The sequence below is a fragment of the Paenibacillus sp. Paensp38 genome (assembly GCF_059491915.1).
Window position 1 is genome coordinate 287,871 of record NZ_CP168516.1, and the last position, 57,130, is coordinate 345,000.

The following is a 57,130-nucleotide window of genomic DNA, read 5'->3' on the forward strand; positions in this document are numbered from 1 at the left end:
TGCCGATGATACCAGCGGATCTGACATAAAGCATCTGTCGGCTATTCAGGCCAAATTCAGGGCCGCCAAGATAGCTACCCAAAACCGTATACATGCTCACAAAGGACATCAGGAGAACAAAAGCAACCGTGTAGCTTAACCATAAAGGATACGAGCGCAGAACGGTACCCAACTGACTGAAAGCTGCCCAAATGCGAACACCTCGTTGAGGGGAGGGGGTTTTAGGTAGGAAAAAAAGGACGATTAGGAAGGTAATTGCATACAAAATGCCTAGCATCCGAAATACTGTATTCCACCCCATTTGTTCGCTAATGACAATACTAAATACCTGACCAGCGATACCTGCTACTAGAAAACCGGTGCTGATAAAGCCGATAGCCGTTACCCGTTTTTCGATCGGGAACATATCGACAGCGTATGCAAGAGCAACGGGTGAAAAGGTGGACGCAGCTAAACCCTGAAGCAAGCGCAGTGTAACTAATACAGAATATTGACTGGTTAAGCTGATGGATAACGAAATAATCGTTAATGCGAGCAGTCCGATGACGATAACCTGCTTTCGTCCAAAGCGGTCAGACAATCCACCATAAACAAGACATCCCGCCGCAAAGCCTAAGGAAAAGATACTGCCCGGTAGGGCTACTTCAGCAAGCGTTTTTCCAAACACTTTAGCAAAAAGAGGGACCAAAGGGATCGTCACATACAGGCTGGACATAACGGCAACCGCTGACCAGCATAGGATTACAGTCATCCATGCATAAGGGAGAGCCACATTTTCTTTCTGTATAACGGTATGATTGGTTCGTAATTTACTCATCAATTGAACACTCCTTGATCATAAAATAAGTGGCTTGGTAATACACGAAATTAAATATATTAGGTAACCTAATTATATGTTTAAAAAAAATTTATCTGCCCACCCCCAATCTGTTTTCCATATGATGATGGATTTTTTCTATAATCCGCGAAAAAACGACCTGCTCCTCAGGCTCCAAAATACTCGCTAGAGAAGCACAGGAAGACCAAAATACAGGAAGCACTTGCTGTACAAGATGAGATCCCCCTTCTGTAATGCGCACATGAATTTTGCGTCGATCTGAGGAATTATGTTCTCTGATAATCCAGCCTCGTTGCTCTGTCCAGTCTAGGAGAGATGTAACAGATGCACGACGAATTCCCAGACGGTCGGCAATCATTGAAGGGCTCATCTGAGCCTGGGATTGGTGTAGTGTCAACAGCAACAATAAATCTAGCTTACTCTCTGTCAGGCCATAAGCAGCTAGATCCAAATCTATTGCGTCGAGCGTATTATCACCCGTCCATAGCAAGAAGAGACCAATACGGGCGAGTTGTCGATTCGTTTCTGCAAGAGCAGTTTGATCCATTAGCTCCAGATAAGGTTCTGGACCCAGACGGGGAAGGGGTTGCTGGACGGTGTCCCGCTTACTTTGTTTTGGTGGCACAAGTTCACTCTTTTCATATAATTAGGTTATCTAACTATATATCAATATAACGTATTGAAATGCATAAGACAATATCTAAAAAGAAATACGGCTATATTCAATGCAGAAGCAGGGTTAAAACTCGGAAGAATGAACCAAACTGTGAATAGGTTACCAAAATGCGCCAATAGATAAGTGAAGGAGGCGTTCCGATGTTCCGCAAGCAGGAAAGAACGCTCATTATTGTATGTATAGTAATTGCGGCCATTATGCTATATGCCGTAATTAAAAGCATAGCTCGCTTGACTCCTTAGTTGGTAATCCAGAGTGATCCACGAAGTTTAAAATGTGAAATGAAGGAGTGAAACCCATTTGTCTTCACTGGACCCTGTATTGCTAAGCCGGATGCTGACCGGAATTACCCTGTTTGTTCATATCGTATTTGCATCTATCGGCGTTGGCGTCCCCTTAATGATTGCACTAGCAGAATGGCGAGGACTGCGAACCGGTGATCCACATTACACCCTGCTGGCCCGACGGTGGGCGCGAGGGTTTGTCATTACCGTTGCCGTGGGTGTCGTTACAGGCACCGCCATTGGTCTGCAGCTCAGCTTGCTTTGGCCCACCTTTATGCGGGTGGCTGGACAAGCGATTGCGCTGCCCCTGTTTTTGGAGACGTTTGCTTTTTTCATCGAAGCTATATTCCTAGGCATCTATTTGTATACCTGGGATCGGTTTAAAAGCAAATATTTTCACCTGATGCTGCTCATCCCGGTAGCGATTGCCTCATCTGCATCAGCGGTTTTTATTACGACTGTGAACTCGTTCATGAACCAACCTCAAGGCTTTACACTCAAAAATGGAGTCATGACAAATATTCATCCCATCGAGGCCATGCTAAATCCGGCTACGCCGACCAAAGTTTCTCATGTACTGGCTTCCTCGTATACATTGAGCGCTGGGGTGCTGATGGGACTGGCTGCTTACAGTATGCTGCGGGGACGTAATCACGCTTATTTTAAAAAGGCGCTGAAGCTCACTGCCACCTGTACCATTGTGTTTGCCATCAGTACAGTGATGATTGGAGATGCATCCGGTAAATTTCTGGCCAAATATCAGCCGGAGAAGCTGGCCGCCGCCGAATGGCATTTTGATACGATGACGCACGCGCCCTTCGTATATGGCGGATACATGGATAAGAACGGTGAAATCAAATATGCCCTGAAAGTGCCTTATGCACTTAGTGTGTTGGCCGGGAACCTGCCCAGTACGGAGGTCAAGGGATTAAATGATTATCCCGTAGATGAGCGTCCGCCCCTGTCTATCCATTATATGTTTGACCTCAAAATCACCACAGGGGTGCTGATTCTCGTCATTCCGCTGTTGTATCTGATCCGCAAGCGTTTGCCAGGTCGCAAACCATACCCCAGATGGCTGCTGTTGGCGCTCATTCTGGTGGGGCCGATGGCGATGGTAGCTATTGAGCTCGGATGGATGTTCGCGGAGGTCGGTAGACAGCCGTGGATTTTACGCGGATATATGAAGGTGTCCGAAGCAGCAACCACTTCTACGAGTGTTGGGTGGATGCTGGTGTTGTTTGTTATTTTGTATCTGGTGTTGTGCTTCTCGGCCATTAAGGTACTCAGCAAGCTATTTCGCAATAAGGATGCGGTGGAAGAGATAAGACAGCTCGGCCTGGAAGGGGCTGATGGTAAGTGAGCTATGAAATTGTAGGCATCGCCATTTTGTGGACGTTCCTGTTCGGATATTTGCTTATAGCATCTATTGATTTTGGTGCAGGGTTTTTCAGCTTTTACAGTGTGTTAACAGGCCACCAGAACAAAATCCACAATATTATTCAACGGTATCTATCCCCGGTGTGGGAGGTAACAAACGTATTTCTCATCTTTTTTGTGGTGGGATTAAACGGGTTCTTCCCGGATGCGGCATATTACTATGGTACGGCGTTACTCGTTCCCGGCAGTATTGCGATTGTACTTCTCGCCATCCGGGGAGTGTATTATGCATACAATACGTATGGGCATTCCGGCACCAATAATATCGTCTACATGGCGTTGTACGGTGCGACAGGGTTACTGATTCCGGCGGCACTGTCGACGGTCCTCGCTATATCGGAAGGCGGCATTATTGTGGAGAACAGTACAGGTGTGCACCTGCAATGGGGGCAGCTATTAAGCAATCCCTACACGTGGGCGGTTATTTTTCTGGCGTTGGTAAGCGTACTGTATATCTCGGCGATGTTTTTGGCCTATTATGCCAAAAGGGCAGGAGACAAGGTCGCTTTTGAAATCGTACGAGGATATGCACTGCTTTGGAGCGGTCCAACGATTGTTGCGAGTCTGCTCGCATTTTTTCAGATTAACAAACAAAATCCAGATCATTTTACCAATATGCTGAACATAGCCTGGATGTTTGTCGCATCCTTCATATGCTTTGCGGGAGCAGTTTATCTGGTATGGCAGCGGCGGCATCTAGGGGTTTCGTTCATATTGGTGATGCTGCAATTTGCATTTGCCTGGTATGGCTACGGCCGCTCGCATCTCCCGTATGTTCTGTATCCCTACATTAATGTCTACGACAGCTTTACAAATTCTACGATGGCGTATGCGTTGATTACGGCGTTTGTTGCGGGTCTGCTGGTGCTGATCCCTTCGCTGATCCTGATATTAAGATTGTTTCTGTTCGATGCAAAATATGTGCGCGGACATGAAGGGAAGAAAGGGTGAGTTAGAGTGGCTGCTTTCGAGCATTTTACGATTATGTATGAGTCACCTATCATTATCGTAGTGGCGATTGTGTTTTTGTTTATTTATTCGGCACGCTTTAAAAATCCACAAGACTGACAACAACAGGTGGAACAGGCCTTCCTGATTGATCCGGGAGGTCTGTTTTTGCTGTATTATCGCAGAATTTCCTTTACAGACGTGATTGAATTATACTTTACATAGATCAGGATGTTGCATCATTTTATGTTCACACTCGAATGACAATATATAGTTAAATTGAACCGCTGCGTTTTTTGGAGAACGGGTTCGTCAGGGAGGGAGCTGCATCATGCCCAAAGTTCGCTTTAACAATATGGATCATGTAAATACCGATAAAACCATCAAGCAATTCAGACAATGGCGGCAAGAGCGACGCAGCAAAATAAAGGATTATACGTTCGTTGTGCCAAACCATCCCCCGGAGCTGGAGTTTCTGCATAGCAATCGGGAGATGGCGACAGCCACCTGGGTGGGACATTCCACCTTTTTCATCCAGTATCTTGGGCTGAATATCATCACCGATCCGGTGTGGGCAGAGCGTATGGCTTTTGATAAAAGGTTGGCCCCGCCCGGCATTCGCATCCAGGATGTACCACCACTAGACATCATTCTGCTGTCTCATTCACACTATGATCATTTACATTTAGAATCCTTACGGAAATTATATCGTGCAAATACGCTGATGCTTGTACCCACAGGGTTAAAGGCAAAAATGATCCGCAAAGGTTTTCGTAACTGTCATGAGCTGCAATGGTGGGAGCATTTTACGGTAGGAGGGGTACGATTTACATTTGTTCCAGCCCAGCATTGGACACGACGCACGCCGTTTGATACGAACACTTCGCATTGGGGTGGATACGTTCTGCAAAGTGAACAGCAGGTGATTGGCTCTGCCACGTCCGTCACGGAATCTCATCCTCATTCGAATACAGATTCAGAGCATACACCGACGTTGTATTTTGTGGGAGACACTGGATATTTTCGTGGGTTTAAGGAGATTGGCGAGCGCTTTGCCATTGACCTGACCTTTATGCCGATTGGCGCGTATGAACCGGAATGGTTCATGACCTCGCAGCACGTGACACCGGAGGAGGCATTGCAAGGGTTTGTAGATTGCGGCGCAGATCAGATGATTCCGATGCACTACGGAGCCTTCAAACTAGCGGATGATACGCCAAGAGAGGCGCTGGATCGTCTCGAAGCGGAGCGTGAGCGTATGGGTATTGCGAAGGAACGCATTCATGTTCTAGGGCACGGAGAGACGCTGAAAATTGGACGTCGCTGTTCAACTACAATCTGAGAGATTCGACATCATCCTTATATAAGAGGATTTTGCAAAATCCTGATAAACAAAGCGGCTCGGCGGACAATTAACTTTGCCTGCCGAGCCGCCTTTTTTGGTTTTTAGCTATAATGCAGGGTTAAACTGCTTCGGAATCACTTGCCAAAGAGGAATCGCTGTTGGCGATGGGATGACGAACGATTTTAACTTCATAGAACGTGATTTTATTTTCAATAATATAGTCCGGAATTTGACGATGGCTATGGGATTCGCGGAAAGCTTCGCTTTTCGTCCAGCCTTGGAAGTTCTCTTTTTCTTTCCATCGTGTACTGATCGTTACTTCCTCATAATCCTCCGTGTTTTCAGTCAGCAGCACTTCCAGACCGAGAAAGCCTTCCATTTTTTCAACTTTTCCTTCTTTGTTAAATCTTTCGATGAGTAGATGTGCATTGCCCGGTGTGATTTTAGATGTATTTGTTACGATAACCATATTAAATTCCTCCTGAATGATGTGGTATGGTCGGTATAATAACCGGATAGCCATCCTCAAATTTGATGGTAGCGTTCATTTCATAAATGTCGCGAAGAAAAGCAGACGTCAAAATCTCATGGGGTTCGCCGACAACGGCGATTCGTCCCTTTTTAAGCGCAATCATATGATGACAATAGGCCGCAGCTTGCTGCAAATCATGTAGTACCATAACAATCGTCAAGCCGGACTCGTGATTGATACGCCGCAGCATATCCATAACTTCAAATTGGTGGGCGATATCCAGAAAAGTGGTCGGTTCATCGAGCAAAAGAATACCCGTTTGTTGGGCCAAGGCCATTGCAATTCGCGCTTTTTGTTGTTCACCTCCCGATAGAGTATGGAACATCCGATCCGCATAGGGCTGGATACCCGTGATCTTCATGACATGGTCCACGATTTGCTGGTCCTGTCCGGTATAGCGTACCTTCAAGCCCTTGGCATGAGGAGATCTTCCGTAAGCGACCAGCTCGCGGACCGTCAATAACGGCAGCATATCCTTCATTTGCGGTAGCATTGTAATCGTCTGGGCAAAATCACGCCGCTTGTATTCCTGCACGGGCTTGCCCAATACGGAAACCTGACCCTGATCCTGCTTGAGCAACCGGGTCATAATCCGCAAAAGCGTGGATTTGCCTGAACCGTTCGGCCCGACGATCGCGGTGAGCTGACCAGCAGGCAAGGTGATATTCACATCGACCAGTTTGAAATACCCACGTTGTAAGGAGATATGCTCACCCTGAATGGCTGTCATCCGAAATTCCCCCGTTTCTTGAGTAAGATTAAGAAGAACGGTGCCCCAATGACGGCCAGCAAAATACCTACAGGCAGTTCAATCGGGTCAAACCAGGATCGCGCCACCGTATCTGCGAGAACAACCAGCGTTCCGCCGCCCACAATGGAAAGGGGAAGGAGGAAACGATAATCTTCCCCGATTAGCAGCCGTATGACATGGGGAACGACCAGTCCTACAAAGCCGATCAACCCGGCTACACTGACTGCTGTACCGGCGAGCAGGGCAGAAAGCAGGATAATGAGCATACGTTGAAGCTCTACTCGCTGGCCCAGCAGCTGTGCTGAATCGTCGCCCAGTAGCAGTAAATTAGCAGGTTTAATCGCAAAGAAAGAGGCGATTAATCCAATGATGGCGTAAGGCGCCATGAACTCCAGATGATGCCAGCTTCTTCCGTTTAATCCGCCGGATAGCCAAGGAAGAACGGCCTGTACGCGGTCGCTGAACATGACCATTACGCCGTTGGTGAGTGCGCCCAGCAGCGCATTGATCGCAACGCCAGCCAGCACAATTTTGACAGGCGACGCCCCTCGGTCCCAAGCCAGCAGATAAATGACGATTGCGCTCAGAAAGGCTCCCAAAAAGGCGGTTATCGGAAGAAGGTAACTGAGCTGGGGAAGCATCACCATCGTAATGACGGCGGCAAGTCCACCTCCAGCCGATACACCAATAATGCCAGGGTCAGCCAATGGATTTTTCATGACACCTTGAAGAAGTGCTCCGGAAGCTGCAAGACAAGCTCCTACCAGTAAACCTACTAATACTCTGGGTAGCCGGAGATCCATCAGGATCGTGCGATATGTAGATTCATCATTATGTAGCAAAACATGATTGATTTCTTGAAGTGGAATCGACACCGAACCGTAGGCTAGACCGTACACAGAGACGGCCAGCAGTAGAATCGGAAGGGTAATCCAGGCGATGGTGCGTCTTCTGGCGCGCTGTAGTTTGTTCATCGCCATCGCCTATTTCGCCGGATACAGCTTTTGATGCATCAAATCCAGCGCTTTAGTGACCCGTGTGCCCGGATTCGTACCGAACAGATCTGAAGGTAAAACCTCGACCTGATTGTTTTTAACTGCTCGGATTCCGTTCCAAGCTGCATTTTCCTGCATTTCCTTTATAAATGCAGCTTTAACATCTTCTGTATTGCCATGAGTTATGATGAAGATGTAGTCAGGGTCAGCCTGTATGATGCGTTCTGTGTTCAGCTGCGCATATTGCGGGAAATTTTGCAGGCCCGGAAAATCAGCGGCGATGTTAGAGCCACCCGCAGCTTCCAGAATGTTTCCACTCAGTGAATTCGGCAGTGCCGCCATGTACGTAGCCGGGGCTCCGTAGACGAGCAACACCTTCGGTTTGGAGGCAGAAGCGGTTTCCTTTTGTAGCTTGGTTACTTGTTGGTCAATTTGCTGGTTCAGCTTTACGGCCCCGGCTTGCTTTTGTAGTAATTGTCCGAACAGTGTAATTTGTGTCTGGATATCCTGAACTGAATTGGCACTAGTCAGCAGCAGCTGTGAACCTACTCCTTCAATGGCTGGAATGTCTTTTTCATTCATAGGATAATTGCCTAGCACGACATCCGGTTTGAGCATCGTAATTTTCTCCAAATCTACTTCATGAGTGGAGCCTATTTGCTGAACGTTCTCAGCAGCAGGTACGACGACAGGTCCATTGGAGTTGGGTCTTCCTACGGCTGTCCCGCCCAATGCGTATATAATATCCAGATCGCCATTGCTGAGCGCAACGATATGTTGAGGAACCTTTTGAAACGCCAACGTCCGTTTTGAAAAATCAGTAACTTGGATGGCTGCACTGCTTGTCGTGCCAGAAGTGGCAGATACGGAGGCACTGGTTGGTTTATGATCTGTGGTCGGGGCACCATTACTACATCCGGTAACTGCCAATAAAAGCACTGCGGACGACCACAACATATAAGATTTCATGTTATTCCTCCTGCAATTTTCGAGTTAAACAATAATGATAATCATTTTCAATTATATATAAGAGAATGATAATGAATATCACTGGGCAATGTCAATTAAAAAAACAAAATTTTTAAATAAATTTTGAACTAAAAATAAAAGGGATATATTCGAATTAAAGAAGAAGGAACTACAAATTTTTCTTAAAAAATAGCATATATCAAGGGATTTCGTACACGCAAATACATATTGACATTTTCGAAAAGTGTAAGATATATTGGTGATGGGTTTACTTTATTTTGCGAAATTATGGAATAGAGAGGTGGGGAGACAAGCTCGAAAAGAGCTATTTTTTTTAAATTACCAATTGAGAATGATAATCAATTAGTTTATTCTCGTGGGGAGGGACTGCTGTCAAAATGAAGAAGGGGTATTCTGCAATTATTGCTGTGTTTCTGCTGGTGAGTGTGCTGAGCTTTTGGCCAACTTCGTCATCTGTAGGAGCCGCTGCGGCTTCTCCAAAATTGGCGGATGGTACATACACGCTCAAATACAATATCCTCAAGGCAGAAAATGACTCGGTGTCCATGGCTAATGATTATTTTGAAAAACCAGCTAAGTTGTATGTGAAAAAAGGTCAAATGACCATGCAAATTAAGCTGAATCATAGCGAATGGACAACTGGGTTTAAAGTAGATTACAAAGGCAAAATCATCGATACCAAGGTCATCCATAAGGATGCCAAAACCGATACCCGCACCGTACAATTTCCAATTACGAGTGTGAACAGCCCGCTAATCTCTAAAATCCATGTTACTGTCCCTGCGTATAACTACGATCATGACTATACGATCCGTTTCGCTTTTGATTCCAAAAGTGTCAAAAAAGTAGCAGCCGTCCAGTCAGCAAAATCAACTAAATCTTCCAAGAAGTAAATTCAAGCCATCTCTATCGTTCATAAAATCAACACAAATTCAAGCATAAAAAATGGAGGAGTGTGTGTAGATATGAATATGGTAATGAATCGCTTTGAGCAATTTTCTTTTAAGAAGGTATTCGTAGCATTGATCATGACAGCGCTTGTTTTTGCACTTGTTGCTCCATTCTCAGCTAAAGCGGCAGCAGCCGACGGCACGTACAACGTAGACTACACCGTTCTGAAGGATCAAACCAATGAGACTTCTCGATTGGATAGCTACCTGACGAAGCCTGCTCAGGTTACGGTAGCTAACGGCAAAAATGTCGTTCGTCTGACTGTGAAAAGCAGCAATCTGATTACAACGTTCAAAGTAGAGCAAAATGGCGTACTGCAAGATGCGACTGTAGTGAGCACAGATACTGCTAGCAACACTCGTGTAGTGGAATTCGAGGTTGCTGATCTGAATGCAAAAGTGAATGCTTACGCTGAAATCACAATCCCAGTAATCGGCTACACAGGCAAGTATGATGTACAACTGCAATTCGACGAAATATAATCCAAAAATAAAACGTAAAGGAGATTAAGAACATGAACATGATTATGAATCGTATGGAAAAATTGTCTTTGAAAAAAGTAATGCTTACTGTACTGATGGCAGCGCTTGTTTTTGTGGTACTGGCCCCATTTTCTGCCAATAAGGCGAATGCGGCTTTGCCTAATGGAACGTATCAATTGCCTTATACCGTTTATAAAGATGGAACCACTCAGCCATCTTACATGGACACAAATGGTTATGTGAAAAAACCAGCCACACTGATTGTTACGAATGGTCAATATAAAGTGAGAGTAGCTATTACCAAGAGTGCATGGGTTACTGAATTCAAAACTCAACAAAACGGTCAGTATGTGAATGCGACTGTGGTAAGCACATCAGGGGATACAAGAATAGTCGAATTCCCTGTAACTAGCCCGTCTCAAAAATTGAACGTTAAACTGCATGTAAGTGTGCCTGCAGAATACACTGGTGGTATTCCGTACGATCACGACTATGTTGTTCAATTCCAATTCGACGACAGCGATATCTAAGGCTTCTTTTTGAAAATATAATTTTGAATTGAATACTCATTTGGAGCTTACTTTCAATGCCCCAAATGAGTATATTTTAAGTAGGGGGATACATCACCTTGAAAAGCCGATTTAACAAATACATTACGACATTCGCTGCTATTCTAATGTTGTTTTCTTTATTTTCACCATACGTAGGAGCAACCCCTGAAGTTGATTCCACTTCCCAAAATTTGCCCGATTCAAGCACTACAGTCACTAGTGCTACTTATGCTACTTATGAGATGCCGGTAGAAGTACCTAGCACATATGCTGAGCCTACCAATGCTGTAACTACCACAGATGCGACCTATGCAGATGGAGAATACCTGATTGATTACAAACCTTTAAGAAAGACAGTCAGCGGTAACACCAGAGATTCGAGTTTCAAAACAAACTATACCTATCCTGGAGATTTGATCATTAAGGATGGAAAATACCATTTTTCATTTAAGTTTGCGGAAACTCAAGGGCTATCGAAATTTTTAGTAGAACAAAACGGGGAAACAGTTCCCGCAAAAATAGAGGTGGATTCTGGGAAAGCTTCCGGGACTGTAAGCTTCGATGTTTATGATTTTCATCAAAATGTAAATACGGAGTTTGGATTTAATAGCAGTTCTCCGTGGTATGTAGATACCGATCCAGATCGTTCAGTGAAGGAATGGATTGAGTTTGATCCTTCCAGCTTGAGACTTAAAAACTCAACGGAGAATCCAACGGTTCCACCTGTAACACCACCGGTGACGCCTCCTAATGCAGGAGAAAAACTTTCTGATTTGGACTTTACCCTTTTGAAAGATGGAACCAATGAAAAGTCTATGATGGATGGGTATACGGAGAAACCAGGCTCACTAATTGAGCGTGGAGGTAAACAATATGCCCAGTTCACATTAAAGAACAGCAAACAGATTGATGGTTTTAAGGTAGAGCAAAATGGGGTGTTAACCGACACTTCTGTTGTAAGTGAAGATCAAACTGCGAATACACGAGTGATCGAGTTTGAAGTGAAAGAACTGCCTGCCAAGCTCAACGCATGGGTGAGCATCAACTGGCCTGAGCTGGGCTACGTGCATACTTATAATGTAGATCTTCAGATGTCTTCTGCACCCGCCCCATCAGATTTGGCGGATGGAACGTATTCTATTAATTTTAATACCCTGCACGCCACAAAAGATCAGCCATCAGCCATGGCACAGTATCTGTTGTCTCCGGCAACTTTGACGGTAGCGAAGGGACAAAAAGAAGTTTCCTTCACCATTAAAGACAGCACTACAGTGACGGAATTCAAAACTGAACAAAATGGAACGTTGACGGATGCAGATATTGTAAGTGTGGACAAGACCGCCAATACACGTATTGTGAAATTCAAAGTAGCGGATTTGGACGCGATTTTGAATGCGCAGGTACATGTGAGCACGACCTATCCAGGTGGGGTTTATGAGATGGACCATAAACTTCGGCTTCAGTTCGATAAAAACAGTATCTCGGGAACGGACAACGGTTCAACTCCAGTAACGTCAAATCTGGACTTCACGCTGTTAAAAGACGGTTCAAGTGAAAAGTCTATGATGGATGGATATACAGAAAAACCGGGTACTCTGGTTGAACGTAAAGGCAAGAAATATGTACAGTTCACTTTGAAAAACAGCAAACAAATTGACGGCTTTAAAGTAGAACAAAATGGAGTATTGACCAACACGACCGTAGTAAGTGAAGATCAAACGGCGAATACACGTGTTATCGAATTTGAGGTTAAGGAAGTGCCTGCCAAACTGAATGCATGGGTAAGCATCAACTGGCCTGAGCTGAACTATGTAGAAACCTATGATGTCGATCTTCAATTAGGAGCGGCAACAACCCCGGTTGATCCTGGGACGCCAGGCACACCAGGCACGCCCGGAAAGAATTTAGCTGATGGAACGTATTCAATCAACTTCGATGCGCTGCACGCAATCAAAGATCAAAAATCGGCCATGGCGCAATATTTATTGTCTCCGGCCACACTGACGGTATCAAAAGGCAAGTATGAAGCCTCCTTTACCATCAAAGACAGCACCACCGTGACAGAGTTTAAAACAGAACAAAGCGGGACACTTACGGATGCAGATATCGTTAGTGAGGACAGGAATGCTAATACACGTGTTGTGAAATTCAAAGTGGCGGATTTGGACGCTATTCTGAATGCACAGGTACATGTGAGCACGACCTATCCAGGTGGGGTTTATGAGATGGATCATAAGCTTCGTCTGCAATTTGACCGCAGCAGCATTACAGCTAAAGGACCGGATAACGGAACCACAACCCCAGTTGAAAATGGCAGATACAGCATTGATTTCTCCGTACTCAAAAACGGAAGCAATGAAATATCTGTGATGGATGGATATATGCAAAAGCCAGCCACACTGTTAAAACAGTCTGGTAAAAATATCATTCAGATCAAAATGGACAAGAGCAGCTGGATCAAAACGTTCAAAGTAAATGGTGCAGAGGCTCAGGTTGTCGATCAATCAAGCTCCGCAAATACAAGAACAGTACAATTTGAAGTGCCAAATCTGTCGGATAAAGTGACAGTGAATACGCATGTCATCGTACCTGGATTGGATTTGAGTGGTATCCCATATGATCACGTGTATGATGTGCAGTTCCAATTCGAGCCTGCTACCATTCGAAGCTTTGTTGAGCCTACCTCTTCAGGGGCGGCTGATCCCATGATTAAACTGGATTTTGACAAGCTTGCCAATGGTAAATATGCTTTGAAATTCAGTATTGTTTTGTCAGATGGCTCAACAGCAGCAGATTCACAGGCTCAACGCTTCATCACTGACGAACCGGCGCAATTGGTCGTGGAAGGCGACAAACGGTTTGTAGGTCTGAAGCTGCAAAACAGCAATGAAGTGAAGGCGCTGCGTATTTGGGACAACGCAAGCGGGGACTACCGAGATGCAGAAGTGACCCAGGAAGATGCAGCAAGCAATACGAAGCATGTTCGTTTTAGCGTAAGTGACTTTAAGAGCAATGTAAAAGGCCAACTGGTTGTCTACGAAGCTCCTAAAGTGGCAAGTAGCGCTCAGATGGTTTTCAAGGCGGAGGATCGAGTAGAAAAGGTATATGATTTTGAATTTAAATTCGATACCAGCAATGTATCTTATCACAACGAAACCAAAGCAGACGAAGTAGAACAGGGGAAAAATAACTTGGCCGATGGAGAGTACACTGCGAACTTCCGTGTGCTGGCGAACGGAACGGATAAGGATTCTCTAGTAGCTCCTTTTGTACAGAGTCTAGCGAAGTTGATTGTGAAAAACGGTAAGGTTCAGGCTCATGTAACCGTTACGAACAACCAGGCTTTGAAGCTATTCCAAACGGATTTTGAAGGCCGTTATGCCAATCCGACGATTATGGGTTCGGACACTAAAGGTGACACGCACACGATTGCGTTCGAAGTACCTGATCTGGATAAGAAGTTAAGTGTGTACACACAGGTATATCTGCCTGAGAAATACATTCTAAATGAGAAATTCGGCGGACAGATTCAATTTGACCGTGCATCGCTTAAAGGTGAGGGAGTCAATACAGCTACAACCGTAACCCCTACTGAACCGATAGTAGCTTCTACGGACAAGGCAGCAGAAACAACTGCATCTGTAGCTGAAACCAAACCAGTAGTTGAGCAACCGGTTCAAATGGCTTCCGAGAAGCAATACACGATTAATTACAACGTATTTAAAGACAAAACGAGTGAAGCTTCCGTTATGGACGGTTATCTCGACAAGCCAGCCACACTGATTGAAAAGGGAGACAAGCGCTATATCCAAGTAACTTTGAAAAATAGCTCTTGGATGCCAACTTTACAAGTGGAGCAAAACGGTACCCTGAAAGATGTAGAAGTGATCTCGACATCCGGCGATACACGTGTTGTTCAATTCGAGGTAGGGGACTTGTCCCAGAAAATCAGTGCTTACACACACGTTATTGTGCCTGGCTTGGTTCTTGGCGGAGTGCCGTATGATCACTGGTATACAGTTCAGTTCCAATTTGATGAAGCAAGCCTGAAAGCGAAGTAGCCTCAGGTTGTGACGTCAATGAAGCCCGAATAACAGCAAAGTTTGTATGCGAGCAAGTCTTGGTGCCTCGGCGTCAAGACTTGTCAGCATTTACATACCCGAGGAATTTGCAAAAATCCAATAAGCGACTTCTAGTGAACAATATGTAGATCAAACAGTCTAGTTCGTCTATATATTGCACTTTGGAGCGACTGGAGTCGAATTTTGCTAAATCCTGATACCCGAAAAGTTAGGGTTCCTAATGCAGTTCTATATTTTGAATTGAGGTGACTGGATTTTCATGAAACGATATATAGCATGGGCTCAAGGAAGATCGTTTTGTTTGTATATGTTAATCGGCATCGTGATCTTGTTGCTGGCCGGATGTTCGGGAGGAGGACAGGCTGGACAGAATCAGACCGATGGTTCGAAATCAGCGGCAACATCTGATGCAACCGGAAAGTCGTCTGACGGTAAAGCTCAAGCTCCTCGGATTGTGGCGACTACGGTAGCCATTGCGGAAATCACGGATGCGCTGGGCCTGGATTTGGCTGGTAAGCCGACAAGCACGAAAGTGCTGCCTGACCGTTACAAGGATGTGCCTGATGTGGGTAATCCGATGAGTCCCGACATGGAAAAAGTGATGTCACTGAAGCCGACGGATGTACTGTCGGTGACGACACTGAAATATGATCTGGAGCCTAAATTTAAAGATTTGAAAATCAATGCCGAATTTTTGAATTTTGAAAGTCTCGCGAATATGCAAAAAGAAATTCAAAAGCTGGGAGACACGTTTGGCAAAGCCGATAAGGCCAAAGAGATTAATGGAGCGTTGGATGCCAAAGTAACTGAGATTCAACAAAAGATCAAAGGGAAGAAATCTCCTAAAGTATTGATTTTGCTGGGAGTACCGGGAAGCTATCTGGTGGCTACCGAGCATTCCTATATTGGGGATCTGGTTAAAATTGCAGGCGGAACAAATGTGGTTCAGGGCGAGAAGGTGGAGTTCATTGCCCACAATACCGAAGCCTTGCAGCAATCCAACCCTGATATCATTTTGCGCGCTGCACACGGGATGCCGGATGAAGTAGTGAAAATGTTCGATGAAGAGTTCAAAACCAACGATATCTGGAAGCATTTCAACGCTGTGAAAAATGGGCATGTCTATGATCTGCCTGAACCGTTGTTTGGCACAACAGGGAATCTAGCGGCAAACTCGGCGCTAGATGAGCTGATGAAAATGCTGTATCCTTCGAATTAAAGGAAGCTGATGACATGTCCAAAAAAGGTTGGAGTCTTATTGTTGTAATGGTCTTGCTCGTCGGCGTCATGTTATATTCAGCGATGACAGGTAGTCTCAAGGTGGATTTGAGTCAGTTGGTCACCGGATTGTGGACAGGTACAGATGATCAGGTGAATGTGGTCAAGGACCTGAGACTACCGAGAATTATCGTAGCCGTGATGGCAGGTGCAGCACTTGCAGTGGCGGGTGTCTTGCTGCAAGCTGTTATGAAAAACCCGCTGGCAGATGCCGGAGTTATCGGCATTTCTTCGGGAGCAGCATTGATCTCGCTGATTGCGGTGACGGTCTTTCCAATGCTTTATTTCTGGATGCCGTTCTTTTCATTTATTGGCGGTGCGATAGCTTGTTTAATGGTTTATGGATTTTCATGGAGATCCGGATTGCATCCGATTCGTCTCATTCTGATTGGGGTGGCTGTGAATGCCATTTTTTCTGGTTTAGGTCAGTCGTTTAACTATCGAGGCAGTTATGCGGTCACCAGTATTAACCAGGTTACCACTTCAACCTTGTCTATGAAAAAATGGGTAGATGTCGAGGTTATTGTGGCCTATGGCGGGATTGGACTAATTTTGGCCATGCTCGTGTTCTCTTGGTGCAATTTCTTGTCTCTTCAAGATAAAACAGCTAAAAATCTGGGATTCAATGTAACGCGCGCACGACTTTTGATTTCTGTGATTGCAGTGCTGCTTGCAGCAACGGCTACAGCCATCGCAGGAGTGATTGCCTTTATCGGCCTGCTCGTTCCGCATTGTGCCCGCTATCTAGTTGGCTCGGATCATAAGTGGTTGATTCCATTTTCCGCCTTATGCGGCGGCTTGCTGCTGCTGCTCGCGGATACTCTGGGGCGGACGGTGCTTGCTCCCAATGAAATCCCGGCTTCTATTATTATGGCCGTCATTGGCGGGCCGTTCCTGATATTCCTGATCAGAAAGGCGGATCGCACCTATGGACATTAAGGATATAACCTTCTCATATGATCGGAAAACAGATCGTCTGCACGCTATTCATGCTGTTATTGAGTCGGGACGGATTACGACCATTATTGGTCCCAACGGGTGTGGCAAATCGACGCTGCTCAGCGTGATGTCCAACAATGCTGTTCCCCGCTTGGGCCAGGTGATTCTGGACGGCAAAGAGATAGCCCACTACAAGCCCAAGGAGCTGGCCCGTCAACTGGCGGTAGTCCATCAGCAGAACGAGGCACCTTCCGACTTGACTGTAGAAAAGCTCGTAAGCTTCGGCAGATTGCCGCATAAGAACATGTTCACAGCGAGACGTGACGAGGATGAGGAGGCGATTGAGTGGGCGATAGCCTGTACTAACCTGAACGAACGTAGAACTCGCACGTTGGATCAGCTCTCAGGAGGAGAACGGCAGCGTGTATGGATTGCAATGGCCTTGGCACAGCGGACGCCAATTTTATTTCTGGATGAGCCGACCACCTATTTGGATATGTACTACCAGCTTGAAATTTTAGAGCTCATTCGGCAGTTAAACCAAGAACATGGACTGACAATCGTGATGGTGCTGCATGATATCAATCAGGCTATTCGGTATAGCGATGTAATGATTGCCATGAAGGAAGGGCGTATTATAGCGAACGGCCCACCTACAGAGGTCGTTACATCTGAACTGATCCAGGCGGTTTATGATGTGGAGGTCGTAATCAAACAGGATGATGAAGCCGGCATGTATCTCATTCCGATAGGAGTCGGGGCTTCCTGACATTTACAAGCATACGGAACATCAATGCTGCGACTGAATAACGCGTTTGTCCTCACGACATCTCAACGAATTTAAAACATGAAAATGGTTCTGGTCCATGTGTTTGTCAGGTGACAATCGTGGAGACAGAAGCATTTTTTATTTTATTTATAAGATATTGGATGAGATTCAGGGACGGTTATGCTTATACTACGGTTCGAATCCGATCTTTTGTGTGTTATACTATTGCCGTCGGTAATTTTGTGTTTAGCACTTTACTAATGATAAGGATGGTATGCTTATATGATCAGTACAAGCGGCGTAACGCTTCGTTATGGGAAACGCCCACTTTTTGAAGACGTAAATATCAAATTTACTCCTGGGAACTGCTACGGCCTGATTGGGGCGAATGGCGCGGGCAAATCCACCTTTTTGAAAATTCTTTCCGGTGAAATCGAAGCCAATTCAGGCGAGGTTCACATGACACCGGGCGAACGGATGGCAGTGCTCAAGCAGAACCATTATGAATACGATGAATTCCCGGTTCTGGAAACCGTTATTATGGGTCATACGCGTCTGTATGAAATCATGAAGGAAAAAGATGCGCTGTATGCCAAAACGGAATTTACTGAAGCAGACGGCCTGCGTGCCGGTGAACTGGAAGGCGAATTTGCGGAACTGAATGGTTGGGATGCTGAGCCGGATGCAGCTTCCTTGCTGATCGGTCTTGGTATTCCCCGCGACCTGCATGACAAGAACATGTCTGAGCTGAGTGGTAATGACAAGGTACGTGTTCTCCTGGCTCAAGCGTTGTTTGGCCGTCCGAACAATTTGCTGCTTGATGAGCCTACCAACCATTTGGATCTCGAATCCATTCAATGGCTGGAAAATTTCTTGATGGACTATGAAGGCACCGTCATCGTCGTATCCCATGATCGTCACTTCCTGAACAAGGTATGTACGCATATTGCGGATATCGATTTTGGCAAAATCCAGATGTACGTCGGCAACTACGACTTCTGGTATGAGTCCAGCCAGCTTGCGCTTGCCTTGACGCGTGATGCCAACAAGAAAAAGGAAGAGAAGATCAAGGAACTGCAAGCCTTTATTCAGCGCTTTTCCGCGAATGCTTCCAAGTCCAAACAAGCTACTTCACGTAAAAAACAACTGGATAAAATTACGCTGGACGACATCCGTCCATCGAACCGTAAATATCCTTTCCTGAACTTCAAGCCTGAACGCGAAGCAGGCAAACAACTCTTGACAGTAGACCGCCTCAGTAAAACCGTTGAAGGCGAGCAAGTGCTGAATGAGTTCAGTCTGGTTGTGAACAAAGGCGATAAAATCGCGTTTGTTGGGCCGAACGGTTTGCCTAAATCGACGCTCTTCCAAGTATTGATGAACGAGATTGAAGCAGACAGCGGAGAATTTTCTTGGGGGATTACAACTAGCCAAGCTTATTTCCCGAAAGATAATTCCACCTATTTTGAAGGTGTGGACATGAATCTTGTGGAATGGCTCCGTCAATATTCCAAGGATCAGGACGAAACGTTCCTGCGTGGTTTCTTGGGACGTATGCTTTTCTCTGGTGAAGAAGCACTTAAGAAAGCAAGTGTACTGTCCGGGGGCGAAAAGGTTCGCTGTATGCTGGCGAAAATGATGCTGAACGGTGCCAATGTGCTGTTGCTGGAAGAACCGACCAACCACTTGGATTTGGAGTCCATTACAGCGCTGAACAATGGTCTGATTGATTTTGACGGTACTATATTGTTCACATCTCATGACCATCAGTTTATTCAAACGATTGCGAACCGCATTGTGGAAATTACACCAAACGGCGTAATCGACCGTACGATGAGCTATGATGAATACTTGGAAAATGAAGAAATCGCGAAATTGCGTGAACGTATGTATCCGGTAGAAATCGGCTAAAATTCCAACCGGCTATCTTCAACAACTAGATAAACGAAAGAGGAGCTCCTTTAGGCCATTGAGATGGCAGGGAGACTCCTCTTTTTCGTTTTTGTGCCATGCCCATAGCTTACCTGGCTCTGGCCGTGAGGTAAGATAGACCTCGCCAGACCTTTGGTACCCTATAAAGGCTATGAGGTGGCTTATGATCCGCCTGTACGACGGCGTTGGTTGTTCGGCTTCTTCGTATTTTGGCTTTTAAGTGTTTTGGTGGAACCGCCTTGAAAGCCGCCCTGCTGTGAAGCGCCGGACTGCTGTTTTTTTTGTGCCAGCTTTTCCCGAATGGCATCTGCGAGATTAACTTTACGTGGTTCATTGGCATCGCTCATGAATAAATTCCTCCTGTTGCCGCCAGATTCATGTCAATCATGTTGGATTGAAGAAAAACGCGGCTGTGTCCTCATTTTATACGTTTTTAAAAGAAGGGACAAGGGCAACAATGATAACACCCATCTGGGGTGGGGCGGGAGAGAAAACGTCTGTTTTTTGTGTGAAGGAAAAAATGTTTTGTGTAACCTACAGGAATGGGGCCTGGCAATACTTTTTCGTTGTTCCTACAGCGATGCAGAGCGGAAAGACTGTTTCTCTAGACCCACACAAAGTTCGTCTGCTATCCTGAAAATAACAGTTACCCAAAGGTGAATTGTTATTTTCAGGATAGCTACGCTGCTTGTTTGAAAAGTTAATGTTGAGGGTTCAAGGCAGCGATGCTGCTATTTTTATTTTTGGGCCCGGTGAGGTCGTTCTGCTGGGAACTATATATTTGAAGGAGTGTCCTACGTTGTGGTAAATGTCTATGATGAAATCCGAAAAGGTGAGCGTGGGGCGTGGGTAAGCATTGCTGCTTATCTCTTGCTGTCCGCCTTTAAGCTGATTAGCGGGTATATATTTGCTTCTAGCGCATTGCGGGCGGATGGCTTCAATAATGTTACCGATATTGTAGTGTCGGTTGCTGTACTGGTTGGACTGAGAATTTCCCAAAAGCCACCGGACTCTGACCATGCCTATGGACATTTTCGGGCAGAAACGATCGCGGCGCTGCTGGCGTCCTTTATTATGGCTGTCGTCGGTTTGCAGGTGCTTATTGATGGGATCGGCAGCATTTTCAAGGGCGGAAAGCAAATACCGGATATCACCTCCGCGGGTGTAGCTGTGATTTGTGCCGTGATTATGCTGGGAGTGTACTTGTACAATAACAGGCTGGCACGGCAAATTAACAATAAGGCTTTGCTGGCAGCGGCCAAGGATAATCTATCGGATGCACTTGTCAGTGTTGGGGCAGCAGTTGGCATTATCGGCGCACAGTTCGGGCTACCCTGGCTGGATACTGTAGCTGCGATCGCGGTAGGATGTATCATTTGCAAAACAGCGTGGGATATTTTTAAGGATTCCACACACAGCTTGACCGATGGATTTGATGAGCAAGAACTGTCTGACTTACGAAGTACGATTGCCCGTATACCTGGAGTAGAGGGGATTCGGGACGTTAAGGCACGTGTACACGGCAATCATGCACTGGTGGATGTGGTCATTGAGGTGAATCCGCAACTCAGCCTGATTGAAGGGCATCGGATCAGCGACCGGATTGAGGAACGCCTACAAGAGGTTCATAATACGATGCATGTCCATGTCCATGTAGAACCCAAATTATAGATTAATTATTAAATAGTTAGTATTAAAAGTGACTTTAGACCTATATGTAAAAGGCGTATACGCTTCCTTTTGTGACGTTTGGATTATATCTCTCTTCCTGCTGCTTTTACTATAATGAAGGCATGTCCGGCTATATTCGTCGGAATTGGATATGCTCTTCAAATTCGTAAAAACAGCCAGGAGGTGCAACATTGAGAAGACGCGTGATGGGAATGCTCATGACGTCAGCCGCGCTGTTGGCAGCAATTCATGTGGCGCCGGGTCAGGTTGACGCAGCGGCATCAACAGCATCCACAGGACAGAAGGCGGTTATTCAGGCGGCTGTAAAGCTTAGATCCGGTCCTTCGACTACAGGGGATGTAGTCAGCTTTATGAAGCAGGGAGAGGCCGTAACGGTATTGGAGAAAACAAACAGCTATTGGTATAAGATCAAGACTTCTGATGGAGTAACCGGATACACTAGCAGCTCCGACAAGTACATAAAAGTTGGCGCTACCAGCGTCGCTGCTGCTGTCACCTCATCTGCCAGCCGTAAATCGGAAGCCGCAGAGCCAGTTAAAAATGTTTCAGCTAAAGAGGCTGTGGCCTCAGTGAATAGTTCTGCCGGTCAAACGAAAGCTACGATTCAAACGTCCGTTCGTTTGCGGGCGGAGGCATCCACTTCTTCCGAGGTCTTGGGCTATTTGAATGCAGGGGATGTCGTTACGATTACCGATCCAAGTAATGCCTATTGGTTCAAGGTTACCAATGCTGGTGGTACGGTGGGTTACGTCAGCTCGTCTCCACAGTATATTCGTATTGGTGAGGGCGTTGTTGTGCAGCAGCCTGTGTCTGCTCCGGTGACAACCACTCCTGATACTACTGCAATACCTGTGACAGCCTCTCCTGCGTCAACTATGAACATATTTTCCGGTGATGCAGCGGCTGCAATAGAGCAGGTTATTAACACGGGGATGACTTATCTCGGAACTCCATATGAATATGGTTCGGATCGTAGCAGTACGGCTACTTTTGATTGCTCGGCATTTACCCGTCAAATTTTCCGTCAGGCTGTAGGTATCCAGCTTCCGGCAGATTCTCGTTCACAGGGTGAGTGGATCAAGCAAAACAGTCAGCCGAATACGGACATGACTACGCTGAAGCGTGGCGATTTGCTCTTCTTTACCAATTATAATGCATCTTCCGGGGCGTACACGTCCTTGGATAACTCCTCCCAAACGATTACACACGTAGCTGTATATTTGGGAGACAACAAGCTTCTCCATACGTTTTCTGTAGCGGGTGGCGGTGTAAAAGTTACGGATTTCAGCAAGCCTTGGCAGGACCGTTTCCTGTTTGGGGGCAGCGTGATTCAATAAAAGCGCCGCTAACTGTTAAAAAGCTGCATCAAAAAAGGATGTTCCACAGCCCTGTTGACCAGGGTGGGAACATCCTTTTTTTATAGACATTTAGAATATTGCTTTTGTGCAGCTAGCATCCGATAACTATGAAACCCGTTTTCTTCTGGTGAAGAGTGAAATGACGAACAACACCAGAAATATCACAAATAATATTTTAGCGATTGTAGCAGCTACGGACACGACGATACCAAAAAAACCTAAGATACCGGCGATCACAGCAAAAATTAAGAATAAAGCGGACCATTTTAGCATGTTCTGTATCCTCCTTTAATTGTATATAATGTGGCATACTCACGCCCCGATAGAGCATGGTTGCAGATGATGGAGACTTCTATAGAATATTCGTGTCTGTGCCATCGTTATACGTTGTTTTAAACGGTGTGAGAGTCCGTGAATCATAACGTTTGGAGCGGAGAAGAAGCCAGCCTGGACGTTGTTTCGTGTCTGAATCTAAAGGGTAACTATGCAGTAATCATAAACATCATCGTGAAAGACGAAAGAGAGGTTACGCTATGTTAACACAGGTCAGCATTTTTATTATTGCTATCGCATTTGCAGTTCTCGTTATTTTCCTCATTAAAACGTTGAAAGCAGCACAAGGCTCTTTGGATAAGGTGACTCAAACCTTGCAGGATGTACAAAAAACGATTGATGAACTGAGTTATGAAGTAAAACAAACGGTTCGACATGCGAATGACATCACCGCAGATGTTGATCATAAATTGAAGCAAGTGGAGCCAGTGATGGAATCGGTTAGAAATTTGGGGGAGGTACTCAGCGAAGTGACGTTGGCTGCCAAGCAGGCTTCAACAGCGTTAATGACACGGTTTCAGAAATCGCATAGCGCTGCGAGTAATACTTCCAGAACGGATAACGCGATCAAGGCAACGACATCGAATAGACCTTTGACCGCAACGGAGCGGACGGTTCAGAGCTACAATGCGACTTATGAGGAGCCTGCGGCCAAGCCAGGTAAAAACTGGTTGGGTTATGTAGACATCGCTGCTGGGGTGTGGCAGAAAATGCGTCAGTAGCATAGTGGCTGAACCGTAAACTACAGGAAATTCATTGAAAGGGTGAGATTTATGATGAAGACGTTATTACTAGCTGCTGGTTTGCTCACTCCCTTTTCCGGACAGGATACGGTTCAGCAAACCGTTTCCCCGCAAATAGCGGGACATGTGGTTAGGACTGTGCAGACGATACCCGCTTCACATGCTGTACCAGCAGATTTTCATACCTTAAATGGCATATCTTTGGATGATACACGTGCTGATGTATTGAAAAAGCTGGGCAAGCCACAGCGAGTCAAAAAGGATAAGTTGCTGCTTTCTACAGAATACCAATATCCAGATGTTGTGGTAGGTATGCGTGAGGACGTCGTTTCTTATGTGCATGTAGATCCTGCTGCCGGTCGAATCAAGGTGAATGATAAGTGGCTGCCGCTGCAACGGAAAACGCTCGATCAGGCGCTGGGTGGCTCGCAATTCACGGCGGAAGACGGAGAGGTATATGTACGCGGACAACGTGCAATCAAAGTGTTTATGGATGAGACGTCTGATAAACCTAAGTATGTTGAGTTTTTTGATGAAACGGAATGGTAATTGATTTTTTTAAGGCATGACATAACATGGAAGTTTCAAATGGATATGTGAAGTGTAATAGTCAGAGAAGTCAATCCTTAAAGGAGCGTGAGAAACATGAATCAGACCAATCATAAATCTTATGCCAAAGTGGTAGATAACGGTGTACAAGCCGTTGAAGCAGTAAATGAGTTGCGTAACACAGGCTATCGTTATGAGGATGTGTTCGTGCTCGCTCATGATCAGGATCGGACAGATCGTATTGCCGATACGGTGGATGCCAAGGAAATCGGGATTAAGGAAGAGGGCGTTTTCGATTCATTAGCCAACTTGTTCCGTTCCCGCGGCGATGAGCTTCGCGCTAAAATTACTTCCTTGGGATTTACAGATACGGAAGCTGACTTTTATGAAAAAGAACTGGATCAGGGGAAAGTGCTGGTCATTGCTAAAAAAGCGTGATATCGCTGTTCACTATAAGAGCAGCGTGACATTAGATTCGAAAAAGAGGAAGTTGACCGCAGCACAAGTGTTTCGCGGGTCCTCCAAAAACATAGATAAGGAATGGGGTTCAGCCTCATTCCTTATCTATGTTTTTGGAATGCCTTCTTACGGAAACACTACTACTAATCAACAAGGGTGTTGCCGTTTAAGTAGGTATAGTATAATACATGAGTTACAGATAAGGAGAAGCCAATGAGAATTCTAATTGTTGACGATAACCCGACGAATATCATTATTATTCGTGAGATACTAAAAAAAGAAAATTATCGGGATGTGATCTCTGCTAACTCGGCCGCAGAAATGTTAGAGCATCTGGGAATAGGCGATCGTACCATTAGTCTCAGGCCCCGTCCTTCAGATATTGATCTGGTGCTGCTGGATATGATGATGCCTGAAATGGACGGCATTGAAGCTTGCAGTATTGTGCAGGAATATGAGCATTTAAAAGATATCCCGATTATTATGGTAACGGCTGTAGGTGATTCTAAAAAATTGGCTGAAGCTCTGGATGTGGGAGCCGTCGATTACGTCACGAAGCCGATCAACAAGGTAGAGCTAATGGCGCGAATCCGATCTGCCTTGCGTCTCAAATTGGAGAAGGACTGGCATAAGGATCGGGATCAGCGAATTCAGGATGAGTTGAAGCTGGCCGCGATGGTGCAGCAAGCGGTACTTAGTCCTGCCATTCAGGACCCGGTGCTGCAAGTAAATGCGCTCTATCAGCCTTCCTTTGAACTGGCAGGGGATTTATATTCTTGGTATCCGTTAGGGGAGGGGCGATATGCCATCATTTTGCTGGATATGATGGGACATGGCATTTCTTCTTCGCTGTTCTGCATGTTCATTGCATCTGTACTTAAGGACACGGTGACCACGTATGTGGAGCCTGAGAAGGTCATACAAGAGCTGAATCGTCGTTTTAATCAACTGGATCTGGGCAAACAGCTGGTACAGTATTATTTTACGGCGATTTATATGGTGATTGATACCCGTGCACGGCGAATTGACTATGTAAATGCGGGACATCCTCCCGGTTTGCTGTTCAACCAGGATGGTAGCATTACCAAATTTGACCGTGCATGCAGCCCGGTTGGTTTATTTGATAAGATTGATGCAGAAATGCACACGATTCATTATGAAGGAACAGGGCATATCGCTTTGTATACGGATGGCTTGCTGGAGGCGGTGGAAGGTGAATATGAGGAGCAGTTGCAGTATCTGACTGAGTGTCTGCGTAAATATGAGCAATGGAATGAAGAAGCGATGCTGGATGCTTTTTTTCGTAAAGAGGCGCCACAAGATCGTGATGATGATAAATGCCTGATCTGGATTTCGTTGAAAGAGGGAGAGAGCTTGCATGAAAATCAGAAATAAACTGCTGATTGGCTTTGGATCGCTTATGGCGATCCTCCTTGTGCTGACACTAATCAGCTATGACCGGATGGGGAGCCTGAATGAGCAGTTGAATCAGGTTTATCAGGATCGATATATGAAAGTCCGGAAAACAACAGCTATTCGCGGGCAGGTGAACGATATGGCCAAAGTGATGGCCAATCTGATCTTGAATCCAGGTTCCTCCGTTAGTGAGGCCAAACGCGAGCTGGACGATATTTCGGCTACTGGAACGAAAGTGCTGGCTAGTCTGCAAACGAATTCCGGCACCAGTGAAGAGCAACAGCAGGTTGATCGGGTAGCCGTCGCGTGGAATGAATTTTTAAGTTACGAACAAAGACTGGTCTCTTTGTTGGGGCAAGATCGTATTGATGAGGCTAACGCTTTCCGCAATAGTACTGGTTTGCCTGCCCAAGAGGAGGCGATGGATAGTATTAATGCCCTTGCCGTTTTTCAGGATCGGGAAATTGATAGCGACATGAAGCAAGCCAATTTGGCGTATGAAGAATCTGTGCAGATTACCACAATTCTGATGGCCGCCGGCCTGATCATGGGCTTACTGGTTATTTTGTGGGTGCTCCCAAGTATTGCCAAAGGTCTAAATGTCGTGAATCTCATGATTAATGGTTTTGGCAAGGGAAAGTACAGGGCCATCAGCCGAATGAGTGTTGCCTCCAAAGATGAAATCGGTGAGGTCGCTCGTGTATTTCAACAAATGGCCGGAGACTTGGAAGAAAAGCGGAAATTTGAACATTCCGTCCTTCAAACGCAGAAGGACCAAACTTGGCTTAATGCCAATACTGCTCGAGTGACTGAGTTGTTCCGTGGCGTAAATTCACTGGAGCAGGTTGCTCAGATGTTCATTAGTGAGTTTACGCCCATCTTGGGAGGCAGTTATGGAGCCATCTATTTGCAAGGAAAAGATGTAGAAGACAACCGATTTAAGTTATACGGCTCCTATGCAAAGGTGACTGGCGAAAATTCGATTAGAGACGTTATCCAGGTAGGCGAAGGGTTGCTCGGACAATGTGTTTTGGATCGTAAGCCGATCTTGATTACAGAGGCTCCTGACGGATATTTGTCCATAGGCTCTGCCTTAGGAGAAAGTAAGCCAGTGGGAATTATGATTTTCCCTATTTTGTTCGAAGATGAGTGCATCGGTGCTATAGAAATAGCGTCACTGGATCGCTTCAGTGATCTGGAAACGAAGCTGTTTGCTCAATTAGTAGAGAGCATGGGGATCATTCTGAACAATATCAAGGGACGGATGCGTGTAGAGCAATTGCTGCGCGAGTCCCAGGCACTTACTGAGGAATTGCAATGCCAGTCCGAGGAGCTACAAACTCAGCAAGAGGAACTCAAGCGCTCCAACGAAAATTTGGAGGAGCAAACAGAGGAACTCAAGCGTTCAGAGGAATTGTTACAGCGTCAACAAGAAGAATTGGAGCATTTTAATACTGAACTAATTGCCAAAACCAGAGCGCTAGAAGAACAGGTACGAGAAGTGGAAGAAAAGAACGACGAGATTGAACATGCACGAGCTCAGTTGGAACAACAGGCCATGCAGCTAGGAATCACAAGCAAATACAAATCTGAGTTTTTGGCCAATATGTCTCATGAGCTGCGTACTCCGCTAAATAGCTTGCTCATTCTTTCTCAGCTCTTGTCTGAGAACAAGGAAGGCAATCTCAAGCCGAAGCAGGTGGAATATGCACAAACCATTTATATGTCAGGCGCGGATTTGCTGAAAATGATTGATGAAATTCTGGATTTATCCAAAGTGGACGCTGGAAAAATGGATATTAACCATGAAGCGGTCCACTTGAAGGAACTGGAACTGTTTGTGGAGCAGAATTTTGCTCCGGTCGCAGCCCAACGTGGGCTTCAACTGCATACCGAGATCGAAGAGAACTTGCCAGATGCCATTATCAGTGACGGTTATCGTCTCAAACAAATTTTACGTAATTTGTTGTCCAATGCATTCAAGTTCACCACGGAAGGATCTATTCGTTTCAGTGTATCTCGGGCAAATGGGGAACAGCTTCCGGGTCTGCTAAATCCACGAAGATCCTATCTGGCTCTATCTGTGCGTGATACGGGCATTGGGATTGCTTCCGATAAAACGGATCTGATCTTCGAAGCCTTCCAGCAGGTAGATGGTACAACCAGCCGGAAATATGGGGGGACAGGACTAGGTCTGTCAATCAGCCGCGAGCTTTCCAGATTGTTGGGCGGTGTGATTACGGTGGAATCCGAGCAGGGACAGGGCAGTTGCTTCACACTGTATTTGCCGGAACAAACGCCTACGGCTGAGGATATGGATTCTCATTCGAGAGAGGAATTTAACGGTACGGATGTGAATTCGAATTTTGAGAATGTTGCAGCCTCGGCAGAAACGGACCTTCCCATGATTATGCCTGCTAAACAGTTGCCATTATATCAGATACCTTCGAAAAACAAAGCGGAGGACATTATACATCCAGGGGACGACCGAAACGAGATTACCTCGCAGGATAAAGTGCTGCTGATTATTGAGGATGATATTAACTTTGCTAATATTTTGTACGATATGGCCCGTAGCCGGGGCTTTAAGGCACTGATCGCTCTCCAAGGAGACGATGGGCTCAACATGGCTCAGTCTTATTTGCCGGACGCTATTATATTAGATATTCAATTACCTGTGATGGATGGCTGGTCCATTTTAGGCGAGCTAAAAGGAAATTCATCGACACGTCATATTCCAGTGCATGTTATTTCAGTCATAGATGATGTGAAGCAGGGCCTAATGATGGGCGCGATTGCCTATCTCAAAAAGCCTTCCTCGAAGGAAAGTCTGGATAAGGCATTTTCACATATAAAATCGTATACAGACCAAATGGTCAAACGTCTTCTTGTGGTTGAAGATGACGATAATCAGCGTAAATCCATTATTGAGCTGATCGATCATGATGATGTTGCCATTACGGCGGTATCGACAGGTCAGGAAGCACTGAATGAGCTGGCCACTCAGCGGTATGACTGCATGGTACTGGATCTGATGCTGAGCGACATGACTGGTTTTGAGCTGCTGGATCGTATTCGAGAGAACGAGCAGCTAGCTGATCTGCCGATCATTATTTATACAGGCAAAGATCTGGATAACAAAGAAGAAACGCAACTTCGCAAATATGCAGAGTCTATTATTATTAAAGATGTTAAATCGCCGGAACGGCTTTTGGACGAAACAACGCTGTTCTTGCATCGTGTAGAGGCGAATCTTCCTGAGGACAAACGAAAAATTTTGCAAAAGCTATACAACAAGGAAGAGCTGTTTGAAGGTAAAAAAATATTGTTGGTAGACGATGATATTCGCAATGTATTTGCTCTGTCCAGTGTGCTGGAAAGCTATCGTATGGATGTTACCTTTGCGGAAAATGGAAGAGAAGCACTGGAACTGCTGGAACAGACACCTGATTTTGATCTGGTGCTGATGGATATGATGATGCCGGAAATGGATGGATATGAAGCGATGCGACGTATCCGGCTAATGCCACAATTCGAGAAGATGCCTATTATTGCCCTGACAGCCAAGGCCATGAAGGATGATCGTTCCAAGTGTATTGAGGCAGGCGCTTCCGATTATGTAAAAAAACCGATTCAAACCGAACAACTTTTATCATTAATGCGGGTGTGGTTGTATTCGTAACCCAAAAAAATGGGTAATATAAATCGACACATGATGGGAGCGGCACAGGCAAAACCTATTTAGGAATTGGAGAGAGATTATGACATCTAAGGATATGGCGGATAATGCTGCTAATGAAGTGAAATCGAATGATGCTGAGCGGGAATTGATTGAGATTGAGCTGTTGCTGGAAGGTATACATCGGCTGTACGGCTACGATTTCCGTAACTACGCTCTGCCTTCGATTAAGCGGCGTGTTTATTATCATGCGCAGTCCGAGAATGTAAGCACGATATCAGGACTTCAGGAGAAGGTGCTGCATGATCGCAGCGCCTTCGATAGGCTGGTACAGAGCCTTTCCATTCCGGTGACCGAGATGTTCCGTGACCCGGAGCTGTTTCTGAATTTCAGACAGAAAATCATTCCTATTTTGCGAACGTATCCGTATATTCGAATATGGCATGCAGGTTGCTCCACGGGTGAGGAAGTATATTCTATGGCGATCTTGCTGCATGAGGAAGGCTTATATGATAAGGCCCGCATTTATGCGACGGATATGAATAACCTGTCTTTACAGCAGGCGAAGGAAGGCGTATACGGGATCGACCGAATGAAGCTGTATACCAAAAATTATTTGGAGTCCGGGGGCACACAATCGTTCTCTGAATATTATACAGCCAAGTATGATTCAGTGATGTTTCATCCTTTTTTACGGAAAAATATTATTTTTGCGGAGCACAACTTAGCGACAGACCGGTCCTTTAACGAGTTCAATGTTATTTTTTGCCGGAATGTCATGATCTATTTTAACGACGAACTTCGCAACCATGTACATGGGTTGTTTTATGATAGCTTGAGTCATTTTGGCGTGTTGGTGCTTGGGGCCAAGGAATCCATACATTTTACCGATTATAGTGATTCCTACGAGCCGCTGGACCGGATAGAAAAAATATACCGGAAGATTAAATAGAGATGCTTAGGAGGATTCCATGGGGCTTCATGAACCGATTCATATATTGCTGGTAGATGACAGACCTGAGAACCTGCTCGCTCTTGAGGCGGTGCTGGAGAGTGAACAATATAATCTGGTAAAGGCCACATCCGGGGAAGAAGCGCTGCGATGTCTATTAAAAGATGAATTTGCACTCGTAGTCCTGGATGTGCAGATGCCGGGTATGGATGGTATTGAGACCGCAAAGCTAATCAAGGCCAGAGAGAAAACGAAGGATATTCCGATTATCTTCATTTCAGCTAACAGCAAGGAAGCGGAGCATTTATTTGCGGGATATTCAGCGGGCGGTATTGATTATATGGTTAAGCCGTTCATCCCTCAAATTCTCAAGTCCAAAATTGAAGGTTTCGTGCAAATGTATCTGACAAACAAGCGTTTGAAGACACAGTCCCATCTGCTCCATCAGAAGACCCAGCAGCTGGAGAAGATGAACAGCGAACTGATTGCCGCCAAGGAGGCAGCGGAGATTGCTGCCAATGCCAAAACGGAATTTCTGGCGATGATGAGCCATGAGATCCGCACACCTATGAACGGCGTCATTGGAATGATTGATTTGCTGATGGAGACGGAGCTGCAAAGCGACCAACAGGAATATGCCGATATCATCCGTCGTAGTGCAGACGCACTGGTAGCAGTCATTAATGATATTCTGGACTTCACTAAGCTGGAGTCAGGCAAAATGGAGGTAGAGGAATATCCTTTTGATCTGGTTTCCTGTATCAAGGAAGTTTTCAGCCTATTTACGGTAGAAGTGAACCGAAAGAACTTGGAACTGGTTTATTTTCTCGATGAACAGATGCCTCCTGTGTTATATGGAGATATGGGAAGATTGCGTCAAGTACTGATTAACCTGATATCCAATGCTGTCAAATTTACAGACCGGGGCGGGGTGTATGTCTTCGCATCTGTCAAAGAGCAAAGCGATAATGGACTTACCGTTGAGTTTTCTGTGAAGGATACAGGCATTGGTATTGATCCGGCTAAGGTTGGAAGGTTGTTTCAGCCCTTTTCCCAACTGGATTCTTCAATGACACGTAAATATGGTGGAACCGGGTTAGGACTCGCCATTTGTAAAACCTTAGTGAATATGATGGGCGGAGATATCCGTGTAGATACGAGCGGAGAACAGGGCGTGACGTTTCATTTCACAATGAAGCTTGGCTTTGCTCAGGAAAATGAACTGGAGGGAGAGTCCAGCCACGATTGGGAAATTCCACATCAGGAATCTCCAAGTCGTAGACCTGTACTGGTCGTTGATGATCATCCGATTAACCAGAAGCTGATGGTTAATATACTGGATAAGCTCGGACTGGCTTCAGATGTGGCAGCAGATGGACAGCAGGCGCTTGATATGGTCACGGCTAATCAGGACTATGACTATATCTTTATGGACTTGCAGATGCCTGTGATGGACGGTCTGGAGTGTACGGGTAGAGTGCGTGAACAATTGGCGGGAAGATCGCAACCTGCCATTATCGCCATGACGGCTAACGTCATGGAGGGTATTCAGCCTCGATGTATTGAAGCGGGGATGAACGATTATATTAGTAAGCCCGTTAAAATCAGCAGTGTAAAACAGGCATTGCTACGGCATTCTCCGGACCATTTTCCAATGCAACCGGGTAAAGATCAGATCAATGAAGCTTAGATGGTGGCATTTGGTAGTGTTTAAAAAGTTATACCGTGATTCAAACGCTCGTATAATGGGTTAGTATGTAGGGAAATCTTTTTTTGGGAGAGTAGGCCTATGAATACAAATAAAAATGAGAAGTTTAATGCAATTACGGAAACAACCGATGGCGTAAATACCGTTTATCTGAGTGGAGAGTTGGATCTTTCGGTAGCACCTGATTTTCGTCTGGTGATGGAGCCTTTGGTGGGGGAATCCAGCCAAGATTTGATTATTAACTTGAGAGACCTTAAATACATTGACAGCACAGGTATTGGAATCTTGTTATCCATTTTAAAAGCAAGGCATGGGATGGAGTCTCGCTTTGCTGTTCAAGAGGTACCGCCTCAAATTCAAAAGCTATTTGATATGACTGGTATTGCCAAATTCTTTGTCCCCCAGGAGAATTCCCAATAGGAAAGGAAAGAAAAAGAAATGAACGCTCAAATTCAAAAAGTAGTTCTTAATTTGCCGGCAACTGCTGACTTTGTTGATATTGTAAGATTAAATTTATACGGTATTGCCGCGAAAATGGGATTCTCTTATGAGGATATTGAAGACATGAAAGTGGCTGTATCGGAAGCCTGTAATAACTCTGTCCTTTATGCATATGGTCATGAGGGGGGAGTCGTGGAAGTGACATTCGAATTTGATGAAGTTTCGCTGTCCATTCGTGTCAAAGATGAAGGGGAGAGCTTTGAACGCGTGGAGGACCCGTCCCGTATCGCATCCTTGCATGACAAGGAGTTGAATGATGCACAGATAGGCGGATTAGGCTTTTATCTCATGCAGGCGCTTATGGACGATGTCCATATCTTGAATGAGACAGGAAAAGGCACCGAAGTGGTGCTGGTAAAGCGCTTGACCAGAAGTGAGGAAAGAGTATGAATGAAAAGGTAACTCCCCCGGAGTCGATGGATGAAGCCGTTGGTCTAATCTGGGAGTACCAGCAAACCAAGGATAACGATATTGCTACCGTGCTGATCCGCAAGTATGAGCCGATGGTCAAGATGGCTGCCGGGAAAATCTCCCGTAACCGTCCGGACTTATACGAGGATTTATATCAGACCGGTCAGATGGCTTTGATACGTCTGCTTCAGCAATACGATATCAGCTTGGGTATCCCATTTGAACCGTACGCTATGAAAAGTATGCTGGGACATATGAAAAATTATTTGCGCGACAAATCCTGGTACATCCAGGTTCCTCGCCGCATTAAGGAAAAGGGTGCGCTTGTTCAACATGCTATTGATGAACTGACCGTTAAGTTGGAACGCTCACCCAATGTGGACGAGATTGCGACCTATTTGGATCTAACCGTGGAAGAAACGATCGAGGTGCTTGCTGGTCGTGAGTGCTATCACTATGTTTCACTGGACTCGCCTTTATCCCAGGAAGAGAGTGCAGCTACGTTAGGCGAGCTCATTAGCTCGGATGCTAACGATTATGACGCTGTGGAAAAACGAATGGATTTGCAGCAGGCTTTAAGCCAACTGAAGGAGCAGGAACAGAAGGTGCTTCTTCTGGCATTTCAGGACGGTCAATCTCAACGTGCGATTGCCCAGACGTTGGGCGTATCACAGATGAGCGTTTCCCGTATTCAGAAGCGGGCTACGGAAAAGCTGAAGCAGATTATGTCTAATTCCTCTATTTCATGAGAAAAACGCGGAATTCTTGGTTTAACATATTTGATGTCACATCGTAAGGACACGTTATTCCGATATGGGAAACGTGTCCTTTTTATAAAGCGAAAAAGGTTGGGAGGAAGGTTGGAATCCATGACAGCATTTGAACAGATTTCTTCCTTTCGTGGAGGATGGGAATGGTGGGACATCAGTGCTGGGAATTGGCAAGATTCGGTCATACAGCACTTGAAGGAGAAGCTCCCAGAAGCCGCAGAATGGCTGGACAAGGTAGAGGACATTCCATCCAGCTTTATATCTGTACGCTTTCCAGATGGCAATCAGCCCTTAATGTACGGGTCGCTGATCTACTCCGTTCAAGAGGAAATCGATAGTCAACGCAATTGCAACAAGTTTTATTTTCTGGTTCTAAACCAGAAGCTGGTGACGTTAAATTTGGATCAAAACACCCGTGAAATTATGCACACCGCGGAACGCCAAAAAATGCTGGAACAGTGTGAGGATGCAGCTGACGGCATGTTTGTATTGGCGAGAGCCGTGCTTCATTATTTTCATACAGGTATGGATAAGTTCGAGATCAACCTGAGAAGACTGGAAGAGGACATGGAGAAAAGAAATGCCCGTACACTGATGGATTCTATATTGAATGCACGTTTCGAGCTGTTGTATTGGAGCAATATGTTCATTCCTTTTTCAGAGCTGGTAACGGCTTCTCGGGAGGCATATTTGGATAAACTGGAGGAGAATCGCTTTTTTAAGCAGTTACTTTACCGTGTGACTCGGATGGAAGGACTTTTCCTGCATTATGAAAAGGAAATCGACACCCTGATCTCTATTGACGAGGCCATTTCCGCTTTTAGGGGCAATGAGATTACGAAGACGCTCACCATTGTGACCGCCGTTTTTACACCTGCCACTGTAGTGGGGGCCATTTGGGGCATGAACTTTGAAAATCTGCCTTGGATTAAAACAGGCTGGGGTTTTACCGCCGTGATTATTGCCACATTGCTAAGTATGGCGGGAATGTACGGCTGGCTGATGATGAAGGGGTGGACAGGAGACTTATTGAAAACTAACAAGCGCAACAAATTGTAGCGGCTGCTTACAGCTGTTATAATTTACAAATAAAAAACGATCCATCGTAACAGGAAGCTCTTTGGGGAGTCTATATCGGTTACGATGGATCGTTTTTAATTGAGATAGGGACAATTACTTAGTACCTTGGCTCATTTTGATATATCCTAATAATTCGGCGATGAAATCTCCGATGACCGGAAGATTTAACTGTACCAGGAAACTGAGCAACCAAGCGAGCAAGGCGAGTATGACCACTGTACCCAGCGTAAGGCCGAGACCACGTGCAATCCCTGCAGTCAGATTGCTCATAATTCTTCTTTTCGTGCTGGAGTAGTTCTCTATAATATCTTTGAATTCTGCTTTTTCCAATGTATCTGCGATTTGATCTAGGCGTTTGTTAAGCCGCTTGACCTCATGGCGAAGTTCAAAAGGATGCTCATTTACATCAAAGTCTCTCTCCGGATCATGTGTTTTAACATGATGATGAGTAGAAGAGGTCTGCTTGGATGAAATCTCATCTGGCTGATCTTGAGCCTGGAGGGGGTGAAAGGTTCTCTTGTTGTTCCGAGCAAGATCATCTCCATAGGAGTTTGGTTTGTTCATTGTCATCCCAGCCTTTCTATCATTTAAAAACAGCCAGCTTCTTGCATGCTGGCTGTTCAGTGTTTGGATATTATTTTGGTTGTAATCGGAATGTGTTCCTATTAGGAATTTGCATTTAATTGTTTTTGAGTGTCCTTGGCTGCTTGAGCGGTTGCATCCATAACTTCTTTATCCGCTTTGGCCGCTTCATTAGCGACATCGGCAGAAGCTTTGGTTACGCTGGATATGATGTTGTCTTTACTCTCGGATACCGTTTTGGCTACATCTGCTGTTTTAGTGGAAACGGTTTTGGCCAAATCTGTCGCTTTGCTGCTAACTACAGATGCGACATCCTTCGTTTTATCGGAGACAACAGTCATTTTTTCGGACAGATCACTACGTAAATCGCGACCCGGCTTTGGAGCGAACAGCAGGGCTGCCGCAGCACCAATCAAACCTCCAATGAATAAACCCTTTGCAAAACCTGAAGTGCTTGCCATATTTTGATTGTCAATGTTACTCATGATATATCACTCCTTTTATAGAATAAAAATATATATAAATGTTAGGTAGCCCTTCTCAATAGCCTGGACGCAAGTCCGAGCAAGAATACGAACAATGCGGTTCCAAGTATGGCTGGAATGACTGCAAAATCTCCGATGACCGGGCCCCAGTCTCCCAACAGCATGACACCTAGCCAAGCTCCTACAAATCCAGCAATCATAGAGCCTGCAATGCCGCCAGGCATTTCATGTCCAGCTAGTGCATCGCCAATCAATCCGATAATAATGGCCATTACAATACTTAGTACAATTCCCCACACAAGGATCGCCTCCCTTATCCTAAGTTCACAAACGATAACGTTTTTGATAAATGCTGAGCTTCGATATTGCTGTGCCTTGCTTACTTCGTATATAAACGTCATGACCCGGAGTGAAACAAAAAGCCGAATCGGACGTTATGGGCGGGGGGGAGAAGAAAGTTGCATTTTCGCTCGCCAATAGATCATAGGAACGGTAAACGCCAGCCAAATGATGCCTGCAATATAACCACCCACAATATCTGTAGGAAAGTGAACTCCTAAATATATACGGCTTAGTCCAATCAATATAATGAGCAGTGCACCAAGAACGCACGGGAGGAAGAGCGAACGCTCACGAATCTTTCGTTCTATAGCCCAGATGGCAAATATCATGCCGTAAAATCCCATGGAAATCATCGCATGACCGCTGGGAAAACTGTAGCCCCCGGCTTCAACCAAATGTTGAAGTGACGGGCGTTCCCGTTGCAGAATTTCTTTAATGAGCGTATTCAGCACCCACATCGCCGTAAAGCTGCTTAGGATCGCAAAGGAATAAGCTTTTGAACGAAGAAAGACCCAGCATAAGGTAGCAGCACCGAGGGCGATAATTAACGACATGCTGAATGAACCGAAAGACGTAATGAATATAGCGATGGTTAGCAATTGGTCATGAGTAGCTGCTGTGTCTGGAAAAATAGCATCCTGTATACGCTCATCCCAATATAGAAAAGGAGCCGTGCCAATCCATTGCACAGAGTAGGCGATGAGAAGCATCACAGCGATCATGATAATAGATGCATACAGACTACGACGCAAATAGCTTGGTAGGAACCGGGATGGTTGGGGTTTATGGGATAGCATATGTAATAAATCTCCTCCTTATGGCTGTAATAGATTTAATTTTTCGTACTATTAACTTAACTAATAATGAACTTAAGAGCAAAACTCGACGGAGACGACAGGCTGATTGAGGCATTTAAGCCCGGGGTAAAGGGATCGTATCACAGTGTTTGTAATGCCAGGGCCGAAAGTGGAATAATCATCACGAAGCAAGGCTGCTTTACGGAACTGTAATCCATGGAGGTGTTAAGGATGATTAAAATAGTGACATCGGCAGAAAGACATACCTCAAATAAAGGATGGATTCATAGTGAGTTTAGCTTTTCATTTGCCGATTATGAAGATCCGAGCAATGCCCATTTTGGTTGTATGCTAGCCCATAATGATAACAAACTTGAACCGCAGCAAGGCTTCAAAAGACATCCGCATCACGATTTGGAAATCGTCACTTATGTAATTGAAGGCCAATTGCATCATAGCGACAGCTTGGGACATGAGCAGGATTTAAAAAGCGGCTCGATTCAGGTTCTGAGTGCAGGCATCGGGATTGAACATGAAGAGCGAAATACTGGGGATGAAAGATCGGTTCGCTTTTTGCAAATGTGGTTTTTACCCGAGAGCCCTGGCATTCAGCCTTCTTATCAGGTGCAAAGATTCAAGCACAGTGAACGCCTAAATCGGCTTCAGCCTGTTGTGTCTGGTTCAGAAGTGGAGGGAACGTTATCCATCGCGCAGGATATAAATCTGTATCTGAGCAGATTGGAAAAAGGCCAGCAGCTTGAATATCCGCAGCAAGAGGAGCGCCGCACCCACATTTATGTAGTTAGCGGTCATGTGGAAGTTACGTGCCAGGATGGAGATTTTCAGTTAGGGCCTGGTGATGCTGCACGAATTCAAAAAAGTTGTGCATTAAAGATACTAGCTACAGGTAATGAGGATATATCTGAACTGGTGTTAGCAGATTTACCTTGAAGCATCCTTGAGTGAAGAAGTGTATGAAAATGCGTATATGCAATCGAAAAATAAAGCTCGTATCCCCGTTGCGCGTCTGTTGAAGCGAGCGGAGGTACGAGCTTTATTTACGGTGACAGGGCCACTGGCATGAAGGCTGTTGCTCATGATGATAGGTTGTAATACAGCTAAGCTGTATTCCTATAGGCTGATTCAGGAGGACTTACGCAATCTACCCAGTTCAGAAACAATAGCTTCAACCTCGGAAATGCTCAGGTTAGGCTTGTTTATCACCATATCATAGACATCATGGATGTCCTCGTATTGCTCCAGCGAGAAAGCGGAAGCTTGCATAGCAGCACCACTCGCCATACGGAGCTTGGTTTTAATGCCCTCAATCATATACTCAATGTTGGCATGAGACGGTACAGACAAATCCATCGTTAATTTTCCATCCTTTCATAACAGGGGAAGTTGCCTGTATTGTATCATGTTTTTGTTGTAGAATGTACTGAAAGCCAGATTACCAATATACAACCGAATCAAGGAGGATGGGCAAAGTTGTCTTTGTATAATCGAGCTTCCGCACCCGGACGCTCGTCCTTAGAACATAATGTAAAGAAAACAGATCGAGATGGACTCGCGCCGTTTTTCCGAGAAATTCATCATCAGCATGCTATAGATAAGTTGACTTTTGTTTGTATCGGTACAGATCGCTCGTCGGGTGATTCACTGGGGCCACTGGTAGGCACCATGCTCAAGGAGCAAGGTTTTCCGCACGTGATTGGGACAATGTCGGAGCCCTGTGATGCGGATCATCTGGTTCCATACTTGGAGTGCATTCCCCAAGATCATCATGTGATCGCCATAGATGCTTGTCTTGGACAGCACGGCTCAACGGGAATGTTTCTTATTGCGTGTGAACCGCTAACTCCTGCGCGATCGGTAGGGCTGTCTCTGCCGTCTGTGGGTCATTATAGTGTTGCAGCGATTGTGAATGAGCGCAGTCCCAAACCCTATTGGACACTCCAAATGACTTCGCTTCACTTGGTCATGACAATGGCTGCGCATATTGCTAATGCGGCGGCTTGTGAATTTGGCTTAAAAACAGCTTCGCAAGATTTTCCAGAGGGTTACCGTTTCAGATATTGATCGTCTGCTTAATAATATACATCAGCATGTTCTACTCACTAATATATTCAGATCCAATAGATTATATACAGAGAAGGAAGGGTTCCACATGGAAAAGGTATTATGCGAAGGAACGACGATCTGCTATGCCGAACAGGGAAAAGGAGATCCGATCATTCTATTGCACGGATTTTGCGGAAGCTCCTCCTATTGGGATGAGGTTGTTCCCTTGCTGTCCCCAAGCTATCGTTGTATTGTTCCAGACTTGCGTGGACACGGACGCAGCGATGCTCCACTAGGAGCCTATACGATTGATCAAATGGCAGATGATGTGCTTAAACTTCAAGAACAATTGGACATCCCTCAGGCTGCCTGGTTTGGTCACTCCCTAGGAGGCTATTTAGCCCTTTCGGCAGTGCAAAGACATGCAGAGCGCCTTACAGCCTTTGGACTGATTCATTCCACAGCTTATGCAGATACGGACGAAGGTAAAGAAAAGCGTAACAAGGCTGTATCTACCATCCAAACGGAGGGGATTACCAACTTTGTAGATGGACTCGTACCGGGACTGTTTGCTCCTGATCATGTGGAGTCGATGTCCAGCCAATTACTTAAAGTCAAAGAAATTGGCTACAAAACACCTCCGCAAGGAGCTGTAGGAGCATCATTGGCTATGCGCGAGCGTCCTGACCGACGGGATGTGTTGTCGGCTTCTGCCTTGCCAGCTCTTTTAGTAGCGGGGGAGCAGGATCAGGCGGTTCCTCCAGCGCGGACGTTTACAACAGATCGGGCCGGAGTAACTCAGGTTACCCTGCCGGAAGCAGGTCACATGAGCCTGTTTGAGGCACCGGAGCTATTAGCTAATGCTATCTTGGCGTTTTTGGAGCAAAACTTGAAAAAGTAGACTAAGGTAAGCCCAAAAACCGGAACCCTTTGATGTGATCGTCAGAAGGTTCCGGTTTCTTGTATGCAAATTGTTTTTAGATGTGGTCACTATACATTCAGTTTATTTGAATTTTGCTGACTTGTTGTATCATATCGGTTAATGTGCAGAATACCTAAGTCATATTATTTTTGTTCAAGGCAAACGCCGTCGGCAAACCATCAATACTCTCTAAACTTTTCTCGTATGCATACTTTTTAAGTACTTCTTCGCCCATCTGAATCGCCACGTCCTTCAGCTTTTCCCGTTCGCTCGTGTAAGTCATGAAGGGAACTGCAAAACCACATGAATCCTGCACCATATGAACATCAACTACTATGATTTGTCTTGCTCCAGGAAGTGGATTAAAGAGAGGATACAGCTCATTCCAACGCTTTGTATTGGGCAACACGACTGTGCCAGTACCATAGAGTCTTAATACACTGGGCTCGCCTTCAAATGCACAGAACATGATGGTTACCCGTCCGTTCTCTATAATGTGCGCACTTGTTTCGTTGCCACTTCCCGACAAGTCGAGATAGGCTACCTCCTGATCTGACAAAATACGAAAGGAATCATATCCCTTGGGGGAAATATTCACATGCCCCGTCTCGGATATCGGTGCTGATCCTACAAAGAAAATATGCTGTCGCTGTATGAACTCTTTATATTCCGGTAGTATCGCACTGAATTTTTTTCCCATACTTAAACGTCCTCCCCTGTAAAATATCAATGCATAATTTTGTTTCGAATGAAAATAAATATTTTATTTTATTATATGAATCAATAAATAATAAAGATTATTTTTGTTTCGCATGAAACAAAAATAACACGAGACTAACGGAGAATCAATATCAAATTTTCAAATACTCTATTTCGTTAGTCCATGATCGGCTACAAAACACTGTACTAACGGAATGTTACGTGCCATACGTGATTTCTGAGTGTCGAATCTTTGATGCTATAAAGTATTTGTAATTGTGTTAAATGAAATTGCGGCATGGCGGTGGCATTTGGCTTTTAGACAAGGATGTCATACAATCAGAAGACAGAAGTTTCTGGTTGTCTAGGCATCGGGATGAAAGGAAGGGAACGGCTTGCTTAGAAAAGACTATTTGCTCAGTATGATGGAAGAATTGACATCCGCAGTAGCATCGGTGCTCGGTCTTAGGCGCGAAAATAAACACATCGAAGCGCTGAAACAGCTAGATGACCTGCTCAACAAGCAGTTTCGTCTTCGTTCAGATCTGCTCAGACGATTGCCGCCGGAACAAATTATTGAGCTTTTCCGATTGGGCCCTGGAATTGAAGCGGATAAGCTTCAGCAGGTGGCTCGCATTTTGGAGGAAGAAGCCGCGATTTACCTGGAAACCAGCAGAACAGACGAAGGTATACGAATCTTGATGAAATCTCTTCATTTATATTTGTACAGCGATACGAATGGCGCGACTCGTGATCTGCAGGTCCTGCCTGAACGAATAGCGTGTATCGTGAAGCTGGTGCGCGAATATGAGCTCCCCCCTGAAACCAGCAAGCTGCTGGCTGTTCATTACGAGCGAGAAAACAGGTTGGACGAAGCCGCCGATGTCTGGTTTGGATTGGCATGGGAGCAGCCAGAGCTGCTAGCGGAAGCGGAGACGTTTTATAGTCAATTACTGGATAAGACCAATGCAGAGCTGGAGCTGGGTGGAATTTCACGCCAGGAAGTCACCGAGGGTTTGACCGAGATCACCCAATTACATGAAAGAAAGTGAGATGTACCTTTTGGATTCACTGCGCGAACTTATATACCAATTGACCACGGGAGGATCCCTCATAACAGCGACGCTGAGTCAGCTTCGCAAACGGGAGGATGCTTCTTTTACTAAAGTACAAATTAAACCTGTAGAATTGAAAAACAAACTGCATTACCAGTTTGCTTTTCATTACAGCAACAAAGTCATTCATGAAAATCTGACCCCTGACGAAGCTAACGAGCGTATGACTGCCTTGTTTGAGGACACGTTCCGCCAAGGACTTTTATGCGCCAAGGATGCAGACTACCAAGTGCTGATCAGTAAAAAATATAAAGTATCCATTCTGACAAAGTCACCGAGCAAAAGTAAAGCCGACCTGTCTCATAATCGCAAAAAGCAATATGTGCTCGAAGAAGGGGAACGAATTCCTTTCCTGATTGAGCTGGGGATTATGAATGAGGATGGTAAGGTACTGGCCCGCAAGTATGATAAGTTTCGTCAAATTAACCGGTTTCTCGAAATGGTGCAGGATGTATTACCTAGCCTTCCGGTAGGCCGCCCATTGACGATTGTGGATTTTGGCTGTGGCAAATCGTATTTGACCTTTGCGTTGTATCACTATTTGGCTGTACAGCAAAAGCGACCATTGCAGATCGTTGGTTTGGACTTGAAGGCAGATGTCATTGAAGCCTGTAATGTTCTGGCTCAAAAGCTGCAATATCGACAGTTGGAGTTTCTGGTCGGTGATATCGCAGACTATAACGAACTGGAACAGGTGGATATGGTTGTTACCTTGCACGCTTGTGATACTGCAACAGATGCGGCGCTGGAAAAGGCTGTTCGCTGGGGTGCTTCCGTCATTTTGTCGGTTCCGTGTTGCCAGCATGAGCTGTTTAACCAACTGGAAAATCCGGTATTGGAGCCGTTGCTTTCCCACGGCATTTTAAAGGAGCGTTTTTCTGCACTGGCAACGGATGGAATCCGGGCCAAACTGCTGGATATGATGGGATATCGGACACAGCTATTGGAATTTATCGACATGGAGCATACACCTAAAAATATTCTGATTCGTGCCGTCAAAGGGCAAGCGGGAGAACAATCCGTTCTGTGGCGTGAATACACAGCATTTCGGGATTTTATTCATGCTGATCCTTATTTGGAACGCGCTTGTGCGGACTTGCTTCCCGAAGGAGCGGGGAAAAAGCAGACACATAGCTAGGAATATAGTAAAAGTGGAGCCACTGCGGGGTGGCTCCACTTTTTTGTAGTTCACAGTTCATGATTGCAGTACACAAACATCTATCCGCCATAGGCATTTCTAAAAGCGGTGCACAAGACATCGCGATCCACCTTCCACAATGCCGCGAGCTCCTCGCTGACATCTTCATCCCACCAGTCGCACAGTAGTTTGCGATTACTATGGTTTTCCGCAATCCAGATAAGGTGTCCGACGACCTTGCGGCAGTATAGTTCTTCGCCCTGCTTGACCAGATCAGGAGCAATGTGAACAGGCAGACGTTTGCAGGTTCGATACAACTCTTTGGTACATGCGCGGCGGATACCACGAGCCGTGGGTAATCGGGATTGTGAATTGTCATGTTTGGGGAATTTGCCGGGAGGCATATTGTACCCCCTCCTCTCTCTCACAACTTATGCGGGCAGAGGATCCGGGGTCACTGACTTCCCTTTTTGGACGAAGTGGCGACTTGTTCTGCCGCTGTGATACACTAAATGAAAATAGAGAAACAGGCAGGGAGTGGGAAGAGAGATGGACCAAATATCTAGTATCATTAATTATTTGTTTGAGATCATTCGTAGTCTTGGGTATTTTGGTATTATGCTAGGCTTGATGGTGGAGGTCATTCCAAGTGAAATAGTCCTCGCTTATGGCGGTTTTTTAGTGTCCTCGGGTCATATTAATTTTTTTGGCGCAGTCGTGTTTGGAACGATTGGCGGGGTGCTGGCCCAGTTGTTCATTTACTGGATTGGACGCTATGGCGGCAGACCCGTTTTAGATAAGTATGGGAAATACATACTCATCAAAAAAAGTCATGTTGACCACGCTGAAGCCTGGTTCAATAAATATGGCACAGGGGTCATTTTTACAGCTCGCTTTATCCCTGTTGTTCGTCACGCGATCTCAATCCCTGCCGGGTTGGCTCGAATGAACGTATGGCGCTTTATTATTTTGACAACGCTGGCGATTATACCTTGGTCTGTTTTGTTTATATATTTAGGTATGCTGTTGGGAGACAAGTGGGAACAAATTGACGAAGTGGCAGCACCTTACATCAAACCGATTTTGCTGGTTGCTCTTGCGCTCTTGATCATTTATTTTGTTATCAAATGGATTGTAGCCAAAAACAAAAAAGGAAGTGTATAACATGAGCCGTACTAACGTATCGCAATATTTCGGAAAGGGCTTGAGTCCTGAACAATTTATGGAGGGCATGGAAAAGAACAAAGAAGCCTTCCGCTCTGGATACGATCAGTTTGTGTGGAGCAGCGAAGAGGATCGGGAGTTTTTTGAAAGCCTGAACCATCGTGATGATCTGCGTGTGCTTATATTGGCTGCCGACTGGTGTGGGGATGTAGTACGCAATGTGCCAGTTGTGTTCCGCGCGTTGGAGAATAGCGGGATTCCAACCGAAGTATTGATTCTGGAAAATCATCAGGCGCTGATGGACGACTTCCTGACAATGGGCGGACGTGCTGTGCCGATTGTGATTTTTGCGGATACGGGAGGTCATGTACTTGGCCACTGGGGACCACGCCCTGCACATGTTCAACAAATTATGATCGCATTCAAACGTGAAAATCCAGATCGGGAAGCCGATGATTATCAAGAAAAAATCGCAGTTGCTCGTAAAGAAATGGCTGGAAAATATGGGGAGGGAACCGAGGTCCATCCTGTAATTGTTCAGGAATTACGCGAGCTGATCTCGGGATTTTAACTTATGACATTATCTATTCGCAGTTTTAATCTCGGCCCGCTCCAGACGAATGCTTATTTGCTTCAAGGAGATGATCCGAAGCGCGCTGTTATTATTGATCCAGGGATGAATCCGGGTCCTTTGCTGAGAGCCATTGAGCCACTGACGATTGAAGCTATCCTGCTGACGCATGCCCATTTTGACCATATCGGAGGAGTAGAGGAGATTCGCAATGCCAAAGACTGCCCGGTTTATCTGCACGCCTTGGAGCAAGACTGGCTTACATCTCCTAAGCTGAATGGCTCCTTGATGTGGCCAGAGGCATCCCCTCCGATCTCGACGGAACCAGCCGAATATGACTTGGCAGAAGGTCAACAATTGAACCTGATCGGTCACACGTTCCGGGTTTTCCATACACCGGGCCATTCACCCGGAAGTGTCAGCTTTTTATGCGGCAAAGATCTTTTTTCCGGGGATGTGCTATTTCGTCAGGGCGTTGGACGCACGGATCTGGCGGGCGGCCGCGAACGGGATCTATACGATTCTATTCAGAACAAATTGTTTCCACTCGGAGATGACGTTACAGTCTATTCCGGTCACGGTCCCAAAACGTCCATCGGTTATGAGAAAGCTAACAATCCGTATATCCGGTAAATGTGATGAATGTTCAGTAGGGGCAAAATCAAAGGTGTGACAGGTTTTGCCCCATTTCGACAACAAATTATAAATTATGTATAGACAAAGGTTTTTATTTTTGTTAACATAAATTTATTGAAGTTACATACTAAACTCGCGAAGCACGCAAGCTGTGGATGAATCCCGGTTTGCGTTCTTTTTTTTGCCCATTAAGAGGATAAAGAGGCATGAGGCCGTCAGATCACAAGGGGGAGCAAGAATGAAAAGAAAACATATATATGGGGTACAACGTGAGATTGGAGGTAGTTTCCGGGTTCCCAATATAATAGATATTGAAGATTCTGTGGCAGATTCCGAGCCGAAGATCATAACTTGGAAAAAGGTGAAACGACGGGGCGGAATCCCTACACAAAACTGGCATGTGAGGCTGAATGAACACAGGTTGGGACGTGGAGACGGTCGATTATGAAGATACATAGATGATATAGACAAGCTACTTTTTTTTTAGTAGACTTAGCAGATAAGTTCAGACAAACGGGGGGGCTAACGATGCATCATTTAGGAGCTAGAATTATGATCGTCGCGGATGCTTTTGAGCAGAATCTTCCTGTGGGCGAACATGGTTATATCATTGCTTACGACCGTAATGCGGACAATGCTTTTGACTATGTCATTCGCGTACCGAAGGTGAACCGCAATTTTTTTGTACCATCCGGAGACATCGAGCTGGAAGAGAGTATTCTCAAGCTGGAAGCCGAGCGGATTGAGCGTGAAGCGCTGATAGATTACGCCCTTGCTACCCATAATGAGCAACTGTTCATGCATGTGATGAACGGTGGTATTGATTCGGTAGAGACTGAGGAAGAAGAAACCGCGGCGGAGTTGTTGTCACAGGCTGATTTTATCAGACAAGTCAATTTGCGTGCTTGGATATAGAAGTCGGCTACGGTCGATTCTTTTTAAGAATATATAAAGGGCACAATCTCAGCTCCTATAGTTTTCACGAAAGAGCACCGAAAGGTGCTTTTTTTATATTCTTTTAGCAACATTTACCTCATCGAAGTGCAGTTTGCTTCTGTACCGCGTCAAAGATTGAATTGTAAAGGGTTCTATCCTATAATTAAAAACGTTATTTCAAAGTTCGGTGCAGCATTTTTTAATATCAGGATTTTGCAAAATTCGATTTCAGTCGCTTATTGGATTTTTTGCAAAATCCTCATATACATGAGGAGGGTTTTGTATGAACATTTCCACGGAAGATGTCCGTCACGTAGCCAAGCTGTCCAGGTTGAATCTGACCGCGGCTGAGGAAGAAACGATGACAGGACAATTAAACGCCATTCTCCATTATGCGGAGAAGCTGAATGAGCTGGATACGGAGCAGGTAAAGCCGACCACTCATGTGCTGCACGTCAGCAATGTCATGCGAGACGACGAAGTTCGCGAAAGTTTGACACATGAGCAAGTGATGCGCAATGCACCTGAAGAAGAAGACGGACAGTTTAAGGTTCCTGCTGTTCTGGAATAGATCTCATATTTGAAAGGAGGATGCAAATTGAGCTTGTTCAATAACACATTGCCCGAGATACATAACAAGCTGCATCAAAAGGAAATTTCCGTGAGTGATCTGGTAGGACACGCTCTGGAGACAATTGGTGCGCGGGAAGACAAGATCAGAGCTTATATTACCGTTGACGAGGAACAGGCCCGTGCATCCGCACGTCAGCTGGATGATCAACTGATTTCCGGAGAGGAAAGAGGGTTGTTGTTTGGCCTGCCAGTTGGCATTAAGGATAATATTGTGACAGAAGGGCTGCGTACAACATGTGGCAGTCAGTTTTTGAAAAATTTTGATCCCGTTTACGATGCCACAGTTGTTAGCAAGTTACGCGCAGCGCAAACCGTGACACTCGGTAAAATGAACATGGACGAATTCGCCATGGGCGGCTCTAACGAGAACTCCAGCTTTTTCCCTGCACGTAACCCTTGGGATTTAGAACGTGTTCCCGGTGGTTCCAGTGGCGGCTCGGCTGCGGCTGTTGCAGCGGGTGAGGCTTATTTCACGCTCGGCTCGGATACAGGGGGTTCCATTCGCCAGCCCGCTTCTTACTGCGGAGTAGTTGGCCTGAAACCAACCTATGGTCTAGTATCCCGCTTTGGACTGGTGGCTTTTGCCTCCTCTTTAGACCAAATTGGACCCATTACTAAAAATGTTCAGGATTCGGCCTATGTCCTACAAGCCATTGCAGGTTATGACCAGAAGGACTCCACTTCTGCAAAGGTAGACATTCCTGATTATTTGAACGCTTTAACCGGGGATGTAAAAGGACTACGTATCGCTGTGCCTAAAGAGTATCTTGGTGAGGGCGTCGATCCTCAGGTCAAGGAGAAGGTGCTGGATGCACTGAAAACGCTGGAAGGATTGGGCGCTGTATGGGAAGAGGTATCTCTTCCACACACGGAATATGCGGTTGCGACATACTACCTGCTGGCTTCATCCGAAGCGTCATCCAATCTGGCACGTTTTGACGGCGTGCGCTATGGTGTACGTTCTGACAATCCAGACAACCTGCTTGATCTATACCATCAGTCCCGTACGCAGGGTTTTGGTCCTGAGGTGAAGCGTCGGATTATGCTAGGTACCTATGCGCTCAGCTCTGGGTACTACGATGCTTATTATTTGAAAGCTCAAAAAGTGCGCACACTGATTAAACAGGATTTTGATCGTGTATTTGAACAATATGATGTGATTATCGGACCTACTGCACCGACAACTGCTTTCAAAATCGGCTCGCAAGTGGACGATCCATTAACAATGTATTTGAACGATATTTTGACGATTCCGGTGAGCTTGGCTGGTGTGCCAGCCATTAGCATTCCGTGTGGTCTAGCGGATGGAATGCCAGTCGGACTACAAATCATCGGAAAAGCCTTTGACGAGTCTTCCGTGCTACGCGTAGCTCATGCTTTTGAACAAAATACCGAATTTCACAAGCAGCGTCCGCAGCTGTAATTTGCCAAAAAGGAGGGAACCTATTCATGTCTACAACTACATCCAAGTATGAGACGGTCATCGGACTTGAAGTGCACGTGGAATTGCATACGAAGTCTAAAATATTCTGTGGATGCTCGACATCCTTCGGAGCACCACCCAACTCTCATACATGTCCGGTCTGTCTCGGTCATCCAGGGGTATTGCCGGTATTGAACCGTCAGGCCGTTGATTATGCGATGAAAGCAGCAATGGCGCTGAATTGCACCATTGCTGATGTGAGCAAGTTTGACCGCAAGAACTATTTTTACCCCGATTCACCTAAGGCCTACCAAATCTCACAATACGATCAACCCATTGGCGAAAATGGCTGGATTGATATTGAAGTGAATGGTGAGACAAAGCGTATCGGTATTACTCGACTGCATCTGGAAGAGGACGCAGGGAAATTAACACATGTTGATGGTGGCTACGCATCTTTGGTCGATTTTAATCGGGTCGGCACACCATTGGTCGAGATCGTTTCGGAACCGGAAATATCTTCGCCGGAAGAAGCCAAGGCCTATCTGGAAAAAATACGTGCCATTATGCAGTATTGTGACGTATCCGATGTGAAGATGGAGGAAGGATCACTTCGCTGCGACGCGAATATCAGTCTTCGTCCGCATGGACAAAAAGAGCTAGGAACTAAAGCGGAACTGAAAAACATGAACTCCTTCCGTGGCGTACAGCGCGGACTGGAATATGAGCAGTTCAGGCAGGAGCAGACGCTGGACGAAGGCGGAACAATTGTACAGGAGACACGTCGTTGGGATGAAGCACAAGGTAAAACTTTATCCATGCGTGGTAAAGAACAGGCCCATGACTATCGTTATTTCCCAGACCCGGATCTCGTTACTCTTCATATAGACGAGGAATGGAAAGAGCGCATCCGTGCTTCGATTCCTGAATTGCCTGACCAGCGTAAAGCACGCTACACTTCCGAATATGGATTACCTGAGTATGATGCCCAGGTGATTACGTCCTCCAAGCCATTGGCCGATTTGTTCGAGGATAGCCTTCAATTCACCAAGGATGCCAAAGCAGTATCCAACTGGATTATGGGGGATCTACTCGGTTATTTGAACAGTGCCGGTGTTGAACTGTCGCAGGTTAAATTGACCGGTCGGGGCTTGGGTGAAATGATCGGACTGCTGGAGAAGGGAACGATCAATAGCAAAATCGCTAAAACGGTCTTCAAGGAAATGCTGGAAAGTGATAAACTGCCACAGCAAATTGTCGAAGAAAAAGGGCTTGTACAAATCAGTGATGAGGGTGCGATCCTTACAATTGTCGAACAAGTTGTAGCAGCTAACCCGCAATCAGTTGAGGATTACAAAGCTGGCAAGCAAAAGGCCATCGGCTTCCTAGTCGGTCAAGTGATGAAGGAGAGCAAGGGGAAGGCAAACCCTGGCCTTGCTAATAAGTTGCTGACGGAAGTGCTGAACCGCTAATGGCATAGATTTGACAGGGGCTTGTCTTTTAGGGACAGGCCCCTTTTGCATAGCCGCTAAGAATGGTTGGCGCGAACAAGCTTTAGAACCTGATGGCATTTTATGAGTTTCCTTAGGAGGGAAAACAGCATGGTTACCCTATGTTCATTGGAAGATGATGATATCGTCAGTCAGATATGGCGTCTACAGCATGTTGCCTATAGGCTGGAAGCTGAGCTGATTGGGTTTGATGAAATTCCTCCACTGATGGATACATTGGATACGCTGAGAAGCTGTGGAGAGTCTTTTTATGGGTGGCTGGAGGACGGTGAATTGCTAGGAGCACTGGCTGTGCAGTCCGAATCGCCCGATTCGCTTACCCTTACACGTATGATGGTTCACCCAGATCATTTTCGTAAAGGCATTGCAGATTCTTTAATGAAGCATGTTTTGAATGAATATCAAAATATCCCGTTGTTTATCGTCTCTACAGGAACTCTAAATACTCCTGCGGTGGCGTTATATCGAAAACATGGCTTTCGTCCCGTATCTGCGGCTGAGGTCGCTCCAGGCGTGGAATTAACTACCTACCATCTGCATAAGGTGGAATAGCATTGAGGTATCAAATTGACATTAAAAATGCACATAAGCCCACAAACCGCGCACCCGGAGTGGGAAGCACGACATAACCGGGAGGAGAGACTCGAATGAATAATCCGTGGATTATAGACGATTCACATATCATTTTACGGCTTTTACTGTCCATGCTTCTCGGTGGATTCATTGGGTTTGAACGCGAGCGTTCCAATCACGCAGCTGGTTTGAGGACTCATATTATGGTCAGCCTTGGTTCGACGCTGATTATGCTACTCTCCATTTACGGCTTTGCCGATTTTATTAAAGAAGCTAATGTACGCATAGATCCCGCTCGTTTGGCTACCGCTGTGATCACTGGCGTAGGCTTTTTGGGTGCAGGAACGATTATGTTCACAGGTAAATCCATTACCGGACTAACGACTGCGGCTTCCATTTGGGTCGTGGCTGCTATTGGCCTTGGGGTTGGAGCAGGGTTTTATTTCCCATCTATAGCGGCGACAGTGCTCGTATTTTTAAATTTATGGGTGTTTAACAAAGTTGAACTTCGGTATATGCGTGGACGCAAGCGCCATCTTATTACATTGTACGGATTGGCCTCTCACGGATTGCTGGATCAGATTTCGACTTATTTAGAGCAAGAAAAAGTGGAAATACGTAAAATAATGATTAAAGAACATGAAAATGTCCCATTTCACGAATTACATCCAGATCGGCAGAGTATGGAGGTTTCCCTAGAGGTGCTGGCCCGTCATGATTTTAATCCTGTACGTATTGCAGCAGATTTACGACAATGGGAAGATATAGCTGCAGTCTCTGTTGAGTAATAGGGTACCTTTTTTTAACAGTTACTCTTAAATCTGATTGGGGTACTATGTAAGCATTGAAATGTTTTTCAGCGGAACCACGTATGGGATTCAAAGGGGAGGATGGCATGAACTCGGAACAACCGTTACCGTCTGGAGAGGCTGGACAGCTACAAGCATCGGAACAGCTGGAACAACCCAGACAGGGGAAGCGTCTAAAATACGCTAAATTTCGCAAAGTGATTGCCATTATCATGGCGGCATTGTTACCCGGACTGGGACATCTTTTTTTAGGACTGTTTATCAGGGGGCTTAGTTTTATTGTATTGCTCCTGCTAGATATTTTTGCGATGCTGTATGTTTCCTCTGACGGCTTAAGGATCAACATTCCATTACTTATTTTGCTTGGATTATTCATACCTGTTTTATATTTTTATAATGTATATGATGTCTTACAGTCTGCAGATTATATGGTTCGCTATCGACGTAAGCCTGATCGTTATGTACGAATGGATGCTAGAGGCCAGCAAAGTAGTCCTTTTTATGCGTGGGAGAGAGGCTTTGCTTTTGCTGTGCTGATGGTGGCAGGCGGTGGGCTTATGATTTTGTTTCGCATGAAACCTCGCTGGTTGAGCAATTTCTTTGAGGATTATGGATTCCTTACGCTGGCTATTTTATTAATGATGATCGGTTTATTCCTTTTTCTAAGGGAAGCCTTTCTGACCTTTAAGCGTAAAAAGTTGAAAGAAAGAGGGTGAAGCTGGCGTGCACCGTAAAATAAGAGTCGGGCGCTACACCTCTTCGCTTCTGTTGATGGCTGTAGGCATTTTGCTTATTGTAGATGTGTTTCAAAATACTGAATATATGCTTCAACTCCTCGTTTGGTGGCCTGTAATCTTCGTGCTTTGGGGACTGGAGTATCTAATTTTTTTTGCTGTGTACTTTCGGAAAGAAGGCAAGTCTGACAATGGAAGGCGATTCAGACCTGACCTAAAGGGGATTCTGTCCGCTTTGGTAGTGGCAGCCTCGGTTTTTATCGTGACCCAGCAAAATCATTATATGTATCTGTGGAATCGGGTCAGTCTCAATCTGACGTCAGCCTCTATGGATTTTAGCCAGGCTAAAGAGAATCGGTATGATATGGGTGGTGTGCTGGTACCTGTAACTATGCAGACGTCCGATTTAATAGTTGATTCGGTTAATGGTGATGTAACACTGATCAGACGACCTGTGTCCAATATAGAGGTACGAGGGACTCTATGGGTGGATCAAGCGCCTGCTGCCGAAGCGGACAAGATTGCTCAAGCTTCTTCACTGACTTCTACCGACGGCAAGACTATCCAGATTCGTCCGGAGGCACAGTCATACGGAGCATCAAGCAAACGTCAGCCCCGTGTGAACATGCTGATCACCGTGCCTGAGGACCGACGGTTCAATATGCAGATTAGAACCTCCAACGGGAATATTACCTTGAATGGAGTTGATGCTATTGACAGCATTAGACTCGAGAGCGGTAATGGAAATCTCATCGTTAATGACGCTATCGGCAATGTCAAGGGAGGCACGCTGAACGGTCAGGTTAAATTGCATCGGATTTCTGGAGATGTGGATGTGCGCACGAACCGAGGCGACATGCAGGCAGGCGATATTGAGGGAGCTGTCACACTACATACCATGGTAGGTGACATTCAGCTTGCTCGTTCGGAAGGAGATATCACTGTTGATACTCAGAATGGGGACATGAATGTGTTGAATTCTACAGCCAAGCTGAATGCTAATTCGCTTAATGGCTCTATCAAAGTGCATAGCGAACAGGTGAGCGGAGATTGGAAAATATACAGTGCTGTCGGTGATATCGTATTGGATCTTCCGTCGAATGGAGATTTTCAGTTAGAGGGTTCAAGCAGTTATGGTAATCTTCAATCCGATTTTCCATTTAAAATAGACAGTAAAAGTATTTCAGGCCAAAACGGGACAGGCAAGTATGCGATCAACGTGGAGGGCAACAGTAATTTAACCATTAAAAAGTTACTGATGCCGTCGTTACCCGACTTGGAAGATTCCGGGGGTACGACTGCGCCCGATACATCTGAAATCTCTCCGGCTGAACCTAGAGCTCCCGAGACAGATACCTCTATAGGAGCATCCGGCGACAATACGGCGCGTTGACAAGAAACTTGAGTAGACCGTACAATGTGAGTAGGTTTAGAAGTAAGTTGTAAATAGATGCGTGGTAATTGATAGGATCGTAAGTAAGGGATAAGGCGGTGGACATATATGGCAGCACGCGTCCAGCATGCTTTGGAACTTCTAAAGAAGACAGGTGTACGCATAACACCCCAGCGTCATGCCATATTAAACTATTTGATGGAAACCATGGGGCATCCGACTGCAGATGAAATATATCGAGCGCTTGAGTCCAAGTTTCCAAGTATGAGTGTGGCTACGGTTTATAATAACTTAAAGATGTTTATAGAAGCGGGTATGGTACATGAGTTGACCTATGGAGATAACGCCAGTCGTTATGATGCCAATATTTCGGAGCACTATCACATCATTTGCGAAAAATGCGGAAAAATTGAAGATTTCAGTTATCCCTATTTGGCTGATGTGGAACGTCATGCTGCGTTGGAAACAGGCTTCGAAGTGCATGGACATCGTATGGAGTTACACGGAGTATGCAAAACTTGTAGTAACAAACAAACGTAACGAAACAAGGAATAGAGTTTTTTTTGTGCGGTATGTATATATTGTAATGGATTGGAAACGTGAGCAATTCTCCGTAAGCGGGGATTTACCGCGTTTTTTTGTTTAAATCACTTTACTTTTGTTTCAAGTAATCTGTTGAGGTTACAAAATACGGAATTCAAAGTTCATACAATGGAGGTTCAATATTGGCCAGAAATCATTCCAGACGCCGCCGTAAACGTTCACGATTCAAAGGAGCGGCAAGCCTGCTATTATTTGCAGCGATTATATGCGCAATTACTGTCGTATGGTTTGGTAATCCCCTTCATGAGAAACCCGATTGGCAGGGCAGTGTCCGTCCTATTTTTATGCAGGGCAAGTTGACTGGGTATGAAGCTCAAAGCTCCGGCAAGAACATGCTGATGCCGCTTAAATTGGTGCAAAGTCAAATTGATCCTTCGGTTCGCTATGAGGATGACAGCCAAACCGTCATTATGGCGACGAGACAAAGCTTGCTCTATATGAAGGTTTCGAAGGCACAAGGGGAATTGAATGGTAAAACATATGCGCTGAGCGCAGCCCCCCAGGTGATCAGTGGAGAGGTATATATCCCGATAGAGGCTGTACGTGAAGTATACGGCGTTTCTATACACGAAGACTCTGTAACGGGTGCCGTTATCTTGATGAAGGCCGGCGAGAAGGTCAGGCTGGGTAATGTAGAAAAGAAGGATGGGCAACAGGATGCTAGAATTGCCTTACGTAAAGAAGCCTCTAGCCTATCTTTTATTTTGACAGATGTACCTCAGCGGACGAAAGTACGTATCTGGTCCCAACAGGGTGATTGGTATTTTGTGCAGTTAGACAATGGCTATGCAGGATACATTAAATCAGACCATATCGCTGAAGGAGAAGAGCTTGTGATTCCTTCGGTTAAGGACGATTTGTCCATATCGGAGAAGCATTGGGAGGGTAGACCAGTGAATCTCGCTTGGGAAGCCGTCTATAATCGCAAGCCCGATCCTTCCAAGTTTGATCCTATGCCTGGAGTAAATGTGGTGAGCCCTACGTGGTTCAGTGTCGTCGATCATGAGGGCACTGTAGAAAGCAAAGCGGATCCTTCTTATGTCAGCTGGGCACATCGCAAGGGTATGGAGGTTTGGGGGTTGTTGAGCAACAGTTTTAATCCCGAACTAACAACAGAAGCTTTGTCTACCTTTGAACGTCGAAAGTCGATTGTAGATCAGATGATTTCACTTGCTCAACAAAATGATCTGGACGGTATTAATATCGACTTTGAAAATGTTCATACAAAGGATGGCCCCAATGTCACCCAATTTTTGCGTGAACTTAAACCGATGGCTCGGGAACATGATTTGATACTGTCCATTGATGTTACGCCTAAATCTCAAAGTGAGATGTGGTCTGTTTTTTTGGATCGAAAAGCATTGGGGACTATAACAGATTATCTCATGGTAATGGCGTATGATGAGCATTGGGCGGCTAGTCCAAAAGCTGGTTCCGTCGCCTCGTTACCATGGACGGAAGCGTCAATTAAGCGAATTATTCGGGAAGATGAAGTGCCGTCTCAAAAAGTGGTTTTAGGTATTCCGTTATATACTCGCGTGTGGTCCGAGACTCCCAAAGAAGGGAAGATTAAGGTCACCTCCAAATCACTTGGTATGGAGTCAGCAGCCAATATCATAGCCCAATTTAAGTTGAAGCCCAAGTTTAGAGCTTCCGAAGGCCAGAATTATGTCGAGTATACAGAAGACGGCGTAGTCAAAAAGATTTGGCTGGAGGATCAGGTATCTCTGAAGGCAAGAGTAGAACTTGCCAAATCGCTGAAGCTCGGAGGAATTGGTGTGTGGAATCGAAGCTTTGCAGATAAAGACGCTTGGATAACACTGAAAAAAATAAGTGAATAAGATAAAAAAATTTACAATTGAAGAAGGAAGTTTCTTATTTATGTAGAAATGATCACATGTATCCAAATATCCAATTTGCGGTCATAGCCGCCTTGCAGGTATGGAGGGAGAAGTGCAGCTAACCAAATTAAACCTGATATATGATGAATTGTTGCAGGAGGATTCGATAGGTATTATTTCGTACAGAAAACCGGGAGAGTATTTTCACGGTTCGATGTTGTATGACTTTGATGAACTCATTCTAATTATTGGAGAAGGCACCAAGCCAGTCCGTTCTATTCAACACTTATTTATGAATGGTTTAAGATGCCAAGTGTTGTACGCAACGCTCAGTTGTCTGAAGGAATGGATTATCGCTGGTGAACAAGCCAACATTATAGATTATGTGCTAGAAGGGCGTATTGTCTGGGAAAGGGATGACAGGGTTCGCTTTTTAAGACAGGAAATTGTTGATTTTAACGATCCACTGCGGGAGCAGAAGCGATTTCATGAGTTCTCCCGCTTTCTGGTCAATTACGTTCATGGTAAAAGAGCGGTGCGAGAAGGGCGGATCATTGACGCTTATCAAAGTGTTCTGAAAGCATTGGATCATTGGGCATCTATTGAACTCATTGAACGGGGGATTTATCCAAAGGTTCACTTATGGGTTCAGGTACAGCCTCTGGATCGAACAATTGACAAACTGTATAACGAACTCACATTAAGTACGGAAACCTTGGAACAAC

The 57,130-nt window shown here is 45.4% G+C and carries 60 protein-coding genes (2 of these 60 only partly in view); 45 read left to right on the forward strand and 15 right to left on the reverse strand.

The window, feature by feature from the left end; translation table 11 throughout:
• Together ACEN8J_RS01245 and ACEN8J_RS01250 are read right to left on the reverse strand one after the other, a co-directional pair.
• Positions 1-817, reverse strand: the 5' portion of a protein-coding gene (locus ACEN8J_RS01245) for an MFS transporter (protein ID WP_495594184.1). 422 nt of this gene lie to the left of the window's left edge; the window shows 817 of its 1,239 coding nt (coding positions 1-817); it begins with the start codon at positions 815-817; the stop codon falls past the left edge of the window.
• A gap of 91 nt (positions 818-908) precedes the next feature.
• On the reverse strand, positions 909-1,463 hold the full coding sequence (locus ACEN8J_RS01250; protein ID WP_495594185.1) for a MarR family winged helix-turn-helix transcriptional regulator: 555 nt from the start codon (positions 1,461-1,463) through the stop codon (positions 909-911).
• Between the two features lie 351 nt (positions 1,464-1,814).
• Between ACEN8J_RS01250 and ACEN8J_RS01255 the strand changes: the two genes are divergently transcribed.
• From ACEN8J_RS01255 to ACEN8J_RS01270, 4 genes are all read left to right on the forward strand, one after another.
• A complete protein-coding gene (locus tag ACEN8J_RS01255) occupies positions 1,815-3,161 on the forward strand; it encodes a cytochrome ubiquinol oxidase subunit I (RefSeq protein ID WP_069012158.1) in 1,347 nt (448 codons plus the stop codon).
• Positions 3,158-4,189 carry a cytochrome d ubiquinol oxidase subunit II gene (locus ACEN8J_RS01260; RefSeq protein ID WP_029519198.1) on the forward strand — a complete coding sequence of 344 codons (1,032 nt, stop codon included), beginning with the start codon at positions 3,158-3,160 and terminating at the stop codon, positions 4,187-4,189. The genes ACEN8J_RS01255 and ACEN8J_RS01260 overlap by 4 nt, the downstream gene beginning before the upstream one ends.
• Before the next feature lie 6 nt (positions 4,190-4,195).
• On the forward strand, positions 4,196-4,306 hold the full coding sequence (gene cydS, locus ACEN8J_RS01265; protein ID WP_007432143.1) for a cytochrome bd oxidase small subunit CydS family protein: 111 nt from the start codon (positions 4,196-4,198) through the stop codon (positions 4,304-4,306).
• A gap of 211 nt (positions 4,307-4,517) precedes the next feature.
• Positions 4,518-5,528, forward strand: a complete 1,011-nt coding sequence (locus tag ACEN8J_RS01270; protein WP_029519196.1) for an MBL fold metallo-hydrolase — start codon at positions 4,518-4,520, stop codon at positions 5,526-5,528.
• 121 nt (positions 5,529-5,649) lie between these two features.
• Here ACEN8J_RS01270 and isdG read toward each other — a convergent pair whose 3' ends face one another.
• From isdG to ACEN8J_RS01290, 4 genes are read right to left on the reverse strand one after another with little or no spacing between them, the layout of a single operon-like run.
• Positions 5,650-6,000: a heme oxygenase gene (gene isdG / locus ACEN8J_RS01275; RefSeq protein WP_029519194.1), complete on the reverse strand. Its 351-nt coding sequence runs from the start codon at positions 5,998-6,000 to the stop codon at positions 5,650-5,652.
• Position 6,001: 1 nt separating this feature from the next.
• On the reverse strand, positions 6,002-6,793 hold the full coding sequence (locus ACEN8J_RS01280; protein WP_069012157.1) for an ABC transporter ATP-binding protein: 792 nt from the start codon (positions 6,791-6,793) through the stop codon (positions 6,002-6,004).
• Entirely contained in the window at positions 6,790-7,788 is a 999-nt protein-coding gene (locus ACEN8J_RS01285; RefSeq protein WP_176715747.1) for a FecCD family ABC transporter permease, read from the reverse strand. Before ACEN8J_RS01285 ends, ACEN8J_RS01280 begins: the two co-directional genes overlap by 4 nt.
• Before the next feature lie 9 nt (positions 7,789-7,797).
• The gene (locus ACEN8J_RS01290) at positions 7,798-8,778 is read right to left on the reverse strand and encodes an ABC transporter substrate-binding protein (protein WP_340886376.1); all 981 of its coding nucleotides are present in this window, start codon (positions 8,776-8,778) and stop codon (positions 7,798-7,800) included.
• 398 nt (positions 8,779-9,176) lie between these two features.
• Here ACEN8J_RS01290 and isdC point away from each other — a divergent pair, with 398 nt between their 5' ends.
• The 8 genes from isdC to ACEN8J_RS01330 all read left to right on the forward strand — a co-directional run bounded on the left by isdC (position 9,177) and on the right by ACEN8J_RS01330 (position 19,762).
• A complete protein-coding gene (gene isdC, locus ACEN8J_RS01295; protein WP_069012154.1) occupies positions 9,177-9,692 on the forward strand; it encodes a heme uptake protein IsdC in 516 nt (171 codons plus the stop codon).
• Between the two features lie 72 nt (positions 9,693-9,764).
• A complete protein-coding gene (locus tag ACEN8J_RS01300) occupies positions 9,765-10,232 on the forward strand; it encodes an NEAT domain-containing protein (protein WP_029519187.1) in 468 nt (155 codons plus the stop codon).
• A 32-nt stretch (positions 10,233-10,264) separates the two neighbouring features.
• On the forward strand, positions 10,265-10,762 hold the full coding sequence (locus ACEN8J_RS01305) for an NEAT domain-containing protein (protein WP_039273678.1): 498 nt from the start codon (positions 10,265-10,267) through the stop codon (positions 10,760-10,762).
• A gap of 98 nt (positions 10,763-10,860) precedes the next feature.
• Positions 10,861-14,844, forward strand: a complete 3,984-nt coding sequence (locus ACEN8J_RS01310; RefSeq protein WP_340933171.1) for an NEAT domain-containing protein — start codon at positions 10,861-10,863, stop codon at positions 14,842-14,844.
• 280 nt (positions 14,845-15,124) lie between these two features.
• Positions 15,125-16,084: a heme ABC transporter substrate-binding protein IsdE gene (gene isdE, locus ACEN8J_RS01315; protein WP_459760995.1), complete on the forward strand. Its 960-nt coding sequence runs from the start codon at positions 15,125-15,127 to the stop codon at positions 16,082-16,084.
• Positions 16,085-16,098: 14 nt separating this feature from the next.
• On the forward strand, positions 16,099-17,082 hold the full coding sequence (locus ACEN8J_RS01320) for a FecCD family ABC transporter permease (protein ID WP_495594186.1): 984 nt from the start codon (positions 16,099-16,101) through the stop codon (positions 17,080-17,082).
• Positions 17,072-17,851: an ABC transporter ATP-binding protein gene (locus tag ACEN8J_RS01325; RefSeq protein WP_029517161.1), complete on the forward strand. Its 780-nt coding sequence runs from the start codon at positions 17,072-17,074 to the stop codon at positions 17,849-17,851. The genes ACEN8J_RS01320 and ACEN8J_RS01325 overlap by 11 nt, the downstream gene beginning before the upstream one ends.
• A gap of 282 nt (positions 17,852-18,133) precedes the next feature.
• Positions 18,134-19,762, forward strand: a complete 1,629-nt coding sequence (locus ACEN8J_RS01330) for an ABC-F family ATP-binding cassette domain-containing protein (RefSeq protein WP_013311942.1) — start codon at positions 18,134-18,136, stop codon at positions 19,760-19,762.
• A gap of 182 nt (positions 19,763-19,944) precedes the next feature.
• Here ACEN8J_RS01330 and ACEN8J_RS01335 read toward each other — a convergent pair whose 3' ends face one another.
• Complete coding sequence (locus tag ACEN8J_RS01335) at positions 19,945-20,130, reverse strand: hypothetical protein (protein WP_029517162.1); 186 nt, start codon at positions 20,128-20,130, stop codon at positions 19,945-19,947.
• A gap of 454 nt (positions 20,131-20,584) precedes the next feature.
• On the opposite strand from ACEN8J_RS01335, the gene ACEN8J_RS01340 reads away from it, so the two are divergent.
• Together ACEN8J_RS01340 and ACEN8J_RS01345 are read left to right on the forward strand one after the other, a co-directional pair.
• Positions 20,585-21,454 (forward strand): cation diffusion facilitator family transporter, encoded by an 870-nt coding sequence (locus ACEN8J_RS01340; protein ID WP_029517164.1) that lies wholly within the window; start codon positions 20,585-20,587, stop codon positions 21,452-21,454.
• A 191-nt stretch (positions 21,455-21,645) separates the two neighbouring features.
• Complete coding sequence (locus tag ACEN8J_RS01345; RefSeq protein ID WP_495594187.1) at positions 21,646-22,812, forward strand: C40 family peptidase; 1,167 nt, start codon at positions 21,646-21,648, stop codon at positions 22,810-22,812.
• Between the two features lie 126 nt (positions 22,813-22,938).
• Here the strand turns inward: ACEN8J_RS01345 and ACEN8J_RS01350 are convergent, their stop codons facing one another.
• Positions 22,939-23,106 carry a DUF1328 domain-containing protein gene (locus ACEN8J_RS01350; RefSeq protein WP_029517166.1) on the reverse strand — a complete coding sequence of 56 codons (168 nt, stop codon included), beginning with the start codon at positions 23,104-23,106 and terminating at the stop codon, positions 22,939-22,941.
• A gap of 260 nt (positions 23,107-23,366) precedes the next feature.
• Here ACEN8J_RS01350 and ACEN8J_RS01355 point away from each other — a divergent pair, with 260 nt between their 5' ends.
• The 11 genes from ACEN8J_RS01355 to ACEN8J_RS01405 all read left to right on the forward strand — a co-directional run bounded on the left by ACEN8J_RS01355 (position 23,367) and on the right by ACEN8J_RS01405 (position 35,413).
• Positions 23,367-23,888, forward strand: coding sequence for a DUF948 domain-containing protein (locus ACEN8J_RS01355; protein ID WP_029517167.1), 522 nt, complete (start codon positions 23,367-23,369; stop codon positions 23,886-23,888).
• A 51-nt stretch (positions 23,889-23,939) separates the two neighbouring features.
• Entirely contained in the window at positions 23,940-24,458 is a 519-nt protein-coding gene (locus tag ACEN8J_RS01360) for a hypothetical protein (RefSeq protein ID WP_495594188.1), read from the forward strand.
• Between the two features lie 96 nt (positions 24,459-24,554).
• On the forward strand, positions 24,555-24,896 hold the full coding sequence (locus ACEN8J_RS01365; protein ID WP_023990277.1) for a YflT domain-containing protein: 342 nt from the start codon (positions 24,555-24,557) through the stop codon (positions 24,894-24,896).
• 234 nt (positions 24,897-25,130) lie between these two features.
• Positions 25,131-26,312 (forward strand): PP2C family protein-serine/threonine phosphatase, encoded by a 1,182-nt coding sequence (locus tag ACEN8J_RS01370; protein WP_495594189.1) that lies wholly within the window; start codon positions 25,131-25,133, stop codon positions 26,310-26,312.
• The gene (locus ACEN8J_RS01375) at positions 26,296-30,015 is read left to right on the forward strand and encodes a response regulator (protein ID WP_495594190.1); all 3,720 of its coding nucleotides are present in this window, start codon (positions 26,296-26,298) and stop codon (positions 30,013-30,015) included. The genes ACEN8J_RS01370 and ACEN8J_RS01375 overlap by 17 nt, the downstream gene beginning before the upstream one ends.
• A 79-nt stretch (positions 30,016-30,094) precedes the next feature.
• Positions 30,095-30,964, forward strand: coding sequence for a CheR family methyltransferase (locus tag ACEN8J_RS01380; RefSeq protein WP_029517171.1), 870 nt, complete (start codon positions 30,095-30,097; stop codon positions 30,962-30,964).
• Positions 30,965-30,983: 19 nt separating this feature from the next.
• Positions 30,984-32,654 (forward strand): response regulator, encoded by a 1,671-nt coding sequence (locus ACEN8J_RS01385; protein WP_029517172.1) that lies wholly within the window; start codon positions 30,984-30,986, stop codon positions 32,652-32,654.
• A 99-nt stretch (positions 32,655-32,753) separates the two neighbouring features.
• Positions 32,754-33,092, forward strand: a complete 339-nt coding sequence (locus ACEN8J_RS01390; protein ID WP_023990272.1) for an STAS domain-containing protein — start codon at positions 32,754-32,756, stop codon at positions 33,090-33,092.
• 18 nt (positions 33,093-33,110) lie between these two features.
• Positions 33,111-33,563: an anti-sigma B factor RsbW gene (rsbW, locus tag ACEN8J_RS01395; RefSeq protein WP_013311930.1), complete on the forward strand. Its 453-nt coding sequence runs from the start codon at positions 33,111-33,113 to the stop codon at positions 33,561-33,563.
• The gene (locus ACEN8J_RS01400) at positions 33,560-34,333 is read left to right on the forward strand and encodes a sigma-70 family RNA polymerase sigma factor (RefSeq protein WP_495594191.1); all 774 of its coding nucleotides are present in this window, start codon (positions 33,560-33,562) and stop codon (positions 34,331-34,333) included. The genes rsbW and ACEN8J_RS01400 overlap by 4 nt, the downstream gene beginning before the upstream one ends.
• Positions 34,334-34,453: 120 nt before the next feature.
• Positions 34,454-35,413 (forward strand): magnesium transporter CorA family protein, encoded by a 960-nt coding sequence (locus ACEN8J_RS01405; RefSeq protein WP_029517173.1) that lies wholly within the window; start codon positions 34,454-34,456, stop codon positions 35,411-35,413.
• Between the two features lie 114 nt (positions 35,414-35,527).
• Here ACEN8J_RS01405 and ACEN8J_RS01410 read toward each other — a convergent pair whose 3' ends face one another.
• The 4 genes from ACEN8J_RS01410 to ACEN8J_RS01425 form a co-directional block, all read right to left on the reverse strand.
• A complete protein-coding gene (locus ACEN8J_RS01410; RefSeq protein WP_049816975.1) occupies positions 35,528-36,004 on the reverse strand; it encodes a DUF5665 domain-containing protein in 477 nt (158 codons plus the stop codon).
• A gap of 95 nt (positions 36,005-36,099) precedes the next feature.
• Positions 36,100-36,501, reverse strand: a complete 402-nt coding sequence (locus tag ACEN8J_RS01415) for a YtxH domain-containing protein (protein WP_039273640.1) — start codon at positions 36,499-36,501, stop codon at positions 36,100-36,102.
• A gap of 41 nt (positions 36,502-36,542) precedes the next feature.
• Positions 36,543-36,800 (reverse strand): GlsB/YeaQ/YmgE family stress response membrane protein, encoded by a 258-nt coding sequence (locus ACEN8J_RS01420; RefSeq protein ID WP_069011991.1) that lies wholly within the window; start codon positions 36,798-36,800, stop codon positions 36,543-36,545.
• 135 nt (positions 36,801-36,935) lie between these two features.
• Positions 36,936-37,640 carry a phosphatase PAP2 family protein gene (locus ACEN8J_RS01425; RefSeq protein ID WP_069011993.1) on the reverse strand — a complete coding sequence of 235 codons (705 nt, stop codon included), beginning with the start codon at positions 37,638-37,640 and terminating at the stop codon, positions 36,936-36,938.
• A 231-nt stretch (positions 37,641-37,871) separates the two neighbouring features.
• On the opposite strand from ACEN8J_RS01425, the gene ACEN8J_RS01430 reads away from it, so the two are divergent.
• Positions 37,872-38,591 carry a pirin family protein gene (locus tag ACEN8J_RS01430; protein ID WP_069011995.1) on the forward strand — a complete coding sequence of 240 codons (720 nt, stop codon included), beginning with the start codon at positions 37,872-37,874 and terminating at the stop codon, positions 38,589-38,591.
• A gap of 192 nt (positions 38,592-38,783) precedes the next feature.
• On the opposite strand, the gene ACEN8J_RS01435 is transcribed toward ACEN8J_RS01430, so the two are convergent.
• On the reverse strand, positions 38,784-39,011 hold the full coding sequence (locus tag ACEN8J_RS01435; RefSeq protein ID WP_029517178.1) for a DUF1128 domain-containing protein: 228 nt from the start codon (positions 39,009-39,011) through the stop codon (positions 38,784-38,786).
• A 120-nt stretch (positions 39,012-39,131) separates the two neighbouring features.
• Between ACEN8J_RS01435 and yyaC the strand changes: the two genes are divergently transcribed.
• Both yyaC and ACEN8J_RS01445 read left to right on the forward strand, forming a co-directional pair.
• Positions 39,132-39,722 carry a spore protease YyaC gene (yyaC, locus tag ACEN8J_RS01440; RefSeq protein ID WP_039273804.1) on the forward strand — a complete coding sequence of 197 codons (591 nt, stop codon included), beginning with the start codon at positions 39,132-39,134 and terminating at the stop codon, positions 39,720-39,722.
• A gap of 88 nt (positions 39,723-39,810) precedes the next feature.
• Positions 39,811-40,605 (forward strand): alpha/beta fold hydrolase, encoded by a 795-nt coding sequence (locus ACEN8J_RS01445; protein ID WP_029517180.1) that lies wholly within the window; start codon positions 39,811-39,813, stop codon positions 40,603-40,605.
• 154 nt (positions 40,606-40,759) lie between these two features.
• Here the strand turns inward: ACEN8J_RS01445 and ACEN8J_RS01450 are convergent, their stop codons facing one another.
• Entirely contained in the window at positions 40,760-41,326 is a 567-nt protein-coding gene (locus ACEN8J_RS01450) for a pyridoxamine 5'-phosphate oxidase family protein (protein WP_069011999.1), read from the reverse strand.
• Between the two features lie 394 nt (positions 41,327-41,720).
• On the opposite strand from ACEN8J_RS01450, the gene ACEN8J_RS01455 reads away from it, so the two are divergent.
• Both ACEN8J_RS01455 and ACEN8J_RS01460 read left to right on the forward strand, forming a co-directional pair.
• Positions 41,721-42,377 (forward strand): DUF6483 family protein, encoded by a 657-nt coding sequence (locus ACEN8J_RS01455; RefSeq protein WP_069012001.1) that lies wholly within the window; start codon positions 41,721-41,723, stop codon positions 42,375-42,377.
• A complete protein-coding gene (locus ACEN8J_RS01460) occupies positions 42,364-43,578 on the forward strand; it encodes a class I SAM-dependent methyltransferase (RefSeq protein WP_029517183.1) in 1,215 nt (404 codons plus the stop codon). Before ACEN8J_RS01455 ends, ACEN8J_RS01460 begins: the two co-directional genes overlap by 14 nt.
• An 80-nt stretch (positions 43,579-43,658) precedes the next feature.
• Here ACEN8J_RS01460 and ACEN8J_RS01465 read toward each other — a convergent pair whose 3' ends face one another.
• Positions 43,659-43,982 carry a hypothetical protein gene (locus ACEN8J_RS01465; RefSeq protein ID WP_029517184.1) on the reverse strand — a complete coding sequence of 108 codons (324 nt, stop codon included), beginning with the start codon at positions 43,980-43,982 and terminating at the stop codon, positions 43,659-43,661.
• 145 nt (positions 43,983-44,127) lie between these two features.
• On the opposite strand from ACEN8J_RS01465, the gene uptA reads away from it, so the two are divergent.
• The 15 genes from uptA to ACEN8J_RS01540 form a co-directional block, all read left to right on the forward strand.
• Positions 44,128-44,742, forward strand: a complete 615-nt coding sequence (gene uptA, locus ACEN8J_RS01470) for an undecaprenyl phosphate transporter UptA (RefSeq protein ID WP_029517185.1) — start codon at positions 44,128-44,130, stop codon at positions 44,740-44,742.
• Between the two features lies 1 nt (position 44,743).
• Positions 44,744-45,313 (forward strand): thioredoxin family protein, encoded by a 570-nt coding sequence (locus tag ACEN8J_RS01475; RefSeq protein WP_029517186.1) that lies wholly within the window; start codon positions 44,744-44,746, stop codon positions 45,311-45,313.
• 3 nt (positions 45,314-45,316) lie between these two features.
• Positions 45,317-45,946, forward strand: coding sequence for an MBL fold metallo-hydrolase (locus tag ACEN8J_RS01480; protein ID WP_069012005.1), 630 nt, complete (start codon positions 45,317-45,319; stop codon positions 45,944-45,946).
• A gap of 241 nt (positions 45,947-46,187) precedes the next feature.
• Entirely contained in the window at positions 46,188-46,397 is a 210-nt protein-coding gene (locus ACEN8J_RS01485) for a hypothetical protein (protein WP_069012007.1), read from the forward strand.
• An 80-nt stretch (positions 46,398-46,477) separates the two neighbouring features.
• On the forward strand, positions 46,478-46,864 hold the full coding sequence (locus ACEN8J_RS01490; RefSeq protein ID WP_025675434.1) for a hypothetical protein: 387 nt from the start codon (positions 46,478-46,480) through the stop codon (positions 46,862-46,864).
• 304 nt (positions 46,865-47,168) lie between these two features.
• The gene (gene gatC, locus ACEN8J_RS01495) at positions 47,169-47,456 is read left to right on the forward strand and encodes an Asp-tRNA(Asn)/Glu-tRNA(Gln) amidotransferase subunit GatC (RefSeq protein WP_013311910.1); all 288 of its coding nucleotides are present in this window, start codon (positions 47,169-47,171) and stop codon (positions 47,454-47,456) included.
• A gap of 27 nt (positions 47,457-47,483) precedes the next feature.
• On the forward strand, positions 47,484-48,941 hold the full coding sequence (gene gatA, locus ACEN8J_RS01500) for an Asp-tRNA(Asn)/Glu-tRNA(Gln) amidotransferase subunit GatA (protein ID WP_023990257.1): 1,458 nt from the start codon (positions 47,484-47,486) through the stop codon (positions 48,939-48,941).
• A 26-nt stretch (positions 48,942-48,967) separates the two neighbouring features.
• Complete coding sequence (gene gatB, locus ACEN8J_RS01505; RefSeq protein ID WP_013311908.1) at positions 48,968-50,413, forward strand: Asp-tRNA(Asn)/Glu-tRNA(Gln) amidotransferase subunit GatB; 1,446 nt, start codon at positions 48,968-48,970, stop codon at positions 50,411-50,413.
• A 129-nt stretch (positions 50,414-50,542) separates the two neighbouring features.
• Positions 50,543-51,004, forward strand: coding sequence for a GNAT family N-acetyltransferase (locus ACEN8J_RS01510; protein WP_029517189.1), 462 nt, complete (start codon positions 50,543-50,545; stop codon positions 51,002-51,004).
• Positions 51,005-51,099: 95 nt separating this feature from the next.
• Positions 51,100-51,813 (forward strand): MgtC/SapB family protein, encoded by a 714-nt coding sequence (locus ACEN8J_RS01515; protein ID WP_029517190.1) that lies wholly within the window; start codon positions 51,100-51,102, stop codon positions 51,811-51,813.
• Between the two features lie 83 nt (positions 51,814-51,896).
• On the forward strand, positions 51,897-52,550 hold the full coding sequence (locus ACEN8J_RS01520; protein WP_029517191.1) for a hypothetical protein: 654 nt from the start codon (positions 51,897-51,899) through the stop codon (positions 52,548-52,550).
• Positions 52,551-52,557: 7 nt separating this feature from the next.
• On the forward strand, positions 52,558-53,961 hold the full coding sequence (locus tag ACEN8J_RS01525) for a DUF4097 family beta strand repeat-containing protein (RefSeq protein ID WP_029517192.1): 1,404 nt from the start codon (positions 52,558-52,560) through the stop codon (positions 53,959-53,961).
• Between the two features lie 108 nt (positions 53,962-54,069).
• Positions 54,070-54,501 (forward strand): Fur family transcriptional regulator, encoded by a 432-nt coding sequence (locus ACEN8J_RS01530; protein WP_029517193.1) that lies wholly within the window; start codon positions 54,070-54,072, stop codon positions 54,499-54,501.
• 185 nt (positions 54,502-54,686) lie between these two features.
• The gene (locus tag ACEN8J_RS01535) at positions 54,687-56,405 is read left to right on the forward strand and encodes a glycosyl hydrolase family 18 protein (RefSeq protein ID WP_069012010.1); all 1,719 of its coding nucleotides are present in this window, start codon (positions 54,687-54,689) and stop codon (positions 56,403-56,405) included.
• 112 nt (positions 56,406-56,517) lie between these two features.
• Positions 56,518-57,130: the 5' portion of a nucleotidyltransferase-like protein gene (locus ACEN8J_RS01540; protein WP_029517195.1), read on the forward strand. Its footprint extends 266 nt past the window's final position; only the first 613 of its 879 coding nucleotides appear in the window; the start codon lies at positions 56,518-56,520; its stop codon lies off the right edge, out of view.

Bases quoted from the DNA above. Each gene is read 5' to 3' on its own strand.
- ACEN8J_RS01330 (WP_013311942.1), top strand. From the start codon at position 18,134: ATGATCAGTACAAGCGGCGTAACGCTTCGTTATGGGAAACGCCCACTT.
- ACEN8J_RS01300 (WP_029519187.1), top strand. From the start codon at position 9,765: ATGAATATGGTAATGAATCGCTTTGAGCAATTTTCTTTTAAGAAGGTA.
- gatC (WP_013311910.1), top strand. From the start codon at position 47,169: ATGAACATTTCCACGGAAGATGTCCGTCACGTAGCCAAGCTGTCCAGG.
- ACEN8J_RS01425 (WP_069011993.1), bottom strand. From the start codon at position 37,640: ATGCTATCCCATAAACCCCAACCATCCCGGTTCCTACCAAGCTATTTG.
- ACEN8J_RS01475 (WP_029517186.1), top strand. From the start codon at position 44,744: ATGAGCCGTACTAACGTATCGCAATATTTCGGAAAGGGCTTGAGTCCT.
- ACEN8J_RS01355 (WP_029517167.1), top strand. From the start codon at position 23,367: ATGTTAACACAGGTCAGCATTTTTATTATTGCTATCGCATTTGCAGTT.
- ACEN8J_RS01490 (WP_025675434.1), top strand. From the start codon at position 46,478: ATGCATCATTTAGGAGCTAGAATTATGATCGTCGCGGATGCTTTTGAG.
- rsbW (WP_013311930.1), top strand. From the start codon at position 33,111: ATGAACGCTCAAATTCAAAAAGTAGTTCTTAATTTGCCGGCAACTGCT.
- ACEN8J_RS01530 (WP_029517193.1), top strand. From the start codon at position 54,070: ATGGCAGCACGCGTCCAGCATGCTTTGGAACTTCTAAAGAAGACAGGT.
- ACEN8J_RS01480 (WP_069012005.1), top strand. From the start codon at position 45,317: ATGACATTATCTATTCGCAGTTTTAATCTCGGCCCGCTCCAGACGAAT.
- ACEN8J_RS01400 (WP_495594191.1), top strand. From the start codon at position 33,560: ATGAATGAAAAGGTAACTCCCCCGGAGTCGATGGATGAAGCCGTTGGT.
- ACEN8J_RS01445 (WP_029517180.1), top strand. From the start codon at position 39,811: ATGGAAAAGGTATTATGCGAAGGAACGACGATCTGCTATGCCGAACAG.
- uptA (WP_029517185.1), top strand. From the start codon at position 44,128: ATGGACCAAATATCTAGTATCATTAATTATTTGTTTGAGATCATTCGT.
- isdG (WP_029519194.1), bottom strand. From the start codon at position 6,000: ATGGTTATCGTAACAAATACATCTAAAATCACACCGGGCAATGCACAT.
- ACEN8J_RS01510 (WP_029517189.1), top strand. From the start codon at position 50,543: ATGGTTACCCTATGTTCATTGGAAGATGATGATATCGTCAGTCAGATA.
- ACEN8J_RS01270 (WP_029519196.1), top strand. From the start codon at position 4,518: ATGCCCAAAGTTCGCTTTAACAATATGGATCATGTAAATACCGATAAA.
- ACEN8J_RS01380 (WP_029517171.1), top strand. From the start codon at position 30,095: ATGACATCTAAGGATATGGCGGATAATGCTGCTAATGAAGTGAAATCG.
- ACEN8J_RS01325 (WP_029517161.1), top strand. From the start codon at position 17,072: ATGGACATTAAGGATATAACCTTCTCATATGATCGGAAAACAGATCGT.
- ACEN8J_RS01280 (WP_069012157.1), bottom strand. From the start codon at position 6,793: ATGACAGCCATTCAGGGTGAGCATATCTCCTTACAACGTGGGTATTTC.
- ACEN8J_RS01430 (WP_069011995.1), top strand. From the start codon at position 37,872: ATGATTAAAATAGTGACATCGGCAGAAAGACATACCTCAAATAAAGGA.
- ACEN8J_RS01405 (WP_029517173.1), top strand. From the start codon at position 34,454: ATGACAGCATTTGAACAGATTTCTTCCTTTCGTGGAGGATGGGAATGG.
- ACEN8J_RS01360 (WP_495594188.1), top strand. From the start codon at position 23,940: ATGATGAAGACGTTATTACTAGCTGCTGGTTTGCTCACTCCCTTTTCC.
- ACEN8J_RS01305 (WP_039273678.1), top strand. From the start codon at position 10,265: ATGAACATGATTATGAATCGTATGGAAAAATTGTCTTTGAAAAAAGTA.
- ACEN8J_RS01385 (WP_029517172.1), top strand. From the start codon at position 30,984: ATGGGGCTTCATGAACCGATTCATATATTGCTGGTAGATGACAGACCT.
- ACEN8J_RS01460 (WP_029517183.1), top strand. From the start codon at position 42,364: ATGAAAGAAAGTGAGATGTACCTTTTGGATTCACTGCGCGAACTTATA.
- ACEN8J_RS01390 (WP_023990272.1), top strand. From the start codon at position 32,754: ATGAATACAAATAAAAATGAGAAGTTTAATGCAATTACGGAAACAACC.
- ACEN8J_RS01370 (WP_495594189.1), top strand. From the start codon at position 25,131: ATGAGAATTCTAATTGTTGACGATAACCCGACGAATATCATTATTATT.
- ACEN8J_RS01335 (WP_029517162.1), bottom strand. From the start codon at position 20,130: ATGAGCGATGCCAATGAACCACGTAAAGTTAATCTCGCAGATGCCATT.
- ACEN8J_RS01485 (WP_069012007.1), top strand. From the start codon at position 46,188: ATGAAAAGAAAACATATATATGGGGTACAACGTGAGATTGGAGGTAGT.
- ACEN8J_RS01365 (WP_023990277.1), top strand. From the start codon at position 24,555: ATGAATCAGACCAATCATAAATCTTATGCCAAAGTGGTAGATAACGGT.
- ACEN8J_RS01320 (WP_495594186.1), top strand. From the start codon at position 16,099: ATGTCCAAAAAAGGTTGGAGTCTTATTGTTGTAATGGTCTTGCTCGTC.
- ACEN8J_RS01375 (WP_495594190.1), top strand. From the start codon at position 26,296: ATGAAAATCAGAAATAAACTGCTGATTGGCTTTGGATCGCTTATGGCG.
- ACEN8J_RS01285 (WP_176715747.1), bottom strand. From the start codon at position 7,788: ATGAACAAACTACAGCGCGCCAGAAGACGCACCATCGCCTGGATTACC.
- ACEN8J_RS01415 (WP_039273640.1), bottom strand. From the start codon at position 36,501: ATGAGTAACATTGACAATCAAAATATGGCAAGCACTTCAGGTTTTGCA.
- ACEN8J_RS01290 (WP_340886376.1), bottom strand. From the start codon at position 8,778: ATGAAATCTTATATGTTGTGGTCGTCCGCAGTGCTTTTATTGGCAGTT.
- ACEN8J_RS01410 (WP_049816975.1), bottom strand. From the start codon at position 36,004: ATGACAATGAACAAACCAAACTCCTATGGAGATGATCTTGCTCGGAAC.
- ACEN8J_RS01435 (WP_029517178.1), bottom strand. From the start codon at position 39,011: ATGGATTTGTCTGTACCGTCTCATGCCAACATTGAGTATATGATTGAG.
- ACEN8J_RS01520 (WP_029517191.1), top strand. From the start codon at position 51,897: ATGGGATTCAAAGGGGAGGATGGCATGAACTCGGAACAACCGTTACCG.
- isdC (WP_069012154.1), top strand. From the start codon at position 9,177: ATGAAGAAGGGGTATTCTGCAATTATTGCTGTGTTTCTGCTGGTGAGT.
- isdE (WP_459760995.1), top strand. From the start codon at position 15,125: ATGAAACGATATATAGCATGGGCTCAAGGAAGATCGTTTTGTTTGTAT.
- ACEN8J_RS01450 (WP_069011999.1), bottom strand. From the start codon at position 41,326: ATGGGAAAAAAATTCAGTGCGATACTACCGGAATATAAAGAGTTCATA.
- ACEN8J_RS01465 (WP_029517184.1), bottom strand. From the start codon at position 43,982: ATGCCTCCCGGCAAATTCCCCAAACATGACAATTCACAATCCCGATTA.
- gatB (WP_013311908.1), top strand. From the start codon at position 48,968: ATGTCTACAACTACATCCAAGTATGAGACGGTCATCGGACTTGAAGTG.
- ACEN8J_RS01515 (WP_029517190.1), top strand. From the start codon at position 51,100: ATGAATAATCCGTGGATTATAGACGATTCACATATCATTTTACGGCTT.
- ACEN8J_RS01350 (WP_029517166.1), bottom strand. From the start codon at position 23,106: ATGCTAAAATGGTCCGCTTTATTCTTAATTTTTGCTGTGATCGCCGGT.